Below are 57,305 nucleotides of genomic sequence, written 5' to 3' on the forward strand. Positions count from 1 at the left end.
TATGACTAACTCCTTTTTATTGTTTTGATATAGATACATTAATATTAACAAAATATTACATCAGTTCAAAATAAATAATTATTCTGTTGCGCAGTCCGACGAGACAGCGCAGCGGCGGACAGCAATTATACAGCAGCAGTTATTTTGAGGATAAGCTGTGTTAGCAGAGTGAAAGAAAAAGAGCTGCTTTCGCAGCTCACTCAAAAAGCTATTCTGGCATAATCCAAACAATTTCAGAGATACGTACGAAGAATTTTGTGCCTCTGGTATCCAATATAACATGATCCGGCTTTACATCCATCACACAACCGCTGATTCCGCCGCGTGTGGTTTCAATCAACACACGCTTACCCCGAACGGACATCAAGGTTTCAACGACGAAGGGATCAACAGGGTAGACAGTTATAGCATGCGGCATTGTGTACATTGGCTGATAGTTATTCAAGTTTTTTCCTCCCAAATAGTTATGCATCATCCTATGCAGATGCCTAATGAAAGAGCTAGGCAAGAGCCCATTTTAGGGTAGACGGTAAATGTAGTGACACAAATACGAAATAAGATACTGGTTAGGGAGGCAACAGACATTGGCATGAATCAGATAATGCTTAATCTCCTGCAGTACGGTCCGTGGCTGGTAGTGACTAAGGGAGGTGACTCCTGCCGCCGCCTGGCTGACCGTCATTACAGCCGGCAGACCGTAGGTTCCCCGCAGTTCACCCGCCCCGGCAGGAATCTGGTACTGCGGACGGCGTTGGGGATGCAGTATGGTTACCTGGTCAGGCCTGCGGGATGACGGGTGACGCCTGGGAATGCACAATATTCCGGAATGAGTCCAGCGGGCTCAGCAGCGAAATGATCTGCGCCGCGGTCACCGCAACGCAAGCAGAATGAGGCGCGCCGCTGCCGGACGGCATTATCAACGATGTTGACGCGGACAAGGTGCGCAGCAGTAATCCGGGTTGCTGCTTCAAAGCAGCAGGCTGGCGGCAGATCGGCAGGAGCAAGTGACGAGGGCTGGTGCTGCTGCAATCGCGGCAGCTCTCAACGAAACAACAAGTCTTAAGCTGCCGCATTTTTTGTTAAACTTCGTGTCCCGTTAGCTCATTAAATCCATCACTTGGTTTGCATATGTAATCCATTCTTTTTTATCAGTGTTTATTTCTATGGTCGGCAGGATAGATAAACTAGATTGTTTATGTAATTCCGTTTGGGTTTGGATAAAATTATCTACTGAATTTCTGATTTCTTCAAATGTTTTGTTCTCCCAAACGTGTGGTGTTCGACTTTGCATTCTTTGCTCTACGTTGTCAGAGGATACGGTTAATAAAACACATTTTGCCCCGAGGTTAAATAATTCATTTTCAAGCGATTCAATTTCTTGTGAAGAATCGGTGGGAAATGCTACTCTATGGCTCAAATGAAATCTTTCCAATATAAAAAAAACACCTCTTGATGCCCGAGATGCATCTGGACCCAGATAAGCTGCCCATTCGTTCAATTGTCGTAACATGTTGATCCGTTCTTTCAGTAACTTAAGGTGTTCATTACGATTTAACCGTTGAAAATCTCCTTTAACATTGTTAAAGACTTGAGAATAATCTTCACTTAGAACAATGATACTACGCTCCGATGAGTCATCTTGTGCATGAAGTTTCTTTAGGGCTTTTAAAACAGACGTTTTTCCTGCATGTGAAAAACCTTCTAGAATTACTCCTCTTATATGGCTCATTTAACACCTCAATTTTGAGATTATTTGTAATTAATTATATCAAAGATTACTAAACAAAATCCAGGAAATGGTAGCCGAGACTTTCAAAAAAACTACCATGTTAAACTGCTCTTTAGCTTAATAAATCTTTTGAGAGTCATAGTGATTGTTGCACAGTCCGAAGATATAGCATCGTACCATGCAATATGCAGTTTTTTAAACAGGAATAAAGAGGAAAAGCAAAATGTGAATGCGAGGGGTTGAATCAGGGTATAAGAAATGGAACCAAAAAGGAGTGATATGAGATGAAATCCAAGCGCTCGATGAACTCTAACTATGAACACACAACGGATTCGGAATCACTACTGAAAGAACTGGAGAAACACCCGAACCGTAAACCTGATAAAGACGATATAAAGCGGGTTGCCTCAATGGTTAATGAATACAAAGGCAGCATCAAATCCCATCTGCATGAACAACAGGAACAAAAGGTTGGGCAAGGGGAGCGTTTTGCGGATTGGGTTGCGAAATTGGGGGGCAGCTGGCTATTTGTTATCAATTTCGGTTTGATTGTCATTGTATGGCTCGCGTACGACAGCAGCCGCAGCTCTTTATTTATACTCAGCTTTTGTTTATCCGTGTTTACGGTTTTTCAAGCAGCAATGATCCAAATGAGCCAAAACAGGCAAACTATAAAGGACAAACAGGAACAAATGCTGGATATCGCGATTAACTATAAAGCCGAAAAAGAGAATCTTGAAATGCAGGAGAAACTGCACAAAATTGATAAACAGCTTCAAGCTATCGAAAATCATTTAACGTCAACGCGTAATCCTAAATTTTTTTAATGGATGAAGTCAGAGTTATTTATGCATCAAAAGCTGTGCCTAAGCCATAAAAAAGTGCGCCCCTCCAGTTTCCTGTCCGCTGAGGGCACGCACTTATTCTACATTATATAGACACTATTCTCTGGCCACCGCCATTTCCCGCTCCAGCTCCGCCTCAATTTCTTCATTGCTCACGACAGCTTCCTTTGTCTCCATTATCCCCAAATGCTGCTTAATCAGCTTCAGATCGCTTTGTACCTCCCTGACTCTGGCATGAATGCTGAACAAGAAACCAAAACCCACCGCAAGCATCGTAAGCAGCCCGTATGGACCAAGGAAGGAGGATATAATGATAGCGGTTACAATTGCAACGATGGTTCCAAGTATGACCATTCGCAAGTCTCCTCATCTCTAAATAATATAGTTTATTCAGTGCCTGTAATGTTTATTTACGGAAATTTAAACAGATACAGTTAAGAATAAACCGTTATTTCCTTATATCTTCAAAAATCCTTAGGCAGACGGAATTCGAGATTACAAATAACTGCACTCTGTACAACTATTCTGTACTTTTTTAGAGAGTCCGGAGGGATAACTGCATTCTATGCAACTAAGTTGACCCATTTCGCTGAAAAATGCGATTTTGGGCTATCTTAGTTGTATAAAGTACAGTTAACTCCACGAAATATTCTAGATTTCGGCGTTTTAGTTGCACAAGGTACACTTATCCAGCGACTGGGTCGCGAAGCCTTACCACGGAACCGCTTATCGCCGGCCGGATGGACTGCCTTCTAACTCTGCAGCGCCTTCCGCACACTCAAAATATACTTCGCCTGGTCCAGCGGGTTCACGCCGCGGCGCGTGCGCTCGGCGGTGACGTCCGGCGGGCACGGCTCGTAGCCGGCGAAAGCGGAAGCGAAGGTGCTGCGTCCCTTCGTGTAGGAGCTGAGCGTCACCGGATAATCCAGTGACGTGGCCAGCGGCAGCCGGCCCTCGATGATCATCCGCTCGCCCTGCAGTACGGGCGGCTCGAAGCTGCCGCGCATCTGCACGAGGTCGTTCATCACCCGGCCGGCGTTCTCCTCCGGCACGACGATGCGCACGGCCAGAACCGGCTCCAGCAGCCGGGTGCCGATCCGGTTCAGCCCGTCCATCAGGCCCATCGGCGTAGCCACGGCAAAATCCAGCGGATGGGTATGCCACACATGGTGGTTCCCCTCCACCAGCGTCACCTTCAGGTCGGTAACCTCCCAGCCGTACAGCCCCTGCTGCAGCGCCTCCGGTACGCGGCGCGCCGTCTCGTTCTGGTACTGCGGCAGCAAGTCGGAACTGCGCACGACCGATTCATATACAAGGCCGCTGCCCGGCGGCCCCGGCTCAATATGAAACCGCAGAATCGCCCAGCACGGCTTCGGCATCAGGTAGGCGACATAGCCTTCGCCCGCAGCACGCGGCGTTTCCTTGTAGATCACCGACGGCTGGCCGAAGGTGACCTTCAGGCCGTAACGGCTCTGCAGCACACTGTCCAGCACCTCCAGCTGGATCGGCCCCATTACCTTAATGTGCAGCTCGCGCTCCTCCGGCAGCCACTCGGCGCCGAGCTGCGGATCCTCGTCCGCCAGCTCCTGCAGCGCACCGATTACCTTGTGGTCGTCCATGTCTGCGTCCCAGAACACCCGCACGGTCAACAGCGGCACAGCGAGCTTCGCCTCCTGCGGAACCGCATCCGGCCGGCCCAGCACATCGCCGATCCGCACGCCGGACAGGCCGTAGACTACCGCGATGTCGCCGGCCTCAAGCGCGCCGACATCCTCGGTACGGCCGCCTTCCACCTTGCGGATCTGCGTCACTTTGGCCTCTGTAGCCTGGGAGTAGTTCGTTACCGTATCACGGTTACGGATCGTGCCCTCATAGAGGCGGACAAAGGCCATCCGGCCCATGCTTTTATCCCGCTGGATGTTATAGACGATACCGGACACCGGCTGCTCCGCATCTCCCCCCGCCCTCGGAAAATAGTCAATCATCGCATCCAGCAGCTCCGTAATGCCGATCCCTTTAGCCGCAACTCCGTACACGAGCGGGAACAGGCGCCCGGCAGCAGCGGCGGTCTGCATATATTTTTTCCAGTAGAGAAGATCAGTCTCCCCGCCCGCCATATACAGCTCCAGCAGCGACTCATCCCGTTCCGCCAGCGTCTCCAGAAGCTCCGTCCGAGCAGCCGTATCCGACTCAACAGACCACAGATCCGCTGCCCCGCGATAATCCTGCTCCCTGCCGAGCGGCTGCTGCACCGGAATAATGTCACCGGACAGATAGGTCCGCGCCTGTGCCAGTACAGCTTCCGGGTCCGCGCCGGTCCGGTCCATTTTATTGACAAAAATCAGCGTAGGAATCCCCAGCTTACGCAGCGCATTCCAGATCATCTCACTCTGCGCCTGTACACCTTCGACCGCCGAGAGGATCAGCACCGCGCAGTCCATCACCCGCAGGCTCCGCTCCACCTCAGACAGAAAATCGACATGCCCCGGCGTATCGACCAGGTTCACCTGCACCCCACGCCAGCTAAAAGAAGCCAATGCCGCCCGGACAGAAATGCCCCGCTGCCGCTCCACCTCCATCGAATCCGTCACCGCCGTACCGCTGTCCACACTGCCCAGTGCGCGGATACGCCCACTTTCATATAAGATATGCTCCGTAGTTGTCGTCTTCCCGGCATCGACATGGGCAAAAATCCCGATATTCATACGCTCTGCGCGTTGCTGCTGATTCATCTATTGTCTCCAGTCCTGTATTTAAAAGTTATAATAGCGCTCTCATCCCCTTAGTGTACTGCGAAAATGCAGCTCGGATCAATGCCATAGCCTGCCGCGGGTGGTTCATCCAGGGTCATGCGGGTATTAGTTACTGACGTGCCGGAAGGCTTTTCAAGTAGCAGCTCACAAAACTTTGAGCAAATGCTTCCGAAGCGAGTTTTGTACGACGAATCCCAGGAAGCGCAGCTCACAAAATTTTGAGGAGGAATCATCATGGCAGATCAGCGTTTACAGGACAAAGTCGCCGTAGTTACCGGAGGAGGCTCGGGAATCGGCCGGGCTACCGCCATCCGCTTCGCCCAGCACGGGGCCCAAGTATATATGCTCGACCGTACGCCGGATGAAGCCAATGAGACGAAGCAGGCGATTGAGGATATAGGCGGAAGCGCAACCGTAATGGAATGCGATGTGGCTAACCCGGGAATGATCGAAGAAGCGATTCACCGGATTGGCGAGGAGGCCGGGCGGATCGATGTGATTTTTGTTAATGCCGGGATTAACGGGACGATGGCTCCTATCGAAAAGCTTACCGTGGATGAGTGGGATGAGACGCTGAATACCAATCTGCGCAGCACCTTTACCACTGTGAAATATGCCGTTCCTTTAATGAAAGAGCACGGCGGCAGCATTATCATCACCAGCTCCATTAACGGCAACCGTGTGTTCTCCAATGCGGGTGCGTCGGCGTATGCTTCTTCCAAAGCGGGACAGGTTGCCTTTATGAAAATGGCGGCGCTTGAGCTGGCCCGGTATGCAATCCGCGTCAATGCAGTCTGTCCTGGTGCTATTGATACGAAAATTGGCGATAATACGTATAAGAGCGATGATCTGGAGGAAGTGAAGATTCCGGTAGAGTTCCCGGAGGGCAGTCATCCGCTGGAGCAGGCTCCCGGCAAGCCGGAGCAGGTCGCGAATCTGGTGTTGTTTCTGGCATCGGATGAATCGTTTCATGTTACGGGGACGGAGATTTTTGTGGATGGGGCAGAATCGCTGCTGCGCGGCTAACCATTCAAATTGCATTTAATTTGTGCGAGTCTGCAACCTTTTGCCGCTTTTCCCCATCTATGAGTATGAGAGGTGAGGCACATGAAGAAATTATCATTCCAGACTGGCGCTAAAAAACTGACAATAGCGTGCGGTATCCTGGCGGCAACAGTATCCATGGGAACATCGGCGTTTGCCTTTTCCGATATGAAGGGCGATGCTAACGAAGCAAAAATCAACGCACTGCACAAGGAAGGCATTGTTAACGGAGTAACCAGTGATTTGTTCGCGCCAAAAGCGAAAGTAACCTTTGCCCAGGGCGTGCAGTTTATCGTCAGCGGCCTGAAGCTGTCCCCTACCGAATCCGGTAAGGCCAGCGACTATTTTGACAAAGTAAAGGATAAAGCCTGGTATGCGTCCGCATTCGTAACAGCTAAGCAGAACGGTCTGTCTCTGGACAAAACCGTAGATCCGAACGGAACGATCACCCGTGCCCAGTTCGCCCATCTGCTGACCCAGGCGCTGCAGAGCAAAGGAAATTTCCCGGTCACTCTGATGTATGCGAACGTAACGGACGGTGACAAAATGACCAAGGAGCAGATGAACAGCCTGCAGATTCTGGTTAACACCCGGATTGTAAGCCTTGGTGCTAACGGCGTCTTCCGTCCGACCGAAGCGGTAACCCGCAGCGAAGCAGCGGTATGGATCCACGATGCAGCCAAATTCGCGAGGGAAGTAATCACTCCGGACGACAGCACGGAAGCTCCGGCTTACGAATACGATGCGGAAGTGAAGCTGGAAAAAGCGGCCGACGGCATCAGCAAAGCCACCGTCACCGTGAACAACCTGCCGAACCCGGGCTATGGCCTGGCCATCGACAAGATCGAATTCGGCAAGAACAAAACCGCTGTAATCTACTTCAGCGTAACCAAGCCTGATCCGAACAGCATGTATCCGCAGGTCATCTCCAGCGCATCTGCTGTGACTTACCTGCCGGAAGGCTACACTGCAACAGTGCAGGCTTCGGATGGCAATGCAGCTGGTTCGAACTCAGCAATTAAATTGAAATAAGCTATATTAAAAAAACAGGCCGTGCTTACCTTAAAGGTATGTGCGGTCTGTTTTTGTGATACAAGCTGCTCTAGCATTATTGTATTTCGAATAGAATATTATCGGGAGGCAGCCGGTCCGTTTTGGTAGTTTTCTCACCGTGCTGGGCTTTAAATTTCACGTCATACGTTGCAGTAGCCCCGGCTGCAATGTCGAACACCTCTGGAACATCCGTATCCCCTTTGTAAGCGTAAGCATAACGCTCTTTAACCAGTCCCAACTCTTTGTTAAGGTCTGCCTGCATCGTAAACCGCGAGTTGCTGCGTGTATGGTTACTGACGGTAATTTGACAACTAAAAGTAACGTCCCCCGCCTCACTTACCAAAAAATCATACAGATAACTTTTATCCTGCTCATAGACAAACTTGCCGTACTCCCTAATATATTTGGTCCCAACTGTAACAGCTCCCAGCACGATGAGTAGTATTGTGCAGATTACAAAGAGCTTTTGTTTCATCAGCGGGCTTCCTTTCTGTAGGTTGTTTGTAGAGTGCTGTTTGTCATAGCTCAGAGCCATCTACTCAGTTCCAATTTTTTTGGGGCCCTATTATTCTTTTTTTAAGTACACCGGCAATCAACAGCATCCAGAGCAAGCTGTTCCCTATAGCATGCACTATCCAGGCCCAAAGCAGCCCGTTTAATTATCCATGCCCAGCTGCCAGGCATTCCCTCCTGAACAGGAAAGATGAGCCCTCGCCACATGATTTCTTCACTCAACATCGCAAAAAGATGCAGGGAGATTGTTTGATGCAAAGCACGAGAGTAATGGACCGTTGACGCAAACTGCGTTACAAATACTATGCTTTTTTCTTCTGAATCAACTTCTCAATATAAATCCAAACATAGTAAGTAATCCAAAAAGCCATCGCCGTTCCAGATAATGCAAAAGACCTTTTAAAGGATGATAGATTGAAAGCTAAGACGATCCCTAGAATGAGGAACGGCGGTAAAAGGATAAAGTATTTTCTTATATGCAATATGACTAACTCCTTTTTATTGTTTTGATATAGATACATTAATATTAACAAAATATTACATCAGTTCAAAATAAATAATTATTCTGTTGCGCAGTTCGAAGATACATTACACCATGCATTCAGGTAGCATGCCAGCCGTAAAAATCATGAAACAAAAAGAAAACGCAGATTCCCACCATGACGGGATTGCGTCTCCTAATACACAGCCCTATTCAGTTATGGCGTCCACTCATCATGCAATATCCCCACCAGAATTCGGTTCTCACCAATCTTTTCAAAAACAAGCCACAGACTCCGCCAGTCCATCCACTGATATTGCAGATTTATGCTGCTAATGTGGAGTTGTATCCCATCAAATGCTAGTCCTGCTGTTTTTTTCTTCTCTATATAAATCTATGTGTGGTAAGTATGAACTTACTCATTCTTATTAACCTGGGAGAAGATGACTCCAAAAAGGATCCCGAAAATAAGGCCAAACAAAATGCTATCAAGTGCTACCCAAAATATAACTCCGAAGCAAAGGCCTAAAGAAACGCCGGTCGTAAGCGATTTATTATTCATGGTAAACACCTCACTTTTTTATTTACTACGAATTGGTGATATAAAAGTTTCTAAAATTTCACAAATCTAAAAATAAAAGAAGACTCAGATTCCCATACTACGACGGGATTGCGTCTCCTTTTAACAGTTCTATTCAGCTAAGGCGTCCACTCATCATGCACAATCCCTGCCAGAATCCGGTCCTCTCCAATCTTTTCAAAAACAAGCCGCAGACTGCGCCAGTCCATCCCCTGATACTGCGGATCAATGCTGCTGATGTGGTAATCTACATAGTCATATTTGTCGGCGGGGTATACCTCATTGATGTTATTGATCATCGTCCCCTTATTCTCCGCCTGGTTGAGCGTAATTTTTGCGTCATTTACGAAATCCGCATCATACACAAACCGTTTGAAATATTCTGCAAAAGTCAGCTTAATCGGCTCTCCGCTTCCGGCGAAGCTTCCCCAGGTGCGTTGTTCGGTGTCCTCCATCAAACCGCTGATCTCCTCTTGCGAGAATACAAGGTCGTTCTCAATGTCCACATAACCATATGGTGAAAAGCGTACCCCCTGATCCCTCGATACCCAGGCGGACAGGGTCTTCATATTGCCGTTCTCCAAGGCTCTCATTACTGTCGAGGCCGCTTCGAGTGCTGTCGGCGGTGTCCCTTCGTCCGGTACTGCGGACGGGGATGCAGAAGCAGCTGGCGCAGCTGAAGGTTCCGGTGACTGGCTTGGTGCCGGCGTCTCCGCTGCAGGCTGTTCTGTCTGTACCGGTGTTGCTGTCACCCCAGGCTCCGCTGCCGGCGTATTGCTGCAGGCTGCAAGAAGTACGAACGCCGCGGCAGCAAGGGCCAGCTTACCAGTCTTTTTTACAGTATGCATAAAACCCCTCCTTATTTTATTGCTGATATAGATTAGACGGCCGGGCGGCAGCTTTTGTTGCTGGATCAGCCGGCTTTTCCAAGCCTAAACGTACGCTTTTGGCTTAATTGACGGCTTCTATAAAAATACACAATTCCCGCTTTAATCATGGTGATGAAAACGCTATAATTTTGTTCAAGTGCACAAAGAATATTATTATGCCGCGCAGGGGGCTTCTTGTCCGGCCCGGCAGAGGAGGATAAACCGTTTGTTTCAGCTCTCAGAGAAGCAGGCACAGGAAATTGTAGACAAAATGATGATGGACATCCCCTACAACATCAACATCATGAACCATGAGGGCATCATCATCGGCAGCGGAACCCGGGAACGGGTCGGTACGGTTCATCAGGGAGCGGTTAAAGCTCTTGCTACCGGAACAATGGTCGAGGTTTGGCAGGACAGCCGTTTTGAGAAAAAAGGCACCAACGAACCGATCGTCATCGCCGGCAGCCGTGTCGGTGTAATCGGTATATCCGGCAATCCCGACGAAGTACGCCCCTTTTGCAACATCGTCCGGACGACCGTCTCCCTCCTGATCGAACAAAGAAACGCCCTTGAGGATCTTGCCAATGAGGCGAGCCGTAAAAAAGCCTTTCTGGAGCTGCTGCTATCCCACCAGGGAGCTTACACACAGAAGCTACGTAAGGAAGCCGCTGCCTATCAGCTTGATCTATTGCTCAAGACCACGGTACTGCTGCTCAGGAACTTTGTCCCGCAAGAAACACAATCCAAGCTGCTGCTTACACATCCCTCCTTCCATATCGAGGAGGACAGCTGGCTTATTCTGGTTCAGAATCAGGAGGACTGCACCACGCTGATCCACCAGCTGCTTGACGGACAGGCCCGCGCTCTGCTGGCTGCCGGTAAACAGGAAGCCAATATCGCCGAGAGCTACCGCCAGGCCAAATCGGCGATGGGCATCCTGCTGGCACTCAAGCCTGAACAGCAGGCCATTCATTATGCCGAGCATGAATTCTTAGTGAAGCTGAGCCACGCCAATCTCACCGCAAGTGCCGGCACCGTAGTCAAGCTGGAGGATACCGCCGATCTGCTGGAGACGCTGCGCAGCTTCATTAACCATAACTGCAGTGTCTCCCAAACTTCGGAGGCGCTAAACATCCACCGCAACACCCTGCAATACCGGCTGAAGCGGATTGAGAGCCTGACCGGCAAAGATCCGCGCAACCTGCTCCAGCTGCTGGAGCTTACTTATGGCTTGCTGGTATTGTATAAGTGACAACGTGACTAGTTATTTATAATTAACCAGCCTCAGTGAGACTGCTCCTCCAGTCAGCAAATGATTCCATAGTACAAGTCTGAAAAAGAGGCCGTCTCCAGCACATTTACATGCTCTGGAGATGGCCTCTTTTTGGGTTATTCCTCTACTCTGTGCTGCCCCGTTTTACTCGGCCAGCTTCAGCACTCTGGCGATATTCTCACAGGTCCGTTCGACGTTGGCTGGACCATCCTTCAGCAGCTTGTCCAGCTCGGAAGCGCCGGGAACGATGCCGAAGATCGCGTCGATGCCCTCGGCATACAAGGTGTCGATGCCTTCACCGATATAACCGGCCAGGGCGATGACTTTTTTGCCGCCGGCCTTGGCGGTCGCGGCAACGCCGTAAGGGGTCTTGCCGAATTTGGTCTGGAAGTCGATGCCGCCTTCCCCCGTGAATACCAAATCAGCGCCGGCCATTTTCTCTTTTAGCCCGGTATATTCGATCACGATCTCGATACCCCGCTGCAGGGTCGCCCGGGTGAAGATCATCAGCCCCGCGCCAAGCCCTCCGGCGGCTCCGGCACCCGGCAGGTCGCGGACGTCCTTGCCTAGCTGCTGCTTGACCACCTCTGCATAATGGGCCAGATTGGCATCGAGCTGCTGAACCAGCTCAGGTGTTGCGCCCTTTTGAGGCCCGAATACAACCGAGGCGCCCCGTTCGCCGCACAGCGGGTTGGTCACATCGCAGGCCACAATCAGCTGCACCTGCTGCAGCCGCTCATCCAGACCCGACACATCGATGCCGGCCAGACGGTCCAGACTGCCGCCGCCGCGCGGCAGTACCCCGCCGTCTGCGTCAAGGAATTTTGCGCCAAGCGCCTCCGCCATTCCGGTGCCCCCGTCATTCGTCGCACTGCCGCCGATGCCGATGATGATGCTGCGGATGCCGCGGTCCAGACATTCCCGGATCAGTTCGCCAGTACCATACGTTGTGGTGATCAGCGGGTTCCGGTCTGCCTTATTCACCAGCTGGATGCCGCTGGCCGAAGCCATTTCAATAGCTGCCGTATGGCCGTCACCCATGATGCCGAACTGCGCGGTAACCGGCTCGCCCAGTGGCCCTGTTACTTCTTTTGTGTACATTTGCCCGCCCGAGGCATCAACCAGGGACTGGACTGTGCCCTCTCCGCCGTCCGCCATCGGGACATGTATATATTCAGCATCGGGATAAACCTTCCGCAGCCCTTTTTCCATTGCGATACAGACTTCTTTCGCGCTCATGCTCTCTTTAAACGAATCCGGTGCCAGTACAAAGGTTTTCTCTCTCATTTCCTCACCCCATGTTTAGTTTAGAACAAAAATCCGTAGATAACTGTAGCCACAACCGCCATCGTACCGCCGACAATCGCCTCGTAAGGGACAACGCCCATACGCTGCTTGATGCTCATTTTCATACTGTCCGCAGTGACGTGGAAGTAGTTCCCCTGCGGCAGCGAGTCGATAACCGTCGCTCCGGTGTGCACCATGACAGCCGCCGCCAGCGGAGCGGTACCCATATCCAGGATGGCCTGCCCGAAGGAGCCGGTTGCCAGAATAACGCCTGTTGAGGTTGAAGCCGTAGCTGCCGCCATCAGAATCCCGGAGATCGGTGCCAGGAACGTGCCGGAAATACCGGCCGTTTCAATCAGCTGCACCACCTGGGTGGACAGATCAGATGCCGAGATCAGACCGGCTATACCGCCGGCGCCGATCAGAATCAATACTGTTGCCGTCATTTTATTAAGACCGGAAGAAGTGTAATGCAGAATTTTCTTGCTCTGGCCCATAGCCAGCATACCTACAATCCCGGCAATCGGCAGGATGTACAGTGCATCCACCTTAAAGTTAGCCAATGCGTCAATGCCGGACAGCGAGCCGATCGGATTAATCATCAGCAGGATGACCGCAACGAGCGGAGCGACAATGGCTTTGCCGAGCGGCGGATACTTGGAGGTGTCGATGCTGCCGTTCTGCGCTTCCTCATCCGTAACCATATTCCCTTTTTTCTTCAGCAGGGAGGCGACAATTACCGTTACAATCAGACCGCATATAGCCGGAATCAGGCCGGCCAGCATGACATGGCTCAGATCAAGATCGAAGCCGCGGCTGCGGCAATCGTATTCGGATTGGGGGAAATAATGTTTCCTGCCTTGCCCCCGCCGGACAGTGCCAGCAGCAGCGCCGTTTTGGAAATGCCCATTTTGTTGCCTACCGACAGCGCGATCGGCGCTACAATCAGCACTGCTACCGGAATAAATACGCCTACTGCGGTAATAATCATCGTTGCCAGCGCCAATGCCAGGATGGCTTTGCTGCCGCCGAACTTGCGCACGATTGCCTGGGCTATCGTCTCAGCCGCCCCCGACTCCATCATCACTCCGGCTAGTACACCAGCCGCAAGCACACGCAGCACTGTTCACATCACACTTTGTGTACCGCTTACAAGAACGCTTACAGTCTGCTCCAGGTTGGCGCCGCCAATCAACGCTCCGGCGATCGCCCCCAGAAACAAAGCATATACAGGATTGAGCTTTCTCAGTATCAGAATAATGGCTAACGCCAGTCCCGCCAATGCCCCATACCAGCCAATTGTTAATCCTTCCATTGTTAATCCCTCTAGCACTCATGTTGAACACGCTTTCAGTATAATGGCTCACAGAGAGAAAAAATATTGATGAACGGACGAAATCCGTTGTGCAGTTGACCAACCCGGTATTCCGCCGATGAAGACATATAAAAGCGGCTACTACTCTTGGTGCCCAGAGCAATAACCGCAACCTTTTGATTATAAACCTGTCTCCATACCCGCAAAATTTTAACGGACACAGGAAGCGTTATTTGCCTGTTTTTAACCAGTTTGTCCCGCTAACGGACTCAACTGCACTTATTTGAACGAATATGCTTGTCCTTTTCACATTTCCTTCACAGATAGCGTCACTGGAGTCCGCAAGCCCAGGCGAATAGCTTAGAAGTGTGAAAATAACGTCGTCTCGATCCGTTAGAACAATATGCTCCTTGAGCCAGCAGAAGTATTCCCGCCGCCAGGTATCCTACCTCTCTCCGTCATTTCAATGCGTTAGAGAACTGTGGTTCACTTCGCTAACGGACACAGTAAGCGTTATTTGCCTGATTTTCTGTATTTTCTCCGGCTAACGGACTCAGTTGCCCTTATTCATGCGAATACACTGCCTTTTTCACGATTTGTTCACGGATAACGTCACTGGAGTCCGCTAACCCGGAGGATAGCTTGGAATTGTGAAAATAACGTCGTCTCGGTCCGTTAGAACATTGTGGTTCTGTAGGCTCAGCGGTTAGTTAGGTACAGTCAGTGGTTGAGCCGTGGTTCGATAGTGGAGTGGCAGTAGTTTGATATTGATGCGGCGATCGTTAGGGGTTGGATAGTGGTACAGTTAGTTACTCGATAATGGTCGTAGGCTTTCAGTAGTGGTCCAATGGTGGTTCGGCAGTGGCTTAATGTTACCTCGACAGTGATTTATTATTGTTCTGACTGGGGCTTAGCAACGGTTAGTTAATGGTTAGTCAGTCGTTAGTCAGTCATTAGTCAGTCATTAGTCAGTCATTAGTCAGTCGTTAGTCGTTGGTCAGTCGTTAATCAGCCGTTAGTCAGTGGTTCGATAGTCGCCAGGTAGTCGCTCGATAATGGTCGGCAAAGATTCCGTAGCAGCTTTGTGGCGGCCCGGCAACACTTCGGCAGGATTCACCAGCGGTTTGGTACAGTCTTCAGTTAGTCCACGGTTTGAACATGGCCAATTGATCTCAGTGGCCTGAACCAGGCAGCAGGAACCTGCCCTGCAACAAAAAATGCCCCCTCTGCCGTTTCCGGCTTGGGGACATTTCTGTCAGTTAGTCTTCAAACCGCACATTAATGTGCATGTAACATAAATCCAGCTGCAGCCTACTTCACACTTCCAGCAGCCTCACGCGGCTGGCGCATGGTCAGGCTGACGCGGCCTTTTTTCAGATCGACGCCGAGCACCCAGACGGTCACGTTGTCGCCAACGGAGACAACGTCCATCGGATGCTTGACGAAGCTGCCGCTGAGCTGGGAGATGTGGACCAGCCCGTCGTTTTTGATGCCGATATCGACGAAGGCGCCGAAGTCGATGACGTTGCGGACGGTTCCCTGCATCTCCATGCCGGGAACCAGGTCCTCGATCTTCAGCACATCCGTGCGGAAGATCGGCAGCGGCAGCTCCTCGCGCGGATCGCGGCCCGGACGCTGCAGGCTCTCCAGGATGTCGCGCAGTGTAGGCACGCCGACATCCAGCTTCACGGCCAGCTCGGCCGCATCCTGTGCTGCGAGTTCAGCCGCGACCTCGCGGCTGCCGAGCTTCGCTACGTCCAGCCCGAGCTCGCGGAACAGGCGGCCTACCACCGGATACGATTCCGGGTGGATCGGCGTGCGGTCCAGCGTATTCTCCCCTTCGGGAATACGCAGGAACCCGATGCACTGCTCATAGGATTTCGCGCCGAGGCGCGGCACCTTTTGCAGTGCCTTGCGCGTGGTGAACTTGCCGTTCTCCTCGCGGAACTTGACGATATTCTTGGCGATCGTCGAGTTGACTCCCGCCACATACGAGAGCAGCGACGGCGAAGCCGTGTTCACGTCGACGCCGACATGGTTAACGGCCGATTCCACGACGGCCTTGAGGCTCTCCTCCAGATGCTTCTGCGAGACATCATGCTGGTACTGCCCGACCCCGATCGCCTTCGGGTCGATCTTGACCAGCTCCGCGAGCGGGTCCTGCACGCGGCGGGCAATCGATGCGGCGCTGCGCTCGGCCACATCCAGATCCGGGAACTCCTCCGCCGCCAGCTTGGAGGCGGAATAGACGCTGGCTCCTGCCTCGTTCACGATCAGGTACGCCAGCTCGGGATCACCGACCTCGGCAATGACCTCGGCGGTGAACTGCTCCGTCTCCCGCGAGCCGGTGCCGTTGCCGATGACAATCAGCTTGATGGCGTATTTGGCAATCAGCTCCTTGAACTTCACCGCCGCCTCCTTCTTCTTGTTGTTCGGCGGCGTCGGATAAGTCACCGCCACCTCCAGCAGCTTGCCGGTGTCGTCGACGACAGCCAGCTTGCAGCCGGTGCGGTACGCCGGGTCAACGCCGAGCACGTTCCGGCCCCGGACCGGCGGCTGCAGCAGCAGGCTGCGCAGATTGCCCGAGAAAATCGAGATCGCCTGCGTCTCGCCCTTCTCGGTCATTTCCCCGCGCACCTCACGCTCCACGGAAGGTGCAATCAGACGCTTGTAGGCATCCTCGGTCACAGTCTCCAGCAGCTCCTTGACCGGGGACGGCCCCTTGATCAGCTTGCGCGTAATAAAGCCGTGAATCTTATCGGGAACGATCTCGATCCCGACCTTCAGCACATTCTCCCGCTCTCCGCGGTTGATGGCAAGAATGCGGTGCGGCGGCATTTTATGTACCGGCTCACGGTAGCTGTAGTAGTTCTCGTAGACACTCTCCTGCTCCGCATCCTTCGCTTCCGAGACGAGAATCCCCTGGCTCGCTGTGTACTGGCGGACCCAGGCCCGGATGGCCGGATCATCGGCGATGTTCTCGGCGATAATGTCCATCGCGCCTTGCAGCGCCGACTCGGCACTGTCTACACCCTTCTCCGCATCTATATATTTAGCAGCCTCTTCAAGCGGCTGACCCTGGCGGCGCTGCTCCATCACCCAGTCCGCCAGCGGCTCCAGCCCTCTTTCCTTGGCCACGCTTGCTCTGGTCTTGCGCTTCTGCTTGTAAGGACGGTACAGATCTTCAACTTCCTGCAGCTTGACCGCCTTCATAATCTGCGCCTGCAGCTCAGGGGTCAGCTTGCCCTGCTCCTCAATGCTGCGGATAACGTCCTTCTTGCGGTCACCTAAGTTACGCAGATAGGCCAGACGCTCCTCAATGTCGCGCAGCGCATTCTCGTCCAGCTCGCCCGTCATTTCCTTACGGTAGCGCGCGATAAACGGAATCGTGTTCCCTTCGTCCAGAAGCCCCACAGTGGTCCGCACCTGCTTCAGGCTGATGCTTAGCTCCTTGGCGATTGCCGCAAGGATCAGTTCCTGTTCCTGCCGGAGTGCTGCATCATCCTGCTGACTGCCGGCATTCATATTCTCTGCTGCCAATAGTATCCCTCTTTCCGCACACGTGCTGATCTCATCATTGCCTAACTAAAATAGTATCACAGATTGCCGCTGCGCCAAAGTTACCGGGATACTGCATCACCACACTGCACGCCAAAAGCTTACTTCGCCTGCACACTGCGCCGGGCCATCCGTTTAGCCGAGCTCAGGGAGAGCAGGAAGCAGAGAACCAGCACAAACGCAGCTGCCGCATAAGGAAAATTAATGTCCAGGTCGAACAGGATACCGGCAACAATCGGTCCGGCAATATTACCAAGGCTGGTGTACGCCGAGTTCATCCCCATTACGAAGCCCTGCTGCGTCTCTCCGGCCATTTTGGACAATTGGGTGCCGACAGCGGGACGCAGAATATCCATCGCAAGGAACACGATAAACGTCACGGCCATAATCAGGAAGTAGCCATGAACGAACAGCGTGAGCAGAATGAATACGCCGGAAGCCAGCAGACTGATGGAAATCACTCTATTTTCGCCAAAACGGTTCAAAATCCAGCTAAACGCAGTCAGCTGCACCACTGCCCCGGCAATCGAGCCGAAGGTTAGCACAAAAGCGATATCCTTAGGCGTAAAAGCGAATTTATGATCGACGAACAGTCCGAACACCGTCTCATAATTGGCGAGGCCAAACGACATGACGAATACAATGACCAATCCGACAAAATAAGGCTCCCGGTAAGAGCGCACCAGCTGGGAGATCAGACTTTCATTCTTGTGCTGATCCGCCGCTTCATCATGAACAGGCGCTGCAACACGCGATTCCGGCAACAAAATAAACGTGATAATAGCTACAAAAGCCGCTGCAATTGCCGCCGCGAAGAACGGAACACGGATACCGAACTCCGCCAGATAACCGCCGATCCCCGGTCCGATAATGAACCCTGTCGTAATGGCCGCATTAATCATCCCCATCCCCTTGGCCCGTTCATCCATCGAGGTGGTATCGGCCACGTACGCCATAACCGCAGGCATAATCATTGCCGCTCCGATCCCGCCCAGCATCCGGGCCACGAACAGCATCCACGGCAGCTCAGCCACACCGAACACTACCTCGGACAGGGAAAAGACGACCAGCCCCAGCACGATAATTCTTTTCCGGCCCATCCGGTCAGATATTCTGCCGGCAAGCGGCGAGACAATCAGCTGGGTCAGTGAAAAGGCGGCGACCAGCATCCCGACGACACTGCCCCCGATATGCAGCTCATTCATATAAGTCGGCAGAATCGGCACCACCAGCCCGATCCCCGTAAACGTTAAAAAGATACTGATCATCAGCATCAGCATTGCGCCGCGGTTTCTTAATAGCAACGACATTGTGTTTCCCTCCGTAATACAACCGTTATGTTTATTAAATATCTGCCTATCCTGCATATAACATTCATATCTATAAAAAAGTTATACAACTGCCACAAGACCGACCATCCGGTCTAATTAATAGCATGGAAAACATTATGTCAACTATCCGCTATCCGGCAGGTTGGGCTTGAAGCTCATCCGGCAATCCTTCAGGCCCGCATCCCCTGCAGCAGCAGCCGTATGCCATCCCGGTAATACTTCATTACATCCGCCGGCCCCTCCGTGGGTGCCGTAATCTCTCTGACTCTGCCGATTCCCTCCAGCATACCGCAGACAATCACCACATAATGATCCAGGTTGCCGCTGACCAGATACCCAGAGTCCATTCCCTCCTGCAGCAGATTGCGGCAGGCCATAGCCCCCGATTCATACAGCCGTGACAGCCGCAGATAGATCTCCTCCGAATGGGTACGGGATCTTGCGTACTCCTCAAGTCCGCCAATCAGCGGATTCTGAAAATCCCCCGCGTAATGCTCGCCAAGCGCATAAAAACGCTCCTCAATTCCTGTGATTCTGCCCCGGATCACGTCCCATTCCGCGAGCCACTGCTCCGTATCCTCTTCGACGATGGACAGAAACAGCTCATCTTTACTAGGAAAATGATGATACAGGCTGCCTTTGCTCACTTTTGCAGCTATGCAGACTTCATTCATCGTGACCGCCGCGTACCCCTTTTGCACGAACAGGCTGGCTGCCTGCTGCACAATGCGTTTCTTCGTTTCTTCTCCATCCGAGCGTCCTTTTATACCCGTAACCCCCTTCTAAACCGACCATCCGGTCTAATTATAGCACAAGAGTGATGATGACTTCAAAAATGGTTGTTGGAATACCAGCCGTACATACTAAAAAGACGTACTGCCTACGCAATACGTCTTCCCTGATTACGCGAATATCGGTTCTGTCCCGGTCTAAAAATCGATCAGGCCCAGACTGATTTGCAGCGAATCATCCACCTTTTTCATCGTATCATCGTCCAGATGGGTGATCTTATCGGTTAAGCGTTGTTTGTCAATCGTTCGAACCTGCTCCAGCAAAATGACGGAATCCCGGTCAAAGCCGTGAGCAGCCGCATCAATCTCCACATGCGTCGGCAGCTTGGCCTTCTGGATCTGGGCGGTGATGGCCGCCACAATAACCGTCGGGCTGAAACGGTTGCCAATATCGTTCTGTATGACCAGTACCGGCCTTACTCCGCCTTGTTCAGAACCTACAACCGGCGAAAGGTCGGCAAAAAAAACGTCGCCGCGTTTAACGATCAATATCTACACCCCGCTTACTAAGCGGCCAAGAGTACTGTCTGCATCTTCCTCTGCGAGAAACGCCTCGCTTGCCATTGTCAAATTGATCTTAGCCATCTCCATGTATCCCCGCTGCATCGACTCCCGGATGGTACGCTTTCTGCGTTCCGTTAAATACAGCTTCATGGCCTGCCTGATCAATTCACTCCGGTTAGAGTTCTCCAATTGGGCTATCCCATCCACTTCCTGCAAAAGATGATCGGGCAAACTGATCATAATTCTTTTGGTGTTCTGCAAATTGGCCAACTTCTCTTCCACCCCCACAAGCCTTCTGCCCTTGTGTTCCAGTGTTACAATATACAAGGAATTTTATACAAGGAATATATGCAGATAGTATATCAAGTATGCTGCATCCCATTATAAACTAGAAATGGCGGTACGTATAGACTATATGTCACACTCGCCTATACGATTATCCTTTGTATTCTTTTCCTGTATAAGATAACCTGTCACTAAATTAGGACTTCAGCAGTGGATTCACCAGGTTGGGGGCAGCACCTTCACGTATATATACGCGCGGTACACGGTGAGCCAGCATACAGATGACTTCGTAGTGAATGGTGCCTAAATGGAGCGCCAGTTCATCCGCCGTAATAGAGGCGTTGCCCTGGCGTCCGATGAGTACAACCTCTTCGCCAGCTTGGATTTGTTCCGCTTCTCCAGCGAAAGATTTGAGCGTTACCATACACTGGTCCATGCAGATTGTTCCGACGACCGGAGCGCGGCGTCCGCGTATTAGCACCTCCGCCTTGCCTGTCAGCATGCGGGAATATCCGTCTGCGTACCCCACCGGGAGCGTTGCAATAACCTCTTCGCTGTCCGTGAAGTAGCGGGTGCCGTAGCTGATGCCAAGCCCAGGCGGCAATGTCTTGATATATACCGCCTGTGTCTTCAGCGTCATTACCGGGTGTAAAGCCACGCGCTCGTGGTTTACCTCTGTTGAGGGATAAAATCCGTACAAGCTTATGCCTACACGCACCATGTTACTGGATAGGAAAGGTGTATCAATGGCCGTAGCGCTATTGCCCGTATGTATGATCGGGATCTGTATTTCCTTGTCCCGAAGCGTTTCCGCCACGCTCATGAACCGCCGGTACTGCATCAGTGTATAGCTTTTGTCTTCTTCGTCTGCTTTGGCAAAATGAGTAAACATGCCCTCCAGCTCCGCCTGCGCTGTCCGGTGCACTTCTTCGATGAAAGCGGGCGCATCGGCCGGCAGAAGCCCCAGCCGTCCCATCCCGCTGTCAATCTTGATGTGTACCTTCAGCCGGTGCTCCGGATCTTCTGGAAGCTGTCTTACCGCCTCCAGCACCTCCGGCGTGAATAGTGTTACGGTCACCTTGTTCTCCCAGGCAACGGCTATGCCTTCCGGTGAGGTATAGCCCAGCACCAGGATAGGAAGTAGTATTCCCGCCTGACGCAGCTCCAATGCCTCATCCAAAAAAGCCACACTAACATAGTCCGCTCCAAGCCGTTCAAGCTCCCGCGTCACTTCCACTGCCCCATGGCCATACGCATTTCCTTTGACGCATCCCATAAATTTCGTTTCCGCCGGCAGAGCCGCCCGGAAAGCTTCATAATTGGCACGCAGATCATCCAGATTTATCTCGGCAACTGTAGGTCGATAGCTTGCTTGCACTTCAAGGTCACCTTCTTAATTGTAGTAAAACACCGTCACGGATAACCGCAGCGTTTGTAGTCTTACTGCCAATGGTAATCTTAGCGAAGGATGCTGTCAATGTGAGCATGGCTATCTTTTTGCTGATTGTCCAGAGGTCCCGTCATCATCAATCCATAGTACAAAAAAAGCGGATACGGCTTGTAGAGGATTGGCTCCCACAATGCACTGTATCCGCCTACTGAATATTACTTACCCGATTGTGCCTGCATAGAAGCGGCAATCTGCATCATTTCGTCAAGCGGCAGATTCGCGCTTGTAATCCGGAATTCCACACCGTCATTCATCCAGGTGAGCGTCTGCTGCTCATCGCCGGTAAGCGCTCCTGCAGTGAATCCGAGATCAACCAGCGTCGCCGGAGCCAGCGATACGGCGCGGTCCAGCGGACGGGCTTCCATAATCGTATACTGGTAGTCCCCTTCATAACGGATGAGCACTGCATGATCCTTGTTGCCCTCGATCTTGTGATAGTCCTTAAAGGTTACACCTGCCGGTATGTATTCCGGCTCAATAACCCCGAAATCGCCCAGCTCAGCTGTTACCTGCTCCGCATTTTCTTCCCCGGCCGGTGCTGCTACCGGATTGCCGTTTTCGTCAACCTCGGCCACTGTGCTTTGGGAAGGGGTGCCGGTTGCCATATTCTTTTGCATATCAAAAGAATCCTTGGTGAATTCGGGATCAAACTTGAAGCTGTCGAACTTCACGTCCACCACGACCTTGGCTTCGGAATCGGAGACCTGCACCTGCTTGGGCTCGTAGGTTTTTTTGGCCAGCCAGATCTTCTGCCGGACAAGTGCGCTGCTCTGGTAGTTCGCCGCCACCTCGAATACGTAGTTGTCACCTTCTTCGGTCAGCTGGCGGTTGTTGTCGGCAGTAATGCCGCGCAGCAGTGTCTGGTACAGATACACCTGACCCTGATTATCCGGCCAGTCGCTCTGGAAGCGGAAGCTTTTGCCGAGGCTTGGGGTGAGCACGAATACTCCTTCATCGTTGCGCAGCACGATCTGCGTTACATCCTTCTGCACATTGGAGAGGCTGATGCGGTAATACGAAGGGTTTTTGTACCATACCTCCACCTTATACTCCTGCGGCTGCTCGCCGGTATAGAGAGTCATCGTGCCCGACCCCTGATAGGCCCCCTGCTTGCTCTCCAGCTTGTCAGACACAGCATTCAAATCCTTCACCACGGAAGCGGCATCCTTCTTCCCGCAACCCGCGAGCACCAGGGCCACGCTCATAATGATCGCGAGTACCCATGTTATCCGGCGCATGACATCATCCCCTTAACCTGTTTTGAAAAGCATTGATTAGTACATGTCTATGAGGGACTTGCCTGCATTATGCAGACGGGCATGACAAGCCGGAAGGAAGTGCTCAAAGACTTCAGATTTATTTATTTTTATATCATATTGCTTACACAAATACTTGTTATAACTAGATTAATAGCACACACACCTCTTACATAAGAACCGGAAGGTTATATTGGTAAGATTTCTCATTAAAATTTTATCAATTCACAGCCGATAATGTAGCGTGCCTGTCCGCAGAGACTTAAAAAGCTAAAGGAGAATGAACACTATGGGGAAAATAAAAATAATATCTAATAAAATACGCAATATCTCGCTGAGGGTTAAGCTTCCTATATTATTAAGCCTGCTAGTTGCTGTAGTGCTCTTGGCGACATCAGTCACAGTATATTTTGTCTCCTCGGATCTGTTGCTTCGAAAGAGCAAAGATGAAATTAACGCAAACGCGGACCGAATAGGTGAAGGGCTGTGGACTGCAATGCAGCTGCAGGAGCAGACCACTTATGTAATTTCAGTGCACAATACCTTTAAACAGCTGTTAAATCTTAGGGGACAAGGAACTTTGTCCGAGCAAGAGTTTTTTTCTTCAACCAATCCCTACTATGAAAAAGCAAACGGAATCCTTCAGGAAAGCATGAATGACACAAGCAGCATTAGCTCCTTACTTGTTTTGGATTCTAAAGGAACTATTCTTGCAGGAACTAACACAGACAACATTGGGCAGTCCCGGGCAGACCGTGAGTATTTTACAGAAGCATTCAAGGGTCAATCCTTTATCAGCGATGCCATCCAGTCCAAAAGCAGCGATAAATTATTAATTGCATTCTCCCAGCCGATCAAAGATTTGGAAGGCAAGGTAATCGGCGTCTTGGCCATGACCGTGGACAGCAGCTTCTTCCTGGATAAACTGGGCAACATTAAAATTAATGGGCAAGGTAAAATAGAGATTTTGAGCCGTAGCGGAATTATCCTGTATAACTCCACCGACCCTACCCGGATCGGACAAAGTCTTGCCGGTACTCCAGGGATGGATGATTTTCTGGCGATCAGGGCAACGGATGAGCTCGTTACGCAGTCTGTCGAATTGGCGAGCGAATATCTGAGAATCAACAAAATTCCCAAGGCTGATCTTACCATTTCCGTTATCGATTCTTACGCCGATATTAAACGTCCTATCCAGGATATGCTGATGAAAATCTTCATTGTAACGGTTATCGCCCTGCTTGTCGCCATTGGTTTCGGTATGCTGCTGTCCCGTTCTATAACCAAACCTGTTATCAGGCTGACCTCGCTGTTCAAAACATTGGCAAACGGAGATTTAACCATCGGTGCCGATGGCCGCTATACAAGTGAGTTCAAGGATTTGGCTGACAGCTTCAATACCATGGTCCGGCAAAATAAAGAGCTCATCACCAATATGAATAGTTCGATCTCCGTGCTCAACGCAAGCACCAATGAACTGGAGAAGACTTCTAAACAGACCGCCCGCTCCATTAATGAAACCTCGGTAACCTCCACGAGTATTGCCCAGGCGATGGAACTGCAGTCCAATGATACCGAGCACATAGTCGATAAGTTCTATGGATTCAGCGAGAAATTTGCTGCGATGAACGATAATGCCCAATCCGTCAGACAAAGTGCTGAGGAAATCATTGAGGTCTTCCATACCAGCAATCAGGTCGTTGATGGTTTAATTCAGATCAGTGATAAGAATGAACAAGAGGTCCAGAAAATCTCGGCGATCACAGTAAAACTTCAGGAAAGCTCCAACAGCATCAGCAATATAACAGGAGCAATCAATCAAATCGCCGCTCAAACGAATCTGCTTGCACTGAACGCATCGATCGAAGCCGCGAGGGCCGGGGAACACGGCAGAGGTTTTGCTGTAGTGGCCTCCGAGATCCGAAAGCTGGCTGAACAGAGCACGAAGCAATCGAATGAAATCTATGAAATCATTCAACAAAATCTTGACTTTGTCGCAGAAAATAATGATAGCGTAGTAGAAATTAATAATATCTCCGCCAAGCAGGATGAGCTCGTTGGGCAGACCCAGAAGGCATTCCAAACTATTCTGGATAAAATCACGCACATCACGGATCAAATTAAATCGATGGCCGATGAAATTGCTCATATGCAAAAAGACAAGGACGAGGTTCTCGATTCGGCTCAGAGCCTTTCGGCAACCGGTGAAGAGGTGTCTGCTTCAGTGGAGGAAGTTACAGCTACCATGGTGGAACAATCCTCCACCATTGAACAACTGGCTGAGATGGTAGAAACCATTGATCAGCTCACTAAAAATCTGGCAGAATCAGCTTCTAAATTCCGCGTCGGGTAAGCGTCCCTTTCTCTTACGTTTTCATATTGGCCCTACCAAAAAGAAACCCTGGTCATTATTAGACCTTGGGTTTCTTCTACGTTTCCTCGATATTGACCTGCAGCAAATATTTTTTATTTTTTTCTCACCCCCTCTCCGGTACGACATTTTATGTCGTACCACTTGTTATATACTCCGGATGTAACAATCAAACTACCGAAATGAGGTACGCAGACCTATGCCCAAAACAAAACGCGGACGTGTGCTTTGGTCCCTTCCCGCACGGGGCCGCGGGACATGCCCGATCTGTACAAGCACTCGCATCAAGCTGCTCTATCCGAAAGTAAAAAGCGACGGTACTGGAGTCAAGGTATGCAAACGGTGCAGCAAGGCGCCGCAGGCTAAAGTAGACGCCATCTGCATTTGATGCTGCTGTGCTTAACGGCCGGCTGCTCTCCGCCTGACAGCAGGGAGCAGCCGGCCTTGTCTCATATCCGGATTGTCTCATTACCGGAGGCTGCCTATACTGGAGTATAGGACGACTAAGCCACAATCTATTTTCTACTAATTATTCACTCTAAAAAGGAGACTTTTCCTTGAGCCATACGCACCGCATTCAATGGTTCGACCAGCAGGTGAGAACCGGCCGCTATCCGAACAGCAGAACGCTCGCCGGGCAGTTTGAAATCTCTAAACGCCAGGCTCAGCGGGATATTGAATATATGGCTTCCTCCTTGTGTGCTCCGCTGCAATATGTGGCCAGGGAACGCGGCTATTGCTATGAGGATGACAGCTTCATGCTGCCTTATCTGTATATGACCGATCAGGAGAAACAAATCCTCAAATACCTGGCATACCGCTACAGCAAGTATAATTATGAGAATGGTCCGGAGGTACGGCGGATCGGTAATTTACTGGGCCGCCTGACCGGACAGCAGGAGCTGGAGCGTGAGGCACGGCTGCCGCTTTTTGCAGTAAATCCCCGCAGCCTGCAGATGTTTGAGCTGCTGGATCATGCCATCCGGAGCCGGATCACCGTAAAGCTGATCTATGACGGTACAGACGGCGAGCTTGAGCTTTGTCCGCTCAGGCTTGAGAATCACTATGATGCCGACCATCTTATCGCCAGACCGGCGGATCAGCAGGCGGGGCAGCCCAGGTACTATCTGCTGTCCTCCATTCTTCAGCTGCAGCTGACCGGGCAACATTTTGCTGACGGGCCTGCCCCGGGCTCCCGGCTCGAGACCGGACGCAGGCTGAAGCCGTTCACTGCCCGGCTCCGGCTGTCAGCTCCCCCGCCGGACGGGCACTGGTATGGCTTCCCGGCGCGGCTTCATAGGGGAGATCTCTACGAGGTAGATTTTTTGGACACAGAGCTGTTTATCCGCCACCTGCTGATGACAGACTGGCTGGAGCTTACCGGCCCCAAATGGTTGCAGGATAAAGTTACCGCCAGATGCCGGACTGTACTCCATTTACTGAACCCGGAGGAACCCAATTCATGATGCTTAATCATATTCAGATGCGCCGGGAGTCGAAATCTTTCACAGATGCAGCCTACGCAATTCTGACTGCAGCCGGCCGCTTTGACGGGCCCAAGTATATGCTGTCCGGACTCAGCGGAATGGCTTTCAAGTTCGCCGCCCACCGGATGCTGCTTCCCCACTCGGTCACTGCCTACGGACAATGGGGAACCGAGCACAGCCCGGGCATTGATAATCTGGGGCTCTATACCGTCTACGATGCCGGACGTTCAAGACATAACTCCTTCGGGAGCTATCAGCAGGATGCCGTCAACTGGGTCAGGCAAAGCATTGATTCCGGCATGGGCGCCGTATATTGGATACCTGAATTCGGGGTTATTCACGGCTATGACGATGAAGCTGAAATATTCTATCTGCAGGACGGCAGTGCCGCCGGTACGCAAGTACTGCTGTACGACAATTTCGGGATCAACTTCACCTCCTTCTGGTATTGCCGGATTTTTGGAGATCAGGTGAGCATTCCGCTGGAAGATGCGGTACTGGAATCGCTGCGGCTGGCACTGTATGACTGGGAAACTCCATACAAAACGCTTCCCGACCAGGAGATTGCCTCCGGCCGGCTGGCTTATCAATATGTGATAAAGGCTCTGAAGCAAGGCGATTACGATGCCGGTGGAGCCGGCTATCTATTAGCTTCCTACCTCTATTCACGCACAGAAATCAGGGATTATCTGCAGGAGGTGCAGTGGCGGCTTCCGGGCCTTGACGAGGTTCTCCGGCTGTACCGTGAACTGACAGAGATCACTGGTCCGGAGATTACCGCAGTACTGCCTGCCCTGTCCAAAGGGCTGAAGCTGCCGGAAAGTCAGCAGGCTTCTTTATGCAAGGTCTTTAAGCAAGCTGAAGCTCTGGAAGAGAGGGCCATGGCGCTCGTTCTCCTGATCTCCGGACGCTATCCTGACCGCAAACGGTCGCTTGTCCCCCGGTGGGGCGCCCACACCGCCAGATAGCGGATGAATCCGTCCAGAAAGCAGGATGAACTATGAGTGCAAGTATACTTTCCTCCGTTCAGTTCAGAGCGGAATCCCTTTCTTTTACAGATGCTTTATACGGTGTACTTGTGGCCAAAGGCTGGTTCAGCCTGCCGAAGCCGATGCTCGCCGGAATGACCGGCGCGTGCTTCCGTTTCTCCGTCCACCGGCAGCTTCACGCTGATTCAGCCACCGCCTACAACTGGATGGCAGAGCATCTTGTGGCCTGTGACCTCATCGGCGTTATTGCTTCACAGTGGGGAGGGTACAATTTCACACCGACCTTCCCCCTATATCAGCGCCAGGCTGTCCGGGACATCAAAAGCTCCATCGACCGCGGCACCGCCGCCGTCCTGTGGAAAGACAGATTTGTTATTGTGAACGGATATCACGAAGCGAAGCAGCTGTTCTACTATCTGGACGGCCGGTCGGCTGCGGTGCAGGAGCTGTCTTTTGGCGAACTGGGTCTGAACCAAACGCCGTATTGTTATTACCAGGTCTATGAACATCTTCTTGAAACCGATGTGCTTCAGGTCATCAAAGAGTCCTATATGCAGGCGGTATTCAGAGCGGAAACTCCCGATATTATGCTTCCCGGAACAGATTATGCCTGCGGGCTCTCCGCCTACGACGCTATCCTTAACGCACTGCAATCCGGCAATTATGATGCTGCTGGTGCCTATGAAACCATCTCTGTCTACGCCGCAGCCAAACGTGATGCCGCACAATATACACGCTATGCCGCAGGCTACTGGCCTGCTTCACAAGAGGTAGCCGGGCACTATGCTGAATTGGCTGTTTTGTATGAGAAAATTCTGGACACAGCGGAGATGAACAGCACACCTGGCGCGCTCTCTGAACCCTGCAGCTCCTTCATTGACCTATTCCACGCTGCCAGGGCAGCGGAAACAGCAGCTATCCGTTCGATCCGGACGCTGCTGCATGAGCCGATTGCCAACCGCTTCCATGATGTCGGGCTGCGCTGATAGCTGCAATCCGCCTCACGTTCATGTGAACTGCGACTTGACAATAAAGTTATAATCTCTATATATTTTAAGAATTAAAATATATGGAGTGTGTCTGCCTATGAGCACAGGTCAACAAAAGTCACAGGCTATCCTTAGCCTTATGGATACAATGGCTGCCGTTCAGCAAAAATCACAGGTATTCATTGAACGCATCACTAAGAAAGAAACCCTGAGCCAGAATCAGCTCATGCTGCTGTTTCAGCTGCAGCTTGCCGGAAGCCTGAAGATAACGGAAATTGCCGAAAGATTCGTTGTCACACCGGGCGCCGCCTCCTCCATGTGCGACAAGCTGGAAGAAGCCCGACTGGTCCAGCGGGTCCGTACGAATGAGGACCGCAGGGTGGTCAACATCGAAATTACCGGCGAAGGAACCCGGCGGATTCTTCAGCTGTTTGACACATTTGAAACCGCCGAGCTTCAGAGGTTTACAGATACTCTGCACCAGATCAACAGCCTGATGAATGAAATCACCAGCTAAAAGCTCCGCCCTGCACTGCCTCCGCTAAAATGAGGCGGTGTTTTTTTGTGCGGCAATACCGAGATTTATTTTGTTGACTATATATTATAATAAATATATATTTTAATTATTAAAATAAATTTGAATGAAGGTGATCACCGCATGCTTAGTCCATCCGTCAAACCAGTGACAGCAGATAGGCCTCCTTTTAAGGTAAGAGGTGCCCTCACCCGGCGCGAAGATTTGATTGCGTCCTCGGTTGATGTGTTCGGCCAGCTTAAAGCGTCAGGAACAGTGACTGCAGGCCGGCTTAAGGTGTCGGGAGAATGCCGGATAGCCAGGCATTGTCTGGCGGCACAGGTCAACAGCTTCGGAAGCCTGAGAGTGCACAGTCTGGAGGCAGAGCAAGTCCGGTCCAGCGGATACCTGTCGGCAGAAGAGGTTAAAGCCGCAACCTTTCTGGCAAAAGGAGCCGTACAGCTGGTCCGGCTTACCGCCTCAGAGTCGGTTATCATCCGCCTGAGCGCCAGCAGCAGAATAAATCAGCTTAAAACTGAGGGTTCCTTGACTGTAAGCAGTACGTTGCAGGGTCTCTCCTTTTTCACAAAAGCTTTTCACAGATTGAACTGCTGCCTGCTGAAAGGGGATTCACTTCATCTTGAACATACGACAGCTGAAAGGGTCTGCGGCAACCGGATTTTCATGGGTCCGGGCTGCCGGATTCAGGAGGTGCGCTATACGGAAAGCCTGCATATCGATAAAGCTTCCACGGTAAAAACGATCGTAAAACTTAACAGTCCAGGAGGAACCTCAGAATGAATAACACCACTGTATTCCGTAAAAATGCTGCGTCCCTTGCCGGCAAAATCGTTGTCAGCTTGTTTATGCTTCCAATCCTCGGTGTATGGACGGCCGGCAGCGCCGTTTGTTCAATCCTCGCGCTAATAGCTGCTGTACTCGGTTTACTCGGCTGGAAGGGCATATCATTGACCCTCTATCCCGGTTATGATCTGCCGCAGATCCTCAGTATTCCGTTAGGGCTCGGGCTGGCTCTGCTGCTGTATGCTTCATTCGTATATACCAGACGTTTCCTCCGGCGCTGCCTGCACTATATCCAATCCTGAACAACCTCCGGTTAACGGAGTGATTCCGCGATCTTCAGCACCTCGGCCCGGTCCAGGCCGTGAGTTACAATATTGTACAACACGCCATCGGCTTCCCAATCCAGATTTCGGTCATCCATCATTACGGCGTCAACACCGTTAATCTTTACCGGTTCCACTTTACCGCTGAATGACATTTCGTAGGCCGTTTCCTTGTCGGAATAACGGAAATGCATTTTGAGGTCCTGCCCTTCATGCTCACTGCTAAAGAACAAATCCAGATACTTGCCGTTAACGCCTTCCTCCGACTTGTAGAATTCTCCACGGTCAAAAGCAAATCCCTCCGGCAGATACTCCGGCAGCTTAACCTTGAACATCGCGTATTTGTCCAGCTCTTCACGGCTCTTCACAGCCACTATACGCTCTGCCGCTTCCTTATCACGCTGCTCCTGTTCGCTTTTGGTAATCAGCTTGTCGCCGTCAAAATTAACGATCTGCTCTCCGGCGGCGTTATAAATTTCACTGACTTTTTCCGAATCGGAAGTAATCACGTTACCTTCCTTGTCGAACAGCTTGCCCTCCCACTCCTTTGGAAAATCGGGAATCTGCGCGGCATCCATCTCATGGGCAATAATGTTGCCGAGGTTAATGCTCTGCAGCACTCTGCCAAGAAGGTCCTGGGCATATGACGGCTTGACGAAGCTGACGCTCAGCGCACCGGCAACCAGCAGGGATGCCACAATCATGGCCGGTCGTTTCCACCCTGTTTGTATTTTCATTGGTTTTGCCTCCTGTTTAAGTTGGGTACGGCTCTGTACTTTGGCAAGCACTGCCGCCTTATGAGCCTTGCTGTAATCCTGTCCGGCCAGCGCCCGGCCCAGCTCAAGCAGCTCAAGTGATTCTTCGGGTCCGATCCAGTCTGAAGTATTTTTCAGATGTACACCGTCATCAACAGCTTTTGCGAACTTCTGCATATTGTCTTTTTTCACAGCTGCTCCACGCTCCCTATTTCAGCTTTCAGCTTTTTCATGCTCCGGTACAGGATCACGCCGACGTTGCTCTCAGATATGCCGGTGAGGCTGGCGATCTCTGTGTTTTTGAGATCCGCCCCGAATTTAAGCGCCACAATATTCCGTTCCTTGGCTGTCAGAGTATCCAGTGCCATGCCCAGCCGGTTGTTGCGCTCCCCTTCCAGCAGCTGCTCGTCCGGCGTTTTTTTGCCTGATACCAGCTCCCGGACCGCCTCCAGCGAAAAAAACAGATTTCTCGTCCTGCTGCGGTAATAATCGTTCACGACATTTCTGGCGATGGCGAACAGCCACACCTCAAAGGGTGCTTTTTCCGGGGAGTAGCTGTGCAGCCTGGACCATGTTTTTTCAAAAACCTGGCTCGCCAGGTCCTCCGCCGTATAACGGCAGCTGACGCGGTAAGCGGTATAGTTGAATATCCTCGAATAATAGTCTTCAAAAATGGAAGTGAACACCCTGTCCGTATCTGCACTAACGGCTGCAGCAGCGGGGTCTTCTTCCTTCACTCTCCTGTTCCAAAGCGATTGCAGCAATGCGCGCTCTTGCATCTCTCTTAAGCTCTCCTTTCTTAAGCAAATTCACCGGGCCAAGTGATTTACCCCAGCTAATACGCGGACAATGGCATTTCATTACAAGCCCTGCAAAAAATCCGTCCGGATGAACCCGATTCAACTCCAGTATCCCTTAGTGCCTGACCGTTTGTATGCGGATTATGTTGCAATATTCCTGGTACAGCAAAAAAGCCGCCCGCCGGGCCGGCAAAATCCGGCCTGATGAGCAGCTCTCCATTTCTGTGCATTGCTTGTAAAAAATCGTCTTACGCCTGTTTCTTCTCAGTCAGGTAATACACAAAAGCCAGTGCAGGCACCGTCATCCCGATCAGCGAGGTCAATTCCCAGCCTCCGTAGGCATATGCCCAGCCTCCCAGGGATGAGCCAATCGCTCCGCCTACAAAGAAGATAGCCATGAACAATCCGTTAAGGCGCCCTCTGGCTTCATTGCCCAGGGAATAAATAGCCCGCTGTCCGAGCACCAGATTCCCCGATACGCCCATATCGAGCAGGATGGCTGCGGCAACGAGAAGGCCCAGCGTTACTGCAGAATCACTGCGGAACAGGTAAGCGATCAGGAAGGCACCGCCGGCAAGCAGAAAAGCGAGCCCGGTCAGCGGACGGGTCCAGCCCTTGTCAGCCAGTCTTCCGGCAATCGGGGAGGCTACAGCTCCGGCAACACCGGCCAGGGCAAACAATGCAATACCCTGCTGGGACAGGTGATACGTATCCGCCAGCCGCAGTGAAATGGTCGTCCAGAACAGGCTGAATGTTCCGAACAGGCTGGCCTGATAGATGGCCCGGCGTCGCAGCACAGGTGTATTCATCAGCAGCGTTCCCAGGGAGCGGATCAGCCCGCCGTAGCTCATAGCCGGAACCGGCTGGCGCTGCGGCAGCACTCTGGACAGCAGAAGAGTAAGCAGGGCAATAATAACAGCTGAAATGGCATAAATTGCGTGCCAGCCCCAGAGCCCCGAGACGAAGCTGGCCAGCGGACGGGCGAACATGATGCCGAGCAGCAGACCGCTCATAACATTACCTACTACCCGGCCCCGGTGTTCTTCAGCAGCGAGGAACGAAGCGTAGGGTACCAGAATCTGAGCGGCTACAGAACCAAGGCCGATGAACAGGGAAGCGCCCAGGAACAGCCCCGCATTCGGGGCCAGTGTGGCCGCAACTAGGGCCGCGACGACAACAAGGAGCGAGATCACGGTCAGGCGGCGGTTCTCGATAATATCACTGAGCGGAACGACGAACAACAGTCCGATTACATAGCCGATCTGTGTCAGAGTGACGATCAGCCCCGCTGCTCCGGAGGACAGGTGTGTTGCTGCGGCGATCGGTCCGACCAGGGTCTGGGCATAGTACAGATTGGCAACAATTAGTCCGCAGGAAGCGGCCAGCAGAAAGGTAATCCAGCCGGGCATTGCTGCGCTCTCCGCAGCCTTCTTCGCCCCGGTTACCCTGTTGATTTGACTTACCTGATTCATATTAACTCCACCTTTCACTTTTAAATACTGAACGTTTAGTTTATTAATTATGGATTTATAATATACTGAACGTTTAGTTTTGTAAATAGGCAGATTAAATATTTTTTCTTCGCCATAAATCTGCTGCTTCAGTTTTAGGATTGGCTATTTTCTCAGAATGTTTTGTATAATGAACGTATAGTTTAGTTTTGTACCGAATGCTATATTTGAGCTGCTTATGAATCAGGAGGTCATTTTGATGGATAAAAAAAGAGGACGCCCGCGCAACAACGAAGCAGAGGCTGCGATTCTGGCCGCATCCTACGAGCTGCTGCTGGAAACCGGCTTTGAAGCGGTGACGGTAGATAAAATTGCCGAGCGGGCCAAAGTAAGCAAGGCCACCATTTACAAATGGTGGCCTAACAAAGCAGCGGTAGTCATGGACGGCTACCTCTCTGCCGCCACGGCACGCCTTCCGGTGCCTGACACGGGGTCGGTAAGAGAGGATATCGAGATCCATGCGACAAACCTGGCGGTCTTTTTGCGCAGCCGGGAGGGTATGGTCATTACCGGGCTGATCGGCGAGGGGCAATCCGATGCCGGACTGGCCGAAGCATACCGGACCCGCTTTTTTGCCCCGCGGCGGCAGGAAGCCCGGGAGCTGCTGGAACGCGGAGTGACGCGGGGTGAGCTGAAGCCGGATCTGGATATCAGCTGCAGTATTGATCTGTTGTACGGGCCGATTTTTTACAGGCTGCTGATTACAGGCGATGTGCTGGACGAGGCTTATATCAGAACGATAATGGCTGCTGCTTTTGAGGGAATCAGACAGTAGCTGTAACACACCCGGTCAGAAGACACGCCGGGCTATTCCTTCCCTCCTGAATCCATTCTTGTATATGTATTGATCAATTCATCCAGCTTCATGGACTGTCTGATTACCCGCGGATGAAGTAGTCCGTAGGTCTGTTCCATCTGATTAAGCCTGGTTCTTTCGTACTCTATTTGCTTGCGCAGGATCTTGAGCTTGTCCATCTGCACTACCTCCCGTACATATTTTAGAGGTATATGTCAAATTATAGGACTGCTAGCTCAATGCATCATGTATAGATATTCAAGGTTTCGTATATGTGTTATCCAGCCCGTTAGAGCTGCATAAGTGAAAAGGCCTGCCGGGGAGTCACCGGAGACCTTTCCACTTATTTAGGATCTTGGTTTAATCATGATACCAAGCTGCTTCAGGTAGGGTCCAAGCTCCTCATACAGCCGGCTAAACCGGGCTGTATCCTCTTCGCTCAGCCGGTCCGGATGAATGCTGCCGTCAGAGCCGGTAATTTCCGCATTATAAGCTTGCAGTTCGTTTACCAGCTGTCTGAAGGCTGTCAGCTCCGTGCCGCTGAAAACCTGCTCTCCCCGGGCCAGCTGTTCCTCCCAGAAGGTACCGCTGTCGAGGGGAGGTAATTTGCCGGAAGCAGACGGCTGTGCCTCCTTCTCTATTTTCCCGAAATACGGCTCAAGCTTCACGGTCAATTCCTGATACCTCTCCTGCTCCGCAGAGCTCAGCCGCTCCGGATGAAGGTTCCCCTTGTCATCGGCAATCCTCAGATTGTAGCTCCCGATATCATGCAGCAGTGCTGTTAAGGCTGCAAAATCTTCTGTGCTCAGGCTGTTTTTGGCCTGCTGCAGCTTGGTCTCAAGCCTGTCATAGCCTTCGAGTGTTCCGCCATTCTCCATAAAATGTTCCTGCGAGCCGTACACGGAATCCGCCAGATACGTATATCCGGCATAGGCTCCGGTTGGAATCAATAAAGCGGCTGCCATTACAGTGGCTACTAGCCATTTTTTCATACGTCTTCCCCCTTGTTCCGGAGTAACCCTGCTAAGGATTTTGTCCTTCAGCTCAGGTGGAGCGCTCCAGTCTCCGGTCTCCTCCCGGAGTGCCTGCCGCAGCTGCTGTTCAAGACTCATGTGCATCCTCCACCCTTCTGATCTGGATTATGTCGGCCTGGTGCTTCCGGCGCAGCTTCTGCAGTGCAGCATGGATTCGCGACTTCACAGTACCCAGCGGTATTTCCAGAATCGCAGCGATTTCCTCCTGGGAATACTCCTGCAGATAGTGGAGGATAACAACCTGCTTCAGCTTGAACGGCAACTGATTCACCGCCATAAGCAGCGCACGGTTCGAGAGTCTGTCTACTACCTCTCCTGCAAAATCATGCTCCATCCGCTCAGCTGCCTGCTCTGCCCGCCGGATCAGGCGGAAATGCTTCCAGCCCCTGCGGCGGTAAGCAAGGATCTGCCGCATAACCAATCCCATCAGCCATGGTCTGAACTCGCGGGAATGATCATAACGGCCCAGTGAGCGGTGCAGCTCCATATAAATTTCCTGCACGATATCCTCAGCATTTACCTGCTCGGAAACAAGGAAACGCACGGTTCTGTACACATCCCGTATCGTAGCTTCATACAGCTCACCGTAGGCTTGGGCGCTGCCGGCCAGCGTCCGCTCAATGAGCTGCGAGTATTCCATTGGATGCTCCATCCGTCATTCCCCCTTCAGGCTTACACTATGTATTGGCAGGCCGGGCAGATTTCGTTCGGTTTATTTGCGAGCAGCTATAAAAAAACAGGCCCACAAGAAGATGCCTCTTGTAGACCTGTTCCGCTGCAGCGCTGTGTTACAGCTTGATTCGCTCCAGCAAACCGAGCAGCTGCTGCTTCTCCTCCGGGTCAAACCCTTCATACACCGCGGCCAGCAGTGCTGCCGACACTTCCTCAAATACCGGCTGCAGTTCTCTGCCCTTAGCCGTGAGGGATAGGCGGAATATCCTTCCGTCCGTCTGATCCTGCTCCCGATTCACATATTCCAGCCGCACCAGCTTGTCTACCAGCGCTGTAATGGTAGACTTATCCTTATCAATCGAGCTGGATAACTGATTCATCGTCATATCTTCCCGGATGAACAGCTGATACAGAATATCTCCATGTGAGGGGGCAATGCCGTGAATATGATGCTTTTTGAGCTCCCGTTCAATAAACCTGTTGCCTCTCCGGTGAATACGGCCAATGACCGCCAATATTTTGTTCTCGTCCATGCTCCCATGTTAATTTTAACCAAATAATGTGTCAAGCCCCTGCTCAATACATCATTTAGAGAACTTTGCGCAAGTCTTTTTATGTTTTGTTTTAAAAATATTCAAATTTTAGTTTGATATAAAAATTATTTCGATAATTGTGATTTTTATCACACTATATGTGAAATAAATCACTTAATATAAAGCCATCGAAGATGATCATCCGATACCACACAGAGAAAGCAACCCTACTGTACCGGCAAAAATAACCACGGTAAGATTCCCGACAAAACATTAAGGAGTGGATATTATGTTTAACAACTGGTTCCGTACTAATAAAATCGCTATGCTGCTGCTGACTGTCGTTCGTTTATATGTAGGCTATCAATGGATCGAGGCCGGCTGGCACAAGCTGACCGGGGGCTTCGATGCTTCCGGCTTCCTGAAAGGCGCCATCGCCAAAAGCGCCGGGGAAGATGCTACCGTACAAGCCTGGTGGGGAAGCTTCCTCCAGCATGCCGCTCTGCCGAATGTGAATTTTTTTAACCTGCTGGTTCCTGCCGGTGAATTCCTGGTCGGTCTCGGACTGATCCTGGGTACCTTCACCACCTTCGCTGCCCTGATGGGACTCGTTATGAATGCCGCCTACCTGCTCTCGGGCACTGTAAGCACGAATGTCCAGCTGCTGCTGATGGAGGTCCTCATCATCGTATCCGCCGCGAATGCCGGTGCAATCGGCCTCGACCGCTGGGTACTGGGATACCTGCGCAGCCTGTTCCACAAAAAAGATAACTCTGCCGCTTTACGGCCTGCAGCCGCTGCACCCGGAATGAAGCGCTCCATATAAATGAATAATCTTCATGCTGCAATGCCCCGCAGATAAGGACAACGCTCCGGCGTCCTTCTGCGGGGCATTGCTTTTTTATTATTTTCCCGATCATATGTTCCATTCTTTGCCTGCGCCGCCAAAGCGTAACAAGCTTGTTTTATCAATGTTAACAGAAAGTGACCTTCACACGTTCAATTTGCTTTATACTAGTAAGAGTTACTTTTACTAGATAATTGAATAGCCTATACAAATGGAGGATTTACTCATGAAAAGATGGATCGCCAGCGTGGCTGCCGCAATGCTGATTGCCGCATGCCCCTCGGCTCTTGATATAGATAAAACCTTTGCTGCTGCACCGCTTCAACTGATTGTTGACGGGGAAGCAGCGCTTACCCCCTTGCATCCTTTTCAGGACCAGGGCATCGTGTACGTGCCGGTCAGAGTACTCACCGAGTTCTATCCTGCGGTACTGCAGTGGGACAACAAACAAAAGCTGTTAACCATTGCTGGCGACAGCAGCAGCACAATGATTAAACCAGGCAGCCAGCTTGTGCTCTATTATGGCAGCTCGACTGCGCTTGAAGGCAAGGCTATTCTGCGGAACGGGCGCATGTATATTCCGGCATCTGCGCTGAATCTTATATCCGGAGCCGACTTCCGGCTGGATCAGGAGCAGAATTCGGTATCCATTATATCCGGCAGTGTAAGCACAACGGTCCGCACCCCTACTGAAGCGCTTGCTGCCGCGGAGGATCACCCCGAATTCAAAATTTATGCTGCCCTGAAAGACAAAACGGCCTATAAAGGCTATGTGCTTGAGGTAAACGGACGGAAACACAAATATGACTGGCAGACCTACCGGGATCTGAGTCATCCGCCCGAGCTTTATTATGCCGATGTCAATCAGGACGGGCAGCCCGAAGCCGTGGTAATTCTGACACTGGGCACAGGAACGGGAATTGTGGAGCAGGAAATCCACGTCATTAATCCTCAGACCTGGCAGGAGCTAGCTGTACCTGAAGCCTGGGAGGCTGCCAGCCAGCTTATCGCCTCCAGCATTACTGCAGACGGGAAGGATATGCTCGTTTCGCTGAAGCTTGGCGGAGCACTTCCTGCGCAGGTGGAACTGCGGCTGCCGGACCGCAGCGACGATCCGAGTATCGGCGGAGCAGCAGGCATCGGTACAGTTACTTACTACAGAGTAGATAAAGGACGGCTAAAGGCTGAAGTGAACGTGACAACCGGCTTTCTGGAGAGCATCGGCAGTCTGGAGCTGATTTATAAGCCGGCGGCTTCGGGAAAAGCGCTGGAGCCGGAATCCGTCACCTTCCAGGCATACGACGAATATCCGGCAACGGTGAAGAAGCAGGCCGCCAATGATTGATGCCCATATTCACCTGGAGCAGTATGACACTGATATGCTTGAGGACATGCTGCCAGCCCTTCCAGGGCAAGGCGTTGACGGCTTAATCGCCGTCTCGATGAACCTGGATTCTTGTATGCGCACCAGGGAGCTGGCCCGGAAGGCTCCCGGACTGATTAAGCCGGCCTACGGCTATCATCCCGAGCAGCCGCTGCCCGATGAAGCAGAGTTGGCGGCGCTGCTCCGCTTTATGGAAGAACACGCCGCAGACATGGTAGCCGTAGGTGAAATCGGCCTGCCTTATTACAGCCGGGCCGAAGCGCTGGAGCGCAGCGAGTCTTTTGCGGTGGAGCCGTATGTCCGGCTGCTGGACACCCTGCTTGGCCTTGCCGCAAGGCTTGGCAAGCCTGTGGTGCTGCATGCCGTCTATGAGGATGCACTGGCCGCCTGTGAACTGCTGGACAAGCATGGCATCCGCGATGCCCATTTTCACTGGTTCAAAGGGCCGGAGGAAGCCGTCGCCCGGATGATTCAGCGCGGCTATTATATCTCCTTCACTCCGGATATCGTCTACGAGCCGGAGATTCAGGCCCTGGCCAGACGCTATCCGCCGGAGCTGGTTATGGCGGAAACCGACGGCCCTTGGCCGTTTGAGGGGCCTTTTGCCGGCCGGCCTACGCATCCGGCCATGATCCGCAATGTCGCTGCAGCCTGGGGCGCGCTGCACGGCTATTCGCCTGCACAGGCAGAAGCGCTGCTGAGCGCGAATACGGCGCGCTTTTACCGGCTGCATGAGGGTACGGAAAGCTTAGAATAGTTCGTCGTAATCTTCGGATTCTACAACCCGTTCATGTCGGATATAGGACATTTCTTCTATGCCGAGAATCTCTTTGAATTTATCAGATAGCTCCATTGCCTGGTTAATGTTACGGTTAATGAAGGAGAGGCTCAGAATTTCACGGAGCTGTTCAATCTTTTCACCGGATGCCCCCAGCAGCTGAAATTGCTCCGGACGGCTGTCATTGAACAGTTCTTCAAGCTTTTGCTCAAATACAGAGGCGGCCTCAAGCTCCTCCCGGATCTTTTCCAGAGTACCTCCGAGCAGCAGCTCCGTGAAGTCTGACTCCGGATATCTTTCCTCTGCAGTATGAAAAACAATCTCTTCCTCATACTCATAGGCAATATGCAGCGTCGCAATCTCTTTTCCTTGGTGAATCAGCTGGTAGCCCCACTCATGGTCCGCAAAGTTATAGAAATATAGTACAGGCGCCTCCACTGACAGAAGCTGAATATGCTCCGGAGCCGGCCCACTGTTATACGTATCTTCTATTAAGTAAGCTATGTATTGTGCATTCAGCTGAATTATTACTGAACCGCTAACAGCATGCTTCCTGACGATGTCCCGATCCGTGGCCCGCAAAATATGACCTGATGTAAATTCACTCATTACTGTGAACCTCCTTATGTAGTGATATGCTGGATCTGGATATAGATAGCTGTACTTCGTGCAGCTAAACCAGCCGGATTTGCCCTATTGTAGTACTTTAAGTGTAGTTCATACAACTAAAAAAGCTCCATTCCCGCAAAACGGCGGGAAATGGAGAATATAGCTGCATAGAATACACTTATATGGCTGAATCCGTTCAAAAAGCTGCTTTTAGATGTACAGAGTGCAGTTAAAGCAGCATGGCATACCGGACTGGAGCACCAGCGGATGGACTCTGGACTCAGCCCCATGGGCTGCCCTGCGTGTGTGTAAAAGGTACACCATATTTTAGCCAATATGGTGTACCAGCAGCAGTTTGGGAGAGGCTGATGTGCTTCTTCAATTCGCTGCTTCAATCCGTCTCCCTCTATCCCACCTGCTCCATCCGCCCAGCCCCGGTCTCCCGCTTCTCCCGCCAGAGCACCCGGCCGAAGAGCAGGCCGGCCAGACCAAGAGCGGCCTGAATGAGGCCGAAGATCTGGAAGATGCGGCCGGGTCCGGCGAACTGCACCAGCAGGCCGCCGAGCAGCGGGGCGATGATCAGCACGGCGCTGAGCACGGTGTTCTGGATGCCGAAGATGCGGCCGGTCATGTGCGGAGGGGTTTCTTTTTGCAGCATATAGTTGAAGGCAACAGCAAAAGCCCCGTTCCCCGCTCCCAGGATAAAGCCGAGCAGCAGCACCCAGAACACCGGAGCGCCCGGCTGCAGCAGTCCGAGGCCGGCAACCGACACCCCGATCAGCATGTAGCCCATGCCCAGCCGCCATGTATAGCTAATGGCGCTGCTCAATTTGCCCAATAGCAGGATGGTCAGCACCGCACCCACACCGGAAGCCGCGACCATCCAGCCCAGCACCGCCTCACCTGTCGGAGAATATACCCGGAACAGGCTGGTGAACTGAAAATCAATAACCTGGATAGCCAAAGCTCCGGCCAGCCCGTACAGCATCACATTTAGCAGAATGCGGCTGCTTAACAGGAAGCCCCAGCCCTCCTTCCACATGGTCCGCAGCGGGAGCAGCTCTTCCGCAGCCTTTTGTGCAGGTTCTGCCTTTGTATCCATATTTCGCACAGATAACAGCAGCAGATAAGAGCAGGCGCGCAGTATCGCGTTTAGCACGATACACCACTGGGGTGTAAGGAAGGTGAGTGCGAGTCCGCCGAGCAGCGGGCCGGCGATTTTGGAGCCCTGGTTCACCAGCCCGTTCAGCGAGGAGGCCTGAAGCAGCTGATCCTCCCTGACAATGCTGCGGGTCAGCGACTGCTGGGCAGGCACATTGACCGTTGAAATGGCAGACCGCAGGGACAGCAGCGGCAGCAGCCAGAACATATTCGGGGCAAGTAACAGCACCAGCGTCAGCACAACGGTAAGCAGGTCGCAGACCCGCATCAGCTTCAGCTTATTCAGCCGGTCGGCGGCAACTCCGGCCACGGAGCCGAGCAGAATGCTGGGCAGCGCAATAGCTACCGGAATCATAGCGAGCATCAGCGGGCTGACCTGCCAGCGGTACCCGACCAGTACCTGAATTGCCAGAGAATCGAACCAGTCGCCAAAGCTGGCGGTGGCAAAGGCGCTGTATACGCGCACGTAGACCTTGTTATGCAGCAGGCTTTTTCTCTGCTCAGGTGAAACTTCCATCCGACATTCCTCCAGATACATAATTAGTCTCGATGAGTCAAGTCATCTTATGACCTTAATGTAACGGGGAATTGTCAGAGTATTATCAGAGGGATCAGATAGTCATCACCTGCATCAGCAGTTTTTCCAATGGCTGCTCATAACGGCTTAACCCGCTCTCCTCCATCGCCTCAATAAATCTGCGTTCATATTTACGGTGCAGCGGATGTGGCGGCAAATACAGACGGCAGTAATGGTAAATCCGGTAAAAGCCGTACAGGCTAAGCGGAACAAACCCCGACCGCTCCAGCACTTCAAGCCCCTCATCCAGCAGCCGCCCGGCTTCAGCCATTTGATTTTCCCGCAGCTGCCAGAGTCCTTTTACAATTTTGTAGCCGCCGGTTTCTCTTAAAAAGGGCTTCTCCTGCAAAATCTGCACCACAGCCTCATCCAGCCGCGTAAGCACATCATTTCCTGATCCTGCAGCCAGGTGGGCAAACAGCTCGGTAATCATGGTTACCGGCACAAAGTTTTCATAGCCCCGCTCCGAGATTGCCTGATAGGACCCGGGGAGACGCGCCAATGCCCGCTCCGGTACACCCGAGAGGATAAACAGATCGAGAATCGTAAGAATATCCAGCTCCAGCTGGTCCCGCTCATGCATCACCTGCGCATTAATCATCCGCTCGCATACAGCAAGCTTCTTTTGGGGATCTCCGGTGAACATGTAAAATACAAACAAATGAAACAGCCGGTCCTTCAGCGGAACCTCCTCTGTATGCATAAGCCAATCGAGATCCCCCTGCACAAAATGGAGGGTTACAGCAACCTGGGGGTCCAGCTCATAGCCCAGGATATCCTTTTGGCTGGCCAGACTTAGCATTGATCTGCCCTGTCCGTAAACATGGAATTTACTGAAAACCTCGCGCATCGCATCACGCAGTTCAGGATCATAGGTTGTCGGATTGACCAGCGTGCCGGATGCTGTTTCCTTCAGGGACAGGCAATAGCCGGAGCCTCTTACGGTCTGGAGTGCCAGGCCGCTGAACGGTCGGAGCTTTTTGCGCAGGCGGTATATATGGTCATCTACGGTCCGCTCCACCGGATACTCCAGCGGCCAGACTTTATCCAGCAGTTGTCCGCGTGTGAAGGTGCACCCCTTATTCCTGTACATAAATTCGAGCAGCGCAAACTCCTTGGGCAGCAGCTGGATCGCCGTTTCGCCGGCCGCCACAGTAAAATTGCTGCCATCTAATTTCAGTTGCATCACAAGTTCCTCTTTTCCACGGATAAATCCATGGATGTATTATATCAGCCGGACTTCCGCCCGCTCCAGCCCTAACGTCATACAATAAGCAGAAACCCTGCCGGTTCATCAAAAAAAGAGCAAACCCGCAACCCTTCTGCAGATTTACTCTTCCTGATTTTAGCCTGCCATATTGTTAAAGGAGTCCCGCTCGGAAAAGACCGAGATATGATCCACGGTGCCGGTTGCTTCCGGAATAATAAATTTCAGCTGGTACTCCTTACCGGCATGGTAAATATAAATCTTGTCACTGCCGTTAACAGCCGTATCATCCGGCTTGCCAAGCGTCTGCTCAATCTCCTTCAGCGTCAGCTGCTGCAGGTCGGCGGCACTGGACCGCACATCAAAAATCCTGCTGCCCTTGTTCCAGCCAAAGACAACATGCCTGGCGCCGTAGGTGGAATACATCCCTTTGCCGGCGGACTCCTTGGTGTCCGGCTCGCCCCATGCCGCCTCAACTTCGTCGATCATCCCGCTGTGCGCGGCATATTCCACACCGGGAACCTTACCCTGCTTGGCCAGCTCCAGCAGCTCCTTTAGCTGAGTGGCACTGTCCTCTGCAGCAGCCCCGTTTCCTGCTGCTGTGTCCGGCACTGCCGTGGCTGCCGGCGGAGCGGATTGCTCAGCTGCCGCTGGCGAAGGGCCGGCCGTGGACGCCGGCTGGGCTGGCGCGGACGCCTCAGCTACAGGGGCGTTTGTGGACGCTGCATTATTCCCGGTATTGCTGCCGGAAGAACTACAGGCCGATAGCCCGAGTGCGCTGGCCAGTATCATGATTCCTGTTATGGTTTTGAACGTTGTTGTCATGCTGTCATCTCCTTGGTTAATAGAACTGCTTGGGTTATAAGTAATGAAATTGACGCGCTGGACGTAATAAAGGTTGCAGACTGCGCTATTGGGGAGACAAACCGCCGCCTGAACGTACCGTACCGCTCCGCACAGAACGGACAGGCTGGAAAGCTGAGTTTATTTTGGACAATTCCTCCCGTATCGAACCACTTGGCAGCAGCAAATAAATTTTAGGGTTACGTACGCAACCATATTGCTGCAGCCCGCATCTTATTAGTAAAGGGAGGGGAGCTTCGTCTGGATATTATAGAGAGAATCAAGGCCAGGGATGAGTCAGCTCTCCGCCAGCTAATGGATGAGTACGGGGATATGCTGCTCAGGACGGCTTGTCTGCTGCTTAGGGACCGGCAGTCTGCCGAGGAAGCCGTACAGGATACGTTCATCCAGGCCTACGCCAAAATCAGCCAGCTTAAGGAGCCCTCCCGGCTCCGTTCCTGGCTGATTGCGATTACGGTCAACCGGTGCCGGATGAAGCAGCGGACCTGGAGCTGGCGGAGTATTTTTCCGGCGGCAGAGAGCGGGCAGTGGGCAGAGTCTGCAGGCGAAGCGGCTGCAGGTGCGGAGGAGCTTTTTATGGCAGAGTGGCACAATGTGAAGCTGACGGATGCCATCGGGAGCCTGGACTATATCTACCGTGAAAGCCTGACGCTGTATTACTTTCATGAAATGAGTGTACGGGAAATTGCCTCCCAGCTGAAGACAAGGGAGAACACGGTAAAATCGCGGCTTGCCCGCGGGCGGCAGCTGCTCAGGCTGATTTTGGAGAAGGAGGACATTGATAATGGATAACGGACGCGAAACAATCAGGCAACGGCTGGAAGATGAGCTTGCTCATGTCACCTTCTCCGGCCATAGCCGGGTGCTGGAACAGACCCATCCGCCTACCTTCCGGGCACGTCTAGCGGCGCTGTGGAATAAGGAGCTGGAAATACCGCTGGGGACACTCGGTGCTGCGGCAGCAGTTCTCACGACAGGAGTTCTTCTGTTTTATGCCCCGCAAATTACAGTAAAGCAGCAGCAATCGATCCAAGTACAGGAACGGCGTGAATTAATAGAAACCGGGGGTAACACCTACTGGAAGGACCTCTACGAGCAGGCGGTGAAGCAGCATGAAAATTAGAATTAAGGTCAAGCATCTGGTGCTTTTTCTGCTGCTCCCTCTCACGCTGCTGGCGGTCTTTGTGTTTATCCGGCCTTCGGCCGGGACTGATTTAAGTCCGGCACAGCAGGCTTCCGCAGACGCCCGGACTGTACTGCTTCAGAAGCTTGCCGCCAGCAGCGGCAGTGCGCGAATGCAGCTGATCCGTGAGAAGGTCGTGGAGCCGGCCAATGTGCACTCGGCTTACCGGTTCAACGTATATGCAGGCGGGTCCATGAGTCAGGTCAACCAGATCGGGGAAGATGAGGAAGTCTCTCCGCTTCTGCCCGCGGACAGAATAAAGCTGCTGGAGGAGTATGTTCAGGAGGGGCCGGCCGATTATTCGCTGCAGAACGCGGTCAAACAGCTGGTCTACGAATACGATGCGGCAGGGAATGCCGGCGATCAGGCAGACCAGGCTATTGCTGCTGCTGCACAAAGAGTCAGCAGCAAATCTTCAGCTGCCCGCGAGCTGACCCTGCTTCGGGCGGAGCGCGCGCTGAATGCCGGGCGGTTCGTTCAGGCCGGGCAGCTGCTGGAGCAGGCAGAGTTCTCTGTCCAGTATAACGAATCAGAACTGGACGCCAGAGCAGCCTGGCTGCAGGGGCGGCTGCTGTTCACACAAGGCAAAGGCCGCGAGGCGCTTACACTGGTGAATAGTGCGCTGGAGGAATACCGTAAAATCTGGGCTGAACGGGATGCCGCCCTTAATCCCGCTGGCAGTGGTTCGCAGCAGAACGCCTCCGGCGCAGGCGGCGTGGACGGCGGTGACGTAGACGGTGGCGGTACAGACGGCGGTGGAACAGACGGCGGTAGCAAAGACGGGGGCAATACTGACAGCGGTGGCTCAGACGGTGGTGGAACAGGCAGCAGCGCAGACGGTGGTGGCAATAATTCTGGCAACAATGCAGCTGAACAGGTGTATCACGCATCCTCCTCCACAGAGGAGCAGCTTGTCGCGCTTCAGACAGCGCTGCGGGAAGCTGTGAAGCTGGGCTTCAATGCTCCTGCTACCCTATCCGGCACACTCACCAAAAGCGACGGAACCCCGGTAGCCCGGGCCGGTATATTCCTTCGCGCGGAAAGCGAGCTGTATCATAGTGTGCAGTCTGACAGTGAGCCGTATCAGATCGTTACGGATGCTGAGGGGCGTTTCCAGTTCTCCGGCGTGATTCCCGGATTTTATCAGATCCAGCTTGGCTTCAGCTTTGAGCAGATCGACGGCTGGACCTGGCCGGTGCAGCCAGACGACTGGATCGAACTCCAGGCCGGCAGCTCAGTCACACATGACATCACACTCCAGCCGCTCCTGGAGCTGCAATCACCCGTTAACTCACAAGTGCTGACAGGCGATGCAGTACAGTTCAAATGGGAGGCCGTTGATGGAGCTGCCTATTATAATCTGTCAACAACAGTCGAAGAAAAAGGCAGCTTTTTCAGCTATGTCACCCGCCAGCGTATTACGGATAATCAGGTTGAAATACCGGTCACAGAGCTGTATAACAGCGGGGGCTTCTCAACCAGCAGCTTTTCTACCGTAGAAGGCGGGGAAGGCTGGCAGTCGGTTTCCCCCGCGTCCCTGCTCGGCTTTGCCAATCCGGACAGCCGGTTCTCCTGGAGCATTGATGCTTACGATGCGCAGGGTCATGTTATTACCCGCAGCAATGGCTACCGGCTCAAGGAGGAGACTGTCGGCAATCTGCCGTTCTTCTATCTGAAATCACGGACTATGACCGCTGCGGATAAGCTCGTTGCGGATCAGAAGCTGGAGGAAGCACTGGAAGCGTACCGTAATGACTATGCTGGGAATCCGCAGGATGACCATGCGCTCAAAATGCTGATTCATCTGCTGTTCGCCAAGCATTCCTATTCCCGGGATGCCGGAACCATGGATGAAGCGATGACCTTATTGGTCAAGCTGGTGGAGCTGCGTCCGGATGCCAATTTTGCCTTCAATCTGGCAGATTATTATCTTGGGCGCTCCGACTGGAGCAGCTACAACAAGTACCATGCGCTGTACCTGGAGCTGAGCAGTCACGAGCCGGACAGCTATGACCGCTCCCAGAACGGCGTTGCCTTGATGTATCAGGGCCGGCTCGATGAAGCCCGTGAGCAGCTGGCTCTGGCGATGGAGGCAGACCCGAGCCACCGCTTTATCGGCAGTTATCTGGCTGCCGAGCTGGCTGCGGGCCAGCCCCTGGAGTCTGTGCTGGAGCTGGCAAAGCGTTATCCCCAGCACAGCTTCAGCCAGGGCGGCTACAGCTGGCCGCTGCTGATTATGGAGCTACAGGCAGAACGTGCCGAAGCACCTGCAGCTTTTGACAAGCTGCTGGCCGAAAAGCTGGATGCCTATCTGAGCCGGCAGGATGAAGCCCTTGAGCAGTGGGCCGGCGAAGCCACGCCGACGGCGCTGAAAAGATTTATCAAGGCTGTGCTGGAGGTTGGCTAAACGTACGCAGCCGGGTCGCACGGAAGTATAGCATGGCAATATAAAAAGACGATCAACATCGGCAATATGCTGTCTGTTGAGCGTCTTTTTTAGATATTTCAAGGGCGTCTCAGCCCTTCATTTGGCCCATTTGCCTGCCACGGCCGAAATCAAAGGCATTTTTCCCCTTCATTTGGCACTTTTGCACGCGTCACTCGTTATCTTTTCCTGCCCCGTAACACTCATCCAGCAGCGCACTCTGATTCACTACGTAGGTTCCGGCCATCATATCATGGAGCGCCCGGTTACGCATGCTAAATACAATAAACAGACAGTCAATGATAATGATCAGAGCCAGGAATCCGGTCAGGTCGCTGGCGAGCGGCGCCCAATTGGCATAAGCTTCTGGCAGCCTGGAAAGCGTCCCGTCCCCGGCGGTAACAATGACGGCCAGCAGCGTGTTGACCAGCAGAAAACTGTACCGGATAACGGCCTGCTTCAAGCTGGGACGTCCCCCATGCATATTCACAATCCGCGTCTTCATAAGCAGCCTGCCCGGTGTTCCGCCGTATTTTGCGACCAGTACGATATGAAACAGCGAGATCAGGGCCCACTCTATCCACAGCGGAATTCCTGACTGATACCGCTCAGCTGCCGAAACGGCCCATCTGTTGATGAAATAGATAGGAAGTGCCAGAATCAGAAAATCCAAAATACTGATCAGGACTCTTCTCCAAAAACCTACGTAGTCGCTCTCCGCCAAACGTTCCGTTATATCCTGCTCCATAAAGCCCCTCCTTGCTGTCAAATGGTTCAAAACGGGGATTTCCAGTCACGCCCTTCCGCTACTTGGAGCCGATAATCTCTTTAGCCACCTGTTTTGCTTCCTCCAGCGTGCGTGCCGGGCCGGCAATATTGCCTTCCTGCTCTTTGAAGCCATACCGCTCGTTTACATCATTCAGCGTGACCCAAATCTTATCCAGCTCAAGTGATGCGGTTACCAGTCCTGTCGTCTGTATCCCGCTATCCCCGGTTAACTCAGAGATAACGCCCAGATAATGGCCGCCGCTCTCTCTAAGAGTAACATCATAACGAAGATCTCCGTCCGCCCTCAGCGTCCCGGTCATTTTACGTTCACCTGGAAATGCCCTGTAAATTTCCCCTTTGAACCCGAGCATTGTACTTTTGGCCTCTCCGGTGTCCGCTGAATAAATAATACTGCTGAATTCCCGTTCAAAAGACTGCGGACGCTGCCACACATATACAAGTGTAAGAACGGCCAGGATTACCATAATTGCTGCTGCACGACGTTTCTTATTCATTGTTCCTCCTGCTGTCTGGGCTTCTTGTGAGTGTTTCCCCAATCCTTTTTTGCGCGATTCCCTTTTATTTACTTCTCTGTACATGTCAGATTTCCTTTATCTTGCTCTGAATCGCCTGCTGTACGGCCAAAATCTCCTCCAGCAGCTCACGGTCCTCTGCCTCCGTTCCTGCAGCTTCTCTGCTCATAAGCCCGGCCAGCCGGAGCTGCAGCAGCTGCATTTCACCCTCACGGGCCTGCTCCTCCGGAGTCAGCACCCTGCTGCGTTCCTTAGCATAATATTCTTCAAATGTACCGGAAAAGAACTGTGGTCTCTGCCCGCGGCCCAACAGCAGCAGGCGGTTAGCGACCCTGGTATGCAGATAACGGTCATGCGAGACGATAACCAGACCGCCGGGATAGGCGGCAAGCGCTTCTTCCACCCGCTCCCGGGTGTCGATATCCAGATAATTGGTCGGTTCGTCGAGCACCAGCAGATTGGCCTTGCCGAAATACAGCCGGAGAAAAGCGACCCGGCATTTCTCGCCCAGGCTGAGATCGCCGATTCGTTTAAATACATCCTCCCGCGGGAACAGGAAGCAGCCGAGGATCGTCCGCGCCTCCGTCTGCGTCATGCCCGGCAGCTCCAGCAGGCTGTCCAGGATGGTCAGCTCGGGATTCAGATGCTCCAGCTCCTGGGCGAAATAGGCAATCTTCGTGCGGGGATGCAGCCGCAGCCTGCCGCCTGTAGGCTGTGCGGCACCCGCAATCAGCTTCAGCAGCGAGGATTTGCCCGCACCGTTCGGACCAAGTACGGACAGCCGGTCCCCCCGGCGCAAAGTAAGACTAAAATGCTCCAGCAGCTGCGGACCGCCATCATAAGCAAGGCTAATGTCATCCAGCGTCACCAGCGCGTCCCCCTGAAAATCCTCGCCTTCCAGCTTCATATTCAGCTTCGGCGCTGCCTTCGGAAGCTCTACCCGGTTCTTCTCCAGCCGCTGCAGGCTGGCTTCCTTGGCATGAAGACGCGAGACGTTCTTCTTCGACTTGGACCGCAGAAAATCATTCTGCCCGGCGGCAGTATGCGCCTGCTGGAACCAGAGGGCATAGCGTCGGATGCTTTCGAGCAGCTTTTCCTTTTCCAGCTCCTGCTTTTTGTGCTGGCTCTCCAGCGTTTTGAGCTCCAGCTCCTTCTGTTCCCTGTACTGCGTATAAGCTCCGGGATACCGGCGGCAGCCTGTCGGGCTCAGCTCCAGCACACTTGTTGCGGTCCGGTCGATAAAAGCGCGGTCATGCGACACATATAGCACCGTGCCGGGATAAGTCCGCACCCACTCCTCCAGCCAGATCATCGTCTTCTCGTCAAGATGGTTGGTTGGCTCATCCAGAACCAGCAGCCTGGGCTGCCGGGCGAGCAGCGCGGCCAGCTGTACGCGTGTCTTCTGGCCTCCGCTCAGCTGGCGGTAAGGCTGACTCCACAGTGACGGCTCCAGCTTCAGATGCCGGAGGCATTTCTCCGCCTTCGCTTCCCAGCCGTATCCGTCCAGCAGCAGGTAGCGGTCATAAGCTTCACCGTATTCAGCCACGGCCGCCTCATCTGTCCCCCCTGTCTCTTCCAGTCTGTCTGCGAGCAGCTCCATTCTGCCTTTAAGTCCCGCCAGCTGCTCCGATGCAGCCAGCACAAATTCAATCACGCTGACACCTAAATCCGTCTCCAGCTGCTGATCCAGCACGCCCCATTCCTCGCGCTCCAGTCCGTAATAGACGCTGCCCTCTTCAAAAGCTAGCCTGCCCTGCAGGCCCTGCAGCAGTGTTGTTTTGCCCGTACCGTTGCGGCCGAACAACAGGACACGCTCGCCTTCTGCGATTTCAAACGATACCCCTTCAAATAAGGGGGTGCCGTCCCATTCTTTTTTTAAATCCTTCGCTTTCAATATAGTCATTGCAGTCATATAAATTCCTCCGCTTCCTTATTAGCTTCAAGGCTGGCTGCCTCATCCGTTACAGAAACAGCAGCAAAAAACCGCAGCCAGCAGGCTGCGGTACAGGAAACGTATGAAGGGAGCAGCGGACAGAAAAGAAGCGGCAGAACAGACATACTCCTGTAAATAACTCAAGGCGCATCGTCAATCTTTTGCCAGCCAAATTTCTGTATCGCATGAGTCCCGGCAGACACACGTATCCCTGACCGTACACCCTAAGCAGGTGTCCCGTGGCATGTGCTTATGCACATCACAAGTAATCTGGTCATTTTTCAGGAAACGTGTTAGTTATTCATCAGCCGGTGTCCTCCGTATTGTCCGAAATCAGTAATACCTATAATATAAACAATCTGGACGGCAATGATAAGGCCAAGAACGATTTTAATTGTTTTTTGCCCGGCGGGGTGTCTGGATTATTGGTATTTATTAACTATCTCAAGCAGATAATTCCGGAATGCTTCAACATAGGATTCAGGCTCTACAATGTGCAGTTTTGTTCCGAATCCTGCCAGAAATTCAAATCCAATATTATTATATGGAACCCAAATGGTTGCCATGAAAAGCTCAGCGCTATAGTACTCGATACTCTTTTGCCCGTATCTTTCAATGAATTGATCCTTTATGCCCGGCGAAATCAACGCCTTGACTGCGACCAGCTCCGGCTGATAGCCTGCCTCCTGCTCTTGTTCCGTCAAATCATCTCTGGGAATATACGTTTGTTCATTCATATGAATATTATTGATCCGGGATAATTTAAATTTTCTATATCCCATACGCTGTAAGCAGAATCCTTTGAGATACCAGCTTGATTCGCTAAAATGCAGCTGATAGGGCTCAACGGTTCTTTTCGTTGCAACGCCATTTTTATCTGTATAATCAAATGAAACCAAACGTCTCTTTAATATGGCTTCCTGCACTGTCTTCAAGATTGGATGGAGCTCAGACCGCCCCTCCCAATTATAAAAAGAAAGCCGGATGGAATCTTTCCTGGGCAACGGGCTAACCATGGCTTCTATTTTTCGGATCGTCCTTTCAATTTCTTCACTCATTAGGATTTGTTCCAGTCCGCCGAGCGCAGTTAATATATTCTCTAAGTCCGAGCTGCTCAAAAGACGTTTATCGACCTTATATTCATTCATAATACCAAAGCCCCCATAAACTCCGTTGACTGAATAGATGGGGATGTTTGATAAACTCAAGGTTTCCATATCGCGAAGAATCGTTCGTTTGGAGACATTGAATAATTGCGCGAATTCTGTGCTGGAGACGACATCTTTTTTCAACAGGATCATAATAATCGAGATTAGTCGCTCAACCTTGTCCACCGGCTCACCTCTTTTTTTGGATTCAGTGTAGAACAGTGACAATAAGATGTCACCTATTATCTATTATACTTCCTTTATAACAAGAAGGAGGTTATGTTTTATGTCAGCTATTGCCTATCTGAACTTTGATGGAATTACTGAACAGGTGATTGATTTTTATTCGGAGGCTTTAAACGCGATTGAAGTAAAAAAAGCGAAGTTTGGGGATATCCCGCAAGATCCAAACTACCCGCTGCCGGAAAACGAGTTAAATATGATCATGGAATCTTCCATTGCATTCACTGGCGGAAAAATTATGCTGTCGGATATTCTGCCTTCAATGAAGGCGGTAACTGGTGAACTAGTGACAGGGAATAATATCCTGATTAGTCTGGTCATTGACGATAAGCAAAAGCTGGAGGAATACTTCAACCGTTTATCGCTAGGCGGAAATGTGATCATGCCGTTATCCCAAACTCCCTGGTCTTCCTGCTTTGGAATGCTCGTTGATAAATTCGGAGTTAACTGGAAATTTAATAGTGACGCAGATGCATTTCTTGATAACATAATGTCCAGTAAACAGTAACTGTAAAAAGACGGCTCCCGGATTAATCCCTGGACCCGTCTTTTTTTATTACTTCACACAGTGCATTGTGCTCCCGTAACTTTACTCTGCAGGCTAAGCCAGCTCTACACTCACTAAGCCGCGGATAAAGGTCTCCACATTCTTGGCCAAATAGGTAACCTTGCGGTTATTCGCCAGATCAACATAGACCACTTCCGGCTCTCCGTCATTGCCGGCAGGCCGGTAGTCGAGCATGACAACCCCTTGATCGGCCGACGGCGCATCGCAGATGACCACGCCGAATTCAGGATAGTTCCATTTATCTATGACAGCCAGGCTGCCCTGCTCACCGCAAAGGGAGTATTTCTTGGTTCGGCCGATGCCACGGATGCAGGAAATCTCAATGTGATCCTTGCCCGCTTCAGCAGCCTGATTGCCCAGCGGATATTTGGTATTACGGGGAATACCGCCGTTCTGCTGCTTCATCATGGCAATGTAGAAGGCCGGCAGCTTGAAGACCAGCTGTTCTTCCACCGATTCAATCAGCCCGTCCGTAAGCGGCTCAGATACATAGTCGTCCTGCTCTTCTGTGCCGTCCGCCCAGAAATTAGCGCCATCGAACTTCGGCAGGGGGCGCAAGCCGGTCGTTTTTTTGGCGGATGCCTCTGCTGCGGCTGCTTTGGCTGCTTTCTTAGCAGCTTTGCGCCGGCTCAGTGCCAGAAACTCCAGTGTATCCTCATCTTCAGGATCAAGACGGTCGGCCGTTTCAAATGCGCTGACGGCTTTATCAAACTGCTTCAAATAGTAATAGGAAAATCCGACACGGTAATGCCAGAGCGGATCTTCCTCGCCCTCTTCCTCAACAGACATCAACTGCTCCAGCGCCTCTTCGTAACGTTCAAGGTTAAGCAGCGCTCTGCCCAGATGGCTGACCAGTACATAATCCCGTTCCTCCCCGGGGACTTCCAGCACCGCATCCACAATTTCCTCAAATTCGTCTTCTTCGTGCCATAATTCCAGCTGTTCCACAAGCTGCTCGCTCATCGTTTCAGGCCTCCCTGTTTCATAACGCATATACTGGTGAAAATTATACCATTTCTGCGGGGCTCTTCTCCACCAAGGGCATCACAGGAGGGATACAGGCATAATTTGCACAGCTTGGCACCTTTATTTTGCAGCCAAATATAGTATGCTGGTTCTAAAAAAAGAATGAGAGGATGTCCGCAGTGCAGCAGAAGGATGTTGTAATCGGAATAGATGGCGGAGGGACACATACCCGGGTCATTGCCGCAGATATCCAAGGAAACATACTTGCCCACAGCATTAAAGGAAGCGCTTCAATTTACAGGGACTCTTCTGTTCAAGTGAATGTACAATCAGCTATAGAGGACGTAATGAACAAAGGAGGGATTGAGGCCGGCCGGGTTGCCGGACTCGCCGCCGGGATTGCCGGCTATGATGCGCCGGAGGATCTGGAGTGGATTACTCCACTTACCGCGGTTCCGGGCTTAGCCTGTCCCAAATGGCATATGAATGATGCCCTTATCGCCCATTACGGCGCTCATCTTGCCCGGCCCGGCATTATTGCCATTGCAGGCACCGGCTCGATTCTGATTGCAATCAATGAAGAAGGACGGTATCTGCGCAATTATGATTTTCATCATTACGCAGCCAGTGCTGCCCGGCTGCTTGGCTATGAGGCGGTTTTTGAGGTGCTGGCCGGTCATGCCGATGCCAGCGATGAACGGCTTGTTGCCAGAATGCTGGGGCATTGGAACACGGCTACTGTCACTGAGCTTTATCATTTGGCATCCGGCGGATTCGATGCAGACCGCAAGGCGAGGGACCGGTGCTTCGGCCGGTTCGCACCGGCAGTTACTGAAGAGGCAGCGCTCGGAAGCGCTGCCGCAATCCGGGTCTGCAGCCGGGCGGTTAAGCAAATAAAGACCGGCATTGAACTGCTGGGCGCCTCCTTCAAGCAGTATCATGTACCTGTTGCTTTTATCGGAAGTGTAGCGGGCAGCAGCTATTTTCAGGCAAAGCTGCGGGAGGAGCTGAAGAATGCATCGAACAGGCAATATACGGTTGTAACTCCGCAGCTTCCTCCGGCGGCGGGGGCAGTGCTCTATGCATTGGAGCAGACCGGACTGCCGGTTACAGCCGAGATCATTCGCCGTCTGCAGCCCAGCGGCCTGCTGCTCCGACAGGCGCAAGCGCTTGAACACGAAGCTCCGTCTGATCCAGCGCAATTATAAAGCTGATTGAACAACGCCGCTTCCTTTTTGGATAAGACGCGGCGTTTTTAATTAAACAATTATATATCAGATATTCTAAGTCCAGGTAGGGCTTGTGAGCACTGCTCTTACAGCTTCACTGTCCCCTCCTTGGCGTTCCATGTGAAGGTTAAACCGAACAGCGGAGTCAGGCTGCTGAGCGGAATATAGAGACGCCCGTTTACATTTTGGGAGGCCAGGATGTCTACCTCCTTGCCGTTCACTTTAGCCGTGCTGCTTAGCGGCTTATGAACTGCTGTGTAACTGCCTATTGTAATAATCAGCGAGCCGGTACCCGGCTCCTTCCTCAGACTCCCCCCAAGGAGTGCAACCGACTCCCGCAGAGGGATGTAGACCCGCGAATTCTCCAGTACAAAGGATTCCTTTACCTTAAGCCTCTCTCCATCCACGATAAAAGCACCTGCCAGCTTAGCCGGTCCGACGGAATATCCATGTTTGGCGGCAATACTTTTCAGATCGAGGCTGGAGGTTGTAATGATGACTGTTGTGTTCTTGGCCACCTTCGGAAATAACCAGTGGATATCGTCGTTATGCATCCGGATGCAGCCTGCGCTGACATATTTGCCGATCGAAGATTCATTGTTATTCCCGTGAATGGCATAGGTGGTACCATACGTACCGTTCACTTCGAGTCCCAGCCAGCGGTCGCCGAGCGGATTAGCCGGATCGCCGCCGGGAATATTCTCCTTATAATAAGGCCTGTTCTTGGCTTTTAGCACAATCCGGAACGTTCCCTCCGGGGTCAGATTCTTCGTTTTGCCTGTGGCGACCGGAAATACCTTTTCCAGCTTCCCGCCGCTAAAAAAGCCCAGAGTGTTTGTTTTTTTGTTGACGACGATCAGCTCCGAGGACACTGCCGAACCTGCAGCAGCTGATGCCAATCCGGGAAAACAGGCCGTAAACAGCAGTAAAAAAACCAGCGTCAGCTTAATGCCCGGCAGCCTTCTGCCTCTGTTAAATCGGGCGGTTTTTTGCCCTTTCATGTTGCCCCACCTCCACATTATGGGTTATTCTGGAAAACTCTTTATACTTAGACGGTATTGCCCCCGATAAGTTGCAGAGCAGCCTGTACCTATTTAATCCGGCTTGTCCGCCTAATCATGTTCTTGAATATTCAGTGCACCCTCCAGAGATAATAAGCCTGCATTACCAAACCGCAACAGCCAAGGAGGCAACGACTTTGAATTCAAATCTTTCCAGCCAGATCAACCAGTGTGAATCCATTATTCAGCAGCTTGTCGCCCAGACTCAGCAGGCCAGCCAGAACTACCAGCAGCTTCTCCAGCAGGAGCAGCAGAACGCGGCCAAACTGGAGGAACTGGCTCAGCGCGAGCACAAAGCAAGCCAGATGATCCAGCAGGCGCTGCAGGGTCACAGTACCGCTGTCCAGCAGCTGCAGCAGGTTACTCAAACCTTGAGACAACTGGAGCAGAGCTCCCAGACTCTCAGCTATAATACAAATCCGGGTTATAACACAAACCCAAGCTATAATACCGGGCTCCCACATTTTAATACCGGAGCTGCCAGCTACAATACAGGAGCCGGATATACTCCGTCCTACAGCTCGTCCTTTAATCAGCAGCCTATGCACATGCAGCATACTCAGGCTGATGCCTCAATGCATTCAATCCCGTCGCACATCAGCTCAGGAAGCACAATGAACCCATCCGGTTCGATCGACCGGATCGGAACCCTTGGCGCAATCGGCTCCATGGGCAGCCAGAACCAGAGCTACGGCTCGTCCATGAACCAGGGCCGCAGCTTCCAATAAGCACGTTGGAGTGCGGCAGGTATAAAAAAATGCTCCCGGCGTAATGTCCGGGAGCATTCTTTTGCGTGTTTACAGCTGTTGCCGGGGGAATCACCGGCCTCGGATGTCTCTGAGAGATCCGCAACGCCTGGGCCGGTGCTTCTTGCGCATAGTGGACTTGGAGTGGATGAAGCTAATCAAAGGGATTTTTCCCTCTATTCCGGCACTTTCAGCCTGCTGCAGGTGCCATTAATGGGATTTTTCCTCTTACGTCTGCTTTGAGGCCAATGTCCCGGGTGTCAGGGGAATTGCCTGTGACTAACCAAGCTGCCGCTCAGACCACCAGCCGCCCCCGTTTCTCCGCCATGCTGATTACCGCTTCAACGCCGGAGTTGAACTCCAGGAAGTCGCTCTCAACGCCATCGCTGAAAATGACGCCATCCTCCGGCATTTGTGAGGTGATCCGCAGCGGCTCATCCCTGCCGACCCGGCCAAACACCACGCCGGCTGAAGTGGTCCGGCTCGGAAAGGGCTCCCTAACCGTAAAATACAGGTTAGGGTCGTCCTAGGCCAGCCGGCTAGCCATGCCGGCTCCTGCTCCATCGGCTTGGCCCTG

At 52.2% G+C, this 57,305-nt stretch carries 54 protein-coding genes and 2 pseudogenes (1 of these 56 only partly in view); 21 read left to right on the forward strand and 35 right to left on the reverse strand.

The window, feature by feature from the left end:
• Positions 1–208: 208 nt before the first annotated feature.
• Positions 209–427 (reverse strand): DUF2642 domain-containing protein, encoded by a 219-nt coding sequence (locus BLR64_RS15240; protein ID WP_244157723.1) that lies wholly within the window; start codon positions 425–427, stop codon positions 209–211.
• A 162-nt stretch (positions 428–589) separates the two neighbouring features.
• Between BLR64_RS15240 and BLR64_RS15245 the strand changes: the two genes are divergently transcribed.
• A complete protein-coding gene (locus tag BLR64_RS15245; RefSeq protein WP_090715399.1) occupies positions 590–793 on the forward strand; it encodes a hypothetical protein in 204 nt (67 codons plus the stop codon).
• A gap of 303 nt (positions 794–1,096) precedes the next feature.
• Here BLR64_RS15245 and BLR64_RS15250 read toward each other — a convergent pair whose 3' ends face one another.
• Positions 1,097–1,729: a hypothetical protein gene (locus BLR64_RS15250; protein WP_090715401.1), complete on the reverse strand. Its 633-nt coding sequence runs from the start codon at positions 1,727–1,729 to the stop codon at positions 1,097–1,099.
• A 284-nt stretch (positions 1,730–2,013) separates the two neighbouring features.
• Here BLR64_RS15250 and BLR64_RS15255 point away from each other — a divergent pair, with 284 nt between their 5' ends.
• Complete coding sequence (locus BLR64_RS15255; protein WP_244157717.1) at positions 2,014–2,556, forward strand: DUF1003 domain-containing protein; 543 nt, start codon at positions 2,014–2,016, stop codon at positions 2,554–2,556.
• A gap of 114 nt (positions 2,557–2,670) precedes the next feature.
• Here BLR64_RS15255 and BLR64_RS15260 read toward each other — a convergent pair whose 3' ends face one another.
• Both BLR64_RS15260 and BLR64_RS15265 read right to left on the reverse strand, forming a co-directional pair.
• Positions 2,671–2,928, reverse strand: a complete 258-nt coding sequence (locus BLR64_RS15260; protein ID WP_090715402.1) for a hypothetical protein — start codon at positions 2,926–2,928, stop codon at positions 2,671–2,673.
• Positions 2,929–3,326: 398 nt separating this feature from the next.
• Positions 3,327–5,306 (reverse strand): GTP-binding protein, encoded by a 1,980-nt coding sequence (locus BLR64_RS15265; RefSeq protein WP_090715404.1) that lies wholly within the window; start codon positions 5,304–5,306, stop codon positions 3,327–3,329.
• A gap of 255 nt (positions 5,307–5,561) precedes the next feature.
• Here BLR64_RS15265 and BLR64_RS15270 point away from each other — a divergent pair, with 255 nt between their 5' ends.
• Both BLR64_RS15270 and BLR64_RS15275 read left to right on the forward strand, forming a co-directional pair.
• Entirely contained in the window at positions 5,562–6,353 is a 792-nt protein-coding gene (locus BLR64_RS15270) for an SDR family oxidoreductase (RefSeq protein ID WP_090715405.1), read from the forward strand.
• Positions 6,354–6,434: 81 nt separating this feature from the next.
• Positions 6,435–7,403 carry an S-layer homology domain-containing protein gene (locus tag BLR64_RS15275; RefSeq protein WP_090715406.1) on the forward strand — a complete coding sequence of 323 codons (969 nt, stop codon included), beginning with the start codon at positions 6,435–6,437 and terminating at the stop codon, positions 7,401–7,403.
• Between the two features lie 76 nt (positions 7,404–7,479).
• Here BLR64_RS15275 and BLR64_RS15280 read toward each other — a convergent pair whose 3' ends face one another.
• The 3 genes from BLR64_RS15280 to BLR64_RS15290 all read right to left on the reverse strand — a co-directional run bounded on the left by BLR64_RS15280 (position 7,480) and on the right by BLR64_RS15290 (position 9,846).
• Positions 7,480–7,899 (reverse strand): hypothetical protein, encoded by a 420-nt coding sequence (locus BLR64_RS15280; protein ID WP_090715408.1) that lies wholly within the window; start codon positions 7,897–7,899, stop codon positions 7,480–7,482.
• Between the two features lie 934 nt (positions 7,900–8,833).
• Positions 8,834–8,980 (reverse strand): glycine zipper domain-containing protein, encoded by a 147-nt coding sequence (locus tag BLR64_RS31305; RefSeq protein WP_482194141.1) that lies wholly within the window; start codon positions 8,978–8,980, stop codon positions 8,834–8,836.
• A gap of 137 nt (positions 8,981–9,117) precedes the next feature.
• Complete coding sequence (locus BLR64_RS15290; RefSeq protein WP_090715411.1) at positions 9,118–9,846, reverse strand: hypothetical protein; 729 nt, start codon at positions 9,844–9,846, stop codon at positions 9,118–9,120.
• 247 nt (positions 9,847–10,093) lie between these two features.
• On the opposite strand from BLR64_RS15290, the gene BLR64_RS15295 reads away from it, so the two are divergent.
• Positions 10,094–11,122 carry a CdaR family transcriptional regulator gene (locus BLR64_RS15295; protein WP_090715413.1) on the forward strand — a complete coding sequence of 343 codons (1,029 nt, stop codon included), beginning with the start codon at positions 10,094–10,096 and terminating at the stop codon, positions 11,120–11,122.
• A 165-nt stretch (positions 11,123–11,287) separates the two neighbouring features.
• Here BLR64_RS15295 and BLR64_RS15300 read toward each other — a convergent pair whose 3' ends face one another.
• The 9 genes and pseudogenes from BLR64_RS15300 to BLR64_RS15340 form a co-directional block, all read right to left on the reverse strand.
• Entirely contained in the window at positions 11,288–12,430 is a 1,143-nt protein-coding gene (locus BLR64_RS15300; RefSeq protein ID WP_090715415.1) for a glycerate kinase family protein, read from the reverse strand.
• Between the two features lie 20 nt (positions 12,431–12,450).
• A pseudogene (locus BLR64_RS15305) lies at positions 12,451–13,745 on the reverse strand (GntP family permease).
• Between the two features lie 1,311 nt (positions 13,746–15,056).
• Positions 15,057–17,270 (reverse strand): Tex family protein, encoded by a 2,214-nt coding sequence (locus BLR64_RS15310; protein ID WP_090715542.1) that lies wholly within the window; start codon positions 17,268–17,270, stop codon positions 15,057–15,059.
• A 134-nt stretch (positions 17,271–17,404) separates the two neighbouring features.
• Positions 17,405–18,613, reverse strand: coding sequence for an MFS transporter (locus BLR64_RS15315; protein ID WP_090715416.1), 1,209 nt, complete (start codon positions 18,611–18,613; stop codon positions 17,405–17,407).
• A gap of 191 nt (positions 18,614–18,804) precedes the next feature.
• A complete protein-coding gene (locus tag BLR64_RS15320) occupies positions 18,805–19,359 on the reverse strand; it encodes a TetR/AcrR family transcriptional regulator (protein ID WP_090715419.1) in 555 nt (184 codons plus the stop codon).
• A gap of 204 nt (positions 19,360–19,563) precedes the next feature.
• Entirely contained in the window at positions 19,564–19,914 is a 351-nt protein-coding gene (locus tag BLR64_RS15325) for a type II toxin-antitoxin system PemK/MazF family toxin (protein ID WP_039870351.1), read from the reverse strand.
• 3 nt (positions 19,915–19,917) lie between these two features.
• Positions 19,918–20,199 carry a CopG family ribbon-helix-helix protein gene (locus BLR64_RS15330; RefSeq protein ID WP_039878289.1) on the reverse strand — a complete coding sequence of 94 codons (282 nt, stop codon included), beginning with the start codon at positions 20,197–20,199 and terminating at the stop codon, positions 19,918–19,920.
• A gap of 211 nt (positions 20,200–20,410) precedes the next feature.
• Positions 20,411–21,592, reverse strand: coding sequence for an alanine racemase (gene alr / locus BLR64_RS15335; RefSeq protein WP_090715421.1), 1,182 nt, complete (start codon positions 21,590–21,592; stop codon positions 20,411–20,413).
• A gap of 227 nt (positions 21,593–21,819) precedes the next feature.
• The gene (locus tag BLR64_RS15340) at positions 21,820–22,902 is read right to left on the reverse strand and encodes a LolA family protein (RefSeq protein ID WP_090715423.1); all 1,083 of its coding nucleotides are present in this window, start codon (positions 22,900–22,902) and stop codon (positions 21,820–21,822) included.
• A gap of 307 nt (positions 22,903–23,209) precedes the next feature.
• Between BLR64_RS15340 and BLR64_RS15345 the strand changes: the two genes are divergently transcribed.
• The 7 genes from BLR64_RS15345 to BLR64_RS15380 all read left to right on the forward strand — a co-directional run bounded on the left by BLR64_RS15345 (position 23,210) and on the right by BLR64_RS15380 (position 30,376).
• Complete coding sequence (locus BLR64_RS15345; RefSeq protein ID WP_090715424.1) at positions 23,210–25,273, forward strand: methyl-accepting chemotaxis protein; 2,064 nt, start codon at positions 23,210–23,212, stop codon at positions 25,271–25,273.
• Between the two features lie 575 nt (positions 25,274–25,848).
• A complete protein-coding gene (locus BLR64_RS15355; protein ID WP_090715428.1) occupies positions 25,849–26,757 on the forward strand; it encodes a helix-turn-helix transcriptional regulator in 909 nt (302 codons plus the stop codon).
• Entirely contained in the window at positions 26,754–27,746 is a 993-nt protein-coding gene (locus BLR64_RS15360; protein WP_090715430.1) for a hypothetical protein, read from the forward strand. Before BLR64_RS15355 ends, BLR64_RS15360 begins: the two co-directional genes overlap by 4 nt.
• Positions 27,747–27,778: 32 nt before the next feature.
• Positions 27,779–28,753, forward strand: a complete 975-nt coding sequence (locus BLR64_RS15365; RefSeq protein ID WP_090715432.1) for a hypothetical protein — start codon at positions 27,779–27,781, stop codon at positions 28,751–28,753.
• A gap of 100 nt (positions 28,754–28,853) precedes the next feature.
• Entirely contained in the window at positions 28,854–29,273 is a 420-nt protein-coding gene (locus BLR64_RS15370; protein ID WP_090715433.1) for a MarR family transcriptional regulator, read from the forward strand.
• A gap of 141 nt (positions 29,274–29,414) precedes the next feature.
• Positions 29,415–30,071, forward strand: coding sequence for a hypothetical protein (locus BLR64_RS15375; RefSeq protein ID WP_139171994.1), 657 nt, complete (start codon positions 29,415–29,417; stop codon positions 30,069–30,071).
• The gene (locus BLR64_RS15380) at positions 30,068–30,376 is read left to right on the forward strand and encodes a hypothetical protein (protein WP_090715436.1); all 309 of its coding nucleotides are present in this window, start codon (positions 30,068–30,070) and stop codon (positions 30,374–30,376) included. Before BLR64_RS15375 ends, BLR64_RS15380 begins: the two co-directional genes overlap by 4 nt.
• Positions 30,377–30,387: 11 nt before the next feature.
• On the opposite strand, the gene BLR64_RS15385 is transcribed toward BLR64_RS15380, so the two are convergent.
• From BLR64_RS15385 to BLR64_RS15395, 3 genes are all read right to left on the reverse strand, one after another.
• On the reverse strand, positions 30,388–31,344 hold the full coding sequence (locus BLR64_RS15385) for a DUF4367 domain-containing protein (protein ID WP_090715438.1): 957 nt from the start codon (positions 31,342–31,344) through the stop codon (positions 30,388–30,390).
• Positions 31,341–31,931 carry a sigma-70 family RNA polymerase sigma factor gene (locus BLR64_RS15390; protein WP_090715439.1) on the reverse strand — a complete coding sequence of 197 codons (591 nt, stop codon included), beginning with the start codon at positions 31,929–31,931 and terminating at the stop codon, positions 31,341–31,343. Before BLR64_RS15390 ends, BLR64_RS15385 begins: the two co-directional genes overlap by 4 nt.
• Positions 31,932–32,200: 269 nt before the next feature.
• Positions 32,201–33,424, reverse strand: a complete 1,224-nt coding sequence (locus BLR64_RS15395; RefSeq protein WP_090715441.1) for an MFS transporter — start codon at positions 33,422–33,424, stop codon at positions 32,201–32,203.
• A 238-nt stretch (positions 33,425–33,662) separates the two neighbouring features.
• Here BLR64_RS15395 and BLR64_RS15400 point away from each other — a divergent pair, with 238 nt between their 5' ends.
• Positions 33,663–34,238 carry a TetR/AcrR family transcriptional regulator gene (locus tag BLR64_RS15400; protein WP_090715442.1) on the forward strand — a complete coding sequence of 192 codons (576 nt, stop codon included), beginning with the start codon at positions 33,663–33,665 and terminating at the stop codon, positions 34,236–34,238.
• Between the two features lie 32 nt (positions 34,239–34,270).
• On the opposite strand, the gene BLR64_RS15405 is transcribed toward BLR64_RS15400, so the two are convergent.
• The 4 genes from BLR64_RS15405 to BLR64_RS15420 all read right to left on the reverse strand — a co-directional run bounded on the left by BLR64_RS15405 (position 34,271) and on the right by BLR64_RS15420 (position 36,498).
• Positions 34,271–34,438, reverse strand: coding sequence for an aspartyl-phosphate phosphatase Spo0E family protein (locus tag BLR64_RS15405; protein ID WP_090715444.1), 168 nt, complete (start codon positions 34,436–34,438; stop codon positions 34,271–34,273).
• A gap of 168 nt (positions 34,439–34,606) precedes the next feature.
• Positions 34,607–35,371, reverse strand: coding sequence for a DUF3600 domain-containing protein (locus BLR64_RS15410; RefSeq protein ID WP_167360690.1), 765 nt, complete (start codon positions 35,369–35,371; stop codon positions 34,607–34,609).
• Positions 35,361–35,945 (reverse strand): sigma-70 family RNA polymerase sigma factor, encoded by a 585-nt coding sequence (locus tag BLR64_RS15415; RefSeq protein WP_090715447.1) that lies wholly within the window; start codon positions 35,943–35,945, stop codon positions 35,361–35,363. The genes BLR64_RS15410 and BLR64_RS15415 overlap by 11 nt, the downstream gene beginning before the upstream one ends.
• Positions 35,946–36,081: 136 nt before the next feature.
• Entirely contained in the window at positions 36,082–36,498 is a 417-nt protein-coding gene (locus BLR64_RS15420) for a MarR family winged helix-turn-helix transcriptional regulator (protein WP_090715449.1), read from the reverse strand.
• 289 nt (positions 36,499–36,787) lie between these two features.
• Here BLR64_RS15420 and BLR64_RS15425 point away from each other — a divergent pair, with 289 nt between their 5' ends.
• From BLR64_RS15425 to BLR64_RS15435, 3 genes are all read left to right on the forward strand, one after another.
• Complete coding sequence (locus BLR64_RS15425) at positions 36,788–37,324, forward strand: DoxX family protein (protein ID WP_090715452.1); 537 nt, start codon at positions 36,788–36,790, stop codon at positions 37,322–37,324.
• Between the two features lie 247 nt (positions 37,325–37,571).
• Positions 37,572–38,690, forward strand: a complete 1,119-nt coding sequence (locus BLR64_RS15430) for a copper amine oxidase N-terminal domain-containing protein (RefSeq protein ID WP_167360691.1) — start codon at positions 37,572–37,574, stop codon at positions 38,688–38,690.
• Complete coding sequence (locus tag BLR64_RS15435) at positions 38,683–39,486, forward strand: TatD family hydrolase (RefSeq protein WP_090715456.1); 804 nt, start codon at positions 38,683–38,685, stop codon at positions 39,484–39,486. Before BLR64_RS15430 ends, BLR64_RS15435 begins: the two co-directional genes overlap by 8 nt.
• Here the strand turns inward: BLR64_RS15435 and BLR64_RS15440 are convergent.
• The 4 genes from BLR64_RS15440 to BLR64_RS15455 form a co-directional block, all read right to left on the reverse strand.
• A complete protein-coding gene (locus tag BLR64_RS15440; protein ID WP_090715457.1) occupies positions 39,478–40,116 on the reverse strand; it encodes a hypothetical protein in 639 nt (212 codons plus the stop codon). The two genes, BLR64_RS15435 and BLR64_RS15440, sit on opposite strands and share 9 nt — an antisense overlap.
• A gap of 406 nt (positions 40,117–40,522) precedes the next feature.
• On the reverse strand, positions 40,523–41,794 hold the full coding sequence (locus tag BLR64_RS15445; RefSeq protein WP_090715459.1) for an MFS transporter: 1,272 nt from the start codon (positions 41,792–41,794) through the stop codon (positions 40,523–40,525).
• Between the two features lie 94 nt (positions 41,795–41,888).
• Positions 41,889–43,040, reverse strand: coding sequence for a winged helix-turn-helix domain-containing protein (locus BLR64_RS15450; RefSeq protein WP_090715461.1), 1,152 nt, complete (start codon positions 43,038–43,040; stop codon positions 41,889–41,891).
• A gap of 159 nt (positions 43,041–43,199) precedes the next feature.
• On the reverse strand, positions 43,200–43,886 hold the full coding sequence (locus tag BLR64_RS15455) for a YjgB family protein (RefSeq protein WP_244157718.1): 687 nt from the start codon (positions 43,884–43,886) through the stop codon (positions 43,200–43,202).
• A gap of 297 nt (positions 43,887–44,183) precedes the next feature.
• Between BLR64_RS15455 and BLR64_RS15460 the strand changes: the two genes are divergently transcribed.
• Genes BLR64_RS15460 through BLR64_RS15470 form a run of 3 tightly spaced genes read left to right on the forward strand, consistent with a single transcriptional unit; the run spans position 44,184 to position 47,515 of the window.
• Complete coding sequence (locus BLR64_RS15460) at positions 44,184–44,717, forward strand: RNA polymerase sigma factor (RefSeq protein ID WP_279615469.1); 534 nt, start codon at positions 44,184–44,186, stop codon at positions 44,715–44,717.
• The gene (locus BLR64_RS15465) at positions 44,710–45,048 is read left to right on the forward strand and encodes a hypothetical protein (protein ID WP_090715464.1); all 339 of its coding nucleotides are present in this window, start codon (positions 44,710–44,712) and stop codon (positions 45,046–45,048) included. Before BLR64_RS15460 ends, BLR64_RS15465 begins: the two co-directional genes overlap by 8 nt.
• On the forward strand, positions 45,038–47,515 hold the full coding sequence (locus BLR64_RS15470; RefSeq protein WP_090715466.1) for a hypothetical protein: 2,478 nt from the start codon (positions 45,038–45,040) through the stop codon (positions 47,513–47,515). Before BLR64_RS15465 ends, BLR64_RS15470 begins: the two co-directional genes overlap by 11 nt.
• A 190-nt stretch (positions 47,516–47,705) precedes the next feature.
• Here BLR64_RS15470 and BLR64_RS15475 read toward each other — a convergent pair whose 3' ends face one another.
• From BLR64_RS15475 to BLR64_RS15490, 4 genes are all read right to left on the reverse strand, one after another.
• The gene (locus tag BLR64_RS15475; RefSeq protein WP_090715468.1) at positions 47,706–48,281 is read right to left on the reverse strand and encodes an RDD family protein; all 576 of its coding nucleotides are present in this window, start codon (positions 48,279–48,281) and stop codon (positions 47,706–47,708) included.
• 58 nt (positions 48,282–48,339) lie between these two features.
• Positions 48,340–48,816 carry a hypothetical protein gene (locus BLR64_RS15480; protein WP_090715469.1) on the reverse strand — a complete coding sequence of 159 codons (477 nt, stop codon included), beginning with the start codon at positions 48,814–48,816 and terminating at the stop codon, positions 48,340–48,342.
• Between the two features lie 85 nt (positions 48,817–48,901).
• Entirely contained in the window at positions 48,902–50,746 is a 1,845-nt protein-coding gene (abc-f, locus tag BLR64_RS15485) for a ribosomal protection-like ABC-F family protein (protein WP_244157720.1), read from the reverse strand.
• Positions 50,747–51,189: 443 nt separating this feature from the next.
• A complete protein-coding gene (locus BLR64_RS15490; protein ID WP_090715471.1) occupies positions 51,190–52,101 on the reverse strand; it encodes a helix-turn-helix transcriptional regulator in 912 nt (303 codons plus the stop codon).
• 100 nt (positions 52,102–52,201) lie between these two features.
• Between BLR64_RS15490 and BLR64_RS15495 the strand changes: the two genes are divergently transcribed.
• Positions 52,202–52,666 carry a VOC family protein gene (locus tag BLR64_RS15495; RefSeq protein ID WP_090715473.1) on the forward strand — a complete coding sequence of 155 codons (465 nt, stop codon included), beginning with the start codon at positions 52,202–52,204 and terminating at the stop codon, positions 52,664–52,666.
• Between the two features lie 93 nt (positions 52,667–52,759).
• Here BLR64_RS15495 and BLR64_RS15500 read toward each other — a convergent pair whose 3' ends face one another.
• Positions 52,760–53,689 carry an SMI1/KNR4 family protein gene (locus tag BLR64_RS15500; RefSeq protein WP_090715475.1) on the reverse strand — a complete coding sequence of 310 codons (930 nt, stop codon included), beginning with the start codon at positions 53,687–53,689 and terminating at the stop codon, positions 52,760–52,762.
• Positions 53,690–53,871: 182 nt separating this feature from the next.
• Between BLR64_RS15500 and BLR64_RS15505 the strand changes: the two genes are divergently transcribed.
• Positions 53,872–54,900, forward strand: coding sequence for an N-acetylglucosamine kinase (locus tag BLR64_RS15505; RefSeq protein ID WP_167360692.1), 1,029 nt, complete (start codon positions 53,872–53,874; stop codon positions 54,898–54,900).
• 107 nt (positions 54,901–55,007) lie between these two features.
• Here the strand turns inward: BLR64_RS15505 and BLR64_RS31015 are convergent, their stop codons facing one another.
• The 3 genes and pseudogenes from BLR64_RS31015 to BLR64_RS15520 all read right to left on the reverse strand — a co-directional run.
• Positions 55,008–55,922 carry a L,D-transpeptidase family protein gene (locus BLR64_RS31015; protein ID WP_090715478.1) on the reverse strand — a complete coding sequence of 305 codons (915 nt, stop codon included), beginning with the start codon at positions 55,920–55,922 and terminating at the stop codon, positions 55,008–55,010.
• A gap of 203 nt (positions 55,923–56,125) precedes the next feature.
• Complete coding sequence (locus BLR64_RS30820; RefSeq protein ID WP_244157721.1) at positions 56,126–56,362, reverse strand: hypothetical protein; 237 nt, start codon at positions 56,360–56,362, stop codon at positions 56,126–56,128.
• Between the two features lie 661 nt (positions 56,363–57,023).
• A pseudogene (locus BLR64_RS15520) lies at positions 57,024–57,305 on the reverse strand (diacylglycerol kinase catalytic domain-containing protein) (it continues 819 nt past the right edge of the window).

It is taken from the genome of Paenibacillus typhae, assembly GCF_900099765.1.
Lineage (GTDB): Bacteria > Bacillota > Bacilli > Paenibacillales > Paenibacillaceae > Paenibacillus_AQ > Paenibacillus_AQ typhae.

Excerpts from the sequence above, each read along its gene's own strand:
- BLR64_RS15275 (WP_090715406.1), top strand. The coding sequence starts at position 6,435 with ATGAAGAAATTATCATTCCAGACTGGCGCTAAAAAACTGACAATAGCG.
- BLR64_RS15250 (WP_090715401.1), bottom strand. The coding sequence starts at position 1,729 with ATGAGCCATATAAGAGGAGTAATTCTAGAAGGTTTTTCACATGCAGGA.
- BLR64_RS15280 (WP_090715408.1), bottom strand. The coding sequence starts at position 7,899 with ATGAAACAAAAGCTCTTTGTAATCTGCACAATACTACTCATCGTGCTG.
- BLR64_RS15360 (WP_090715430.1), top strand. The coding sequence starts at position 26,754 with ATGATGCTTAATCATATTCAGATGCGCCGGGAGTCGAAATCTTTCACA.
- BLR64_RS15260 (WP_090715402.1), bottom strand. The coding sequence starts at position 2,928 with ATGGTCATACTTGGAACCATCGTTGCAATTGTAACCGCTATCATTATA.
- BLR64_RS15265 (WP_090715404.1), bottom strand. The coding sequence starts at position 5,306 with ATGAATCAGCAGCAACGCGCAGAGCGTATGAATATCGGGATTTTTGCC.
- BLR64_RS15390 (WP_090715439.1), bottom strand. The coding sequence starts at position 31,931 with ATGCAAGAGCGCGCATTGCTGCAATCGCTTTGGAACAGGAGAGTGAAG.
- BLR64_RS15475 (WP_090715468.1), bottom strand. The coding sequence starts at position 48,281 with ATGGAGCAGGATATAACGGAACGTTTGGCGGAGAGCGACTACGTAGGT.
- BLR64_RS15255 (WP_244157717.1), top strand. The coding sequence starts at position 2,014 with ATGAAATCCAAGCGCTCGATGAACTCTAACTATGAACACACAACGGAT.
- BLR64_RS15455 (WP_244157718.1), bottom strand. The coding sequence starts at position 43,886 with ATGACAACAACGTTCAAAACCATAACAGGAATCATGATACTGGCCAGC.
- BLR64_RS15445 (WP_090715459.1), bottom strand. The coding sequence starts at position 41,794 with ATGGAAGTTTCACCTGAGCAGAGAAAAAGCCTGCTGCATAACAAGGTC.
- BLR64_RS15245 (WP_090715399.1), top strand. The coding sequence starts at position 590 with ATGAATCAGATAATGCTTAATCTCCTGCAGTACGGTCCGTGGCTGGTA.
- BLR64_RS15415 (WP_090715447.1), bottom strand. The coding sequence starts at position 35,945 with ATGGAGCATCCAATGGAATACTCGCAGCTCATTGAGCGGACGCTGGCC.
- BLR64_RS15290 (WP_090715411.1), bottom strand. The coding sequence starts at position 9,846 with ATGCATACTGTAAAAAAGACTGGTAAGCTGGCCCTTGCTGCCGCGGCG.
- BLR64_RS15410 (WP_167360690.1), bottom strand. The coding sequence starts at position 35,371 with ATGAGTCTTGAACAGCAGCTGCGGCAGGCACTCCGGGAGGAGACCGGA.
- abc-f (WP_244157720.1), bottom strand. The coding sequence starts at position 50,746 with ATGACTGCAATGACTATATTGAAAGCGAAGGATTTAAAAAAAGAATGG.
- BLR64_RS15380 (WP_090715436.1), top strand. The coding sequence starts at position 30,068 with ATGAATAACACCACTGTATTCCGTAAAAATGCTGCGTCCCTTGCCGGC.
- BLR64_RS15400 (WP_090715442.1), top strand. The coding sequence starts at position 33,663 with ATGGATAAAAAAAGAGGACGCCCGCGCAACAACGAAGCAGAGGCTGCG.
- BLR64_RS15440 (WP_090715457.1), bottom strand. The coding sequence starts at position 40,116 with ATGAGTGAATTTACATCAGGTCATATTTTGCGGGCCACGGATCGGGAC.
- BLR64_RS15240 (WP_244157723.1), bottom strand. The coding sequence starts at position 427 with ATGTACACAATGCCGCATGCTATAACTGTCTACCCTGTTGATCCCTTC.
- BLR64_RS15345 (WP_090715424.1), top strand. The coding sequence starts at position 23,210 with ATGGGGAAAATAAAAATAATATCTAATAAAATACGCAATATCTCGCTG.
- BLR64_RS15365 (WP_090715432.1), top strand. The coding sequence starts at position 27,779 with ATGAGTGCAAGTATACTTTCCTCCGTTCAGTTCAGAGCGGAATCCCTT.
- BLR64_RS31305 (WP_482194141.1), bottom strand. The coding sequence starts at position 8,980 with ATGAATAATAAATCGCTTACGACCGGCGTTTCTTTAGGCCTTTGCTTC.
- BLR64_RS31015 (WP_090715478.1), bottom strand. The coding sequence starts at position 55,922 with ATGAAAGGGCAAAAAACCGCCCGATTTAACAGAGGCAGAAGGCTGCCG.
- BLR64_RS15340 (WP_090715423.1), bottom strand. The coding sequence starts at position 22,902 with ATGCGCCGGATAACATGGGTACTCGCGATCATTATGAGCGTGGCCCTG.
- BLR64_RS15370 (WP_090715433.1), top strand. The coding sequence starts at position 28,854 with ATGAGCACAGGTCAACAAAAGTCACAGGCTATCCTTAGCCTTATGGAT.
- BLR64_RS15315 (WP_090715416.1), bottom strand. The coding sequence starts at position 18,613 with ATGTCGTTGCTATTAAGAAACCGCGGCGCAATGCTGATGCTGATGATC.
- BLR64_RS15495 (WP_090715473.1), top strand. The coding sequence starts at position 52,202 with ATGTCAGCTATTGCCTATCTGAACTTTGATGGAATTACTGAACAGGTG.
- BLR64_RS15450 (WP_090715461.1), bottom strand. The coding sequence starts at position 43,040 with ATGCAACTGAAATTAGATGGCAGCAATTTTACTGTGGCGGCCGGCGAA.
- BLR64_RS15300 (WP_090715415.1), bottom strand. The coding sequence starts at position 12,430 with ATGAGAGAGAAAACCTTTGTACTGGCACCGGATTCGTTTAAAGAGAGC.
- BLR64_RS15465 (WP_090715464.1), top strand. The coding sequence starts at position 44,710 with ATGGATAACGGACGCGAAACAATCAGGCAACGGCTGGAAGATGAGCTT.
- BLR64_RS15480 (WP_090715469.1), bottom strand. The coding sequence starts at position 48,816 with ATGAATAAGAAACGTCGTGCAGCAGCAATTATGGTAATCCTGGCCGTT.
- BLR64_RS15425 (WP_090715452.1), top strand. The coding sequence starts at position 36,788 with ATGTTTAACAACTGGTTCCGTACTAATAAAATCGCTATGCTGCTGCTG.
- BLR64_RS15430 (WP_167360691.1), top strand. The coding sequence starts at position 37,572 with ATGAAAAGATGGATCGCCAGCGTGGCTGCCGCAATGCTGATTGCCGCA.
- BLR64_RS15310 (WP_090715542.1), bottom strand. The coding sequence starts at position 17,270 with ATGAATGCCGGCAGTCAGCAGGATGATGCAGCACTCCGGCAGGAACAG.
- BLR64_RS15395 (WP_090715441.1), bottom strand. The coding sequence starts at position 33,424 with ATGAATCAGGTAAGTCAAATCAACAGGGTAACCGGGGCGAAGAAGGCT.
- BLR64_RS15470 (WP_090715466.1), top strand. The coding sequence starts at position 45,038 with ATGAAAATTAGAATTAAGGTCAAGCATCTGGTGCTTTTTCTGCTGCTC.
- BLR64_RS15405 (WP_090715444.1), bottom strand. The coding sequence starts at position 34,438 with ATGGACAAGCTCAAGATCCTGCGCAAGCAAATAGAGTACGAAAGAACC.
- BLR64_RS15435 (WP_090715456.1), top strand. The coding sequence starts at position 38,683 with ATGATTGATGCCCATATTCACCTGGAGCAGTATGACACTGATATGCTT.
- BLR64_RS15375 (WP_139171994.1), top strand. The coding sequence starts at position 29,415 with ATGCTTAGTCCATCCGTCAAACCAGTGACAGCAGATAGGCCTCCTTTT.
- BLR64_RS15500 (WP_090715475.1), bottom strand. The coding sequence starts at position 53,689 with ATGAGCGAGCAGCTTGTGGAACAGCTGGAATTATGGCACGAAGAAGAC.
- BLR64_RS15270 (WP_090715405.1), top strand. The coding sequence starts at position 5,562 with ATGGCAGATCAGCGTTTACAGGACAAAGTCGCCGTAGTTACCGGAGGA.
- BLR64_RS15420 (WP_090715449.1), bottom strand. The coding sequence starts at position 36,498 with ATGGACGAGAACAAAATATTGGCGGTCATTGGCCGTATTCACCGGAGA.